We start from the raw sequence: 56,754 nt of genomic DNA on the forward strand, positions 1-56,754 counted from the left end.
GCCGATGGCGAACTCGTCGACAACCTGCTTGCGGCCGGTGACCTTGTCGTCCAGCGTGATCGTGCCGTTCTCGATCACCATGTTGTTCAGCGAAAAACGCGGCAGGCCTTCGTCCGGCTTGGGCGGCTCGTCAGGCTTGGCGGCGGCCAATTCGGCGACGCGTTGTTCTATGTCAGAGAAATTGAAGCGATGGACATCTTCGCGCACGAGGGCGATGGTAGGCTGCCGCAGCGTCAGACGATCGACCACCGGTGCAAACCAGAACAGCGATGTCCACGATGCGCTGGCATCCAGTTCGGCCAAGGTCAGCAACGGCGTCTGCGCGCCGGGCTGCGCCACGGCCAGGTCTTGCGCGCGGACGGTCAGCGTGAAGGGATTGAAGGTGATCTTGCCGACGGAAACGTCGCGGCCGATCATCTTCGAGACATCGTCAGTCAGGACGCCGTGCAGCACCTTTGGCACTTGCCAGGCCGCAACGCCAAACAGAATCAGCACGAACGCCACAATACCCAGGAGAATCTTGCCGGCGCGTCGGGTGAACCGTAGCTTGGGCATCCGCACGGGCATTGAAAGTCTCCTGATACATATTGAAGGCGATCCAACCTTCCACTGACTGCAGGCGCGATTATCGCGCCCCCTTTACTGCTCGTCTATCATAGGCGGAACAGCGGACCCGGCCGGCTTGCCCGGCCCCGCTCTTTTCATTCATTAACAATTCTTGATCCCGATTTCCATGTCCGAGACCACCCCCACTTTGAGTCACCTGGACGAAGCCGGCCAGGTCCGCATGGTCGACGTCATCGCCAAGACGGACACCGAGCGCGTGGCGGTCGCCGCCGCCAGCATCCGCATGAACGCCGTGGCCTATGGCCTGCTGACCCAGCCGGGCCAAGGCAAGGGAGAGGTCCTGAACACGGCGCGCGTGGCCGCCATCCTGGCCGCCAAACGCTGCGACGACATGATCCCTCTGTGCCACAGCCTGCCGCTGTCGTTCGTCGGCGTGGAATTCGCCCTGAACGACGCCGAGCATCGCATCGACATCCTGTCCACCTGCCGCACCAGCTACAAGACGGGCGTCGAGATGGAGGCCATGATGGCGTGCAGCGTGGCCGCGCTGACCATCTACGACATGTGCAAGGCGGCCGACAAAGGCATAGTGATCGAACAAGTTCGCCTTAAGTACAAGGCGGGAGGTAAAAGCGGTGAATGGCGCAACGATTAATCTGCTGTACTTCGCGCGCGTGGCCGAACTGGTCGGCAAGCGCACTGAAATCTGGCCCGTGCAGGGCGAATCCACCGGCGCGCAATTGCTGGCCGAGCTGGGCGAACGCTATCCCCAGCTGGAACCGGCCACGCGCCTGAAGCTGGCCATCAACCAGACGCACGCCAAGCCCACCGCCGCTATCCGCGCCGGCGACGAAGTCGCGGTGTTTGAACCGGTCACCGGAGGCTGACGCCATGATCCGCGTCCAGGAAGCCGACTTTGACAGCGCGGCGCTCACTGCCGCGCTGCGGGAATCAGCCGGCCCCGGCGTGGGCGGCATCGTCACATTCGTGGGCTACGTGCGCGACTATGCGCCGGACACGCCCACCGACACGCTGTTTCTTGAACACTATCCGGGCATGTGCGAGCGCGAGCTCGAAGACATTGCCGACACCGCCCGCGCGCGCTGGAATCTGGCCGGCACGGTCATCGTCCACCGCGTCGGCGCGCTGCACCGCAACGCGCAGATCGTGTACGTGGCGGCGGCCAGCGCCCATCGCGGCGACGCCTTCCGCGGTTGCGAATACATCATCGACGCGCTCAAGACGCGCGCGCCCTTCTGGAAGCGCGAAACCCTGGCGGGCGGCGACAGCTTCTGGGTGGAACAGCGCCAATCCGACCAGGACCGCACGGACGCCTGGGACGAAGACACTGCCGACAAAAAGGAGAATCCATGAGCGAAGCCATCCCGGTCCCGTTGGGCTGCGGCGTACTGACGATCAGCGACACCCGCAGCGCGGGCGATGACACGTCCGGCAACCTGCTGGCGAACAGCCTGGCGCAGGCCGGTCATCAGTGCGTGCGGCGCGACATCGTGCGCGACGACATCTACCAGATCCGCCGCGTCATCAGCGACTGGATCGCCGACCCGGAAGTGCAGGTCATTCTGACCACCGGCGGCACGGGCTTCTCGCATCGCGATCACACGCCGCAGGCCATCCTGCCGCTGCTGGACCGCGAGATTCCGGGTTTCGGCGAACTCTTCCGCCAGATCTCCTACACCGAGATCGGCAGCTCCACGATCCAGTCGCGCGCGTTCGCGGGGTCGGCCAACCAGACGCTGATCTTCTGCCTGCCCGGCTCGAACAACGCCTGCGAGACCGCCTGGACAAAGATCCTTCGCGAGCAGCTCGACAGTGGCCACCGCCCCTGCAATTTCGCCTCGCAATTCAAGAATCACGAAGAAGAAGCCTGACACCCATGCTGGATTTCGATCAAGCTCAGACCCTGCTGGCCAACGCCGCCGCCCCCCTCCAACGCACCGAGCACGTCGACCTGGCGAATGCCAGCGGCCGGGTGCTCGCCACCCATCTTGACGCCACGGTGGACATTCCGCCGGCCGACAACAGCGCCATGGACGGCTACGCGCTGCGCCTGGCCGACTGGAGTCCGGAAGCGCGACTGCCGATCCAGCAGCGCTGCTACGCCGGCGACGTGCCCGAGCCGCTCAAGCCCGGCCAAGCCATTCGCCTGTTCACCGGCAGCGTGATTCCCGCGGGCGCCGATGTGGTCGTCATGCAGGAAGACACGACCGAAGCCGACAACCATGTGCAGATTTCGCGCGAGCCGCGCCCGGGCCAGCACATCCGCCGCCGCGGCGAGGACACGATGGCAGGCGCCGCACTGCTGCCGGCAGGTACGCTGCTGCAGGCCGCGCACGTTGCACTGCTGGCCTCGCAAGGCATGGCCACCGTGCCCGTTTACGGTCAGCTTCGCGTCGGCATCCTGACCACTGGCGACGAACTCGTCCTGCCGGGCCAGCCGCGCGCCACGGAACAGATCTACAACTCCAACGGCCCCATGCTGGCGGCGATGGTGCGCGGCATGAGCGCCCTGCCCGTCCACGTGCTGCATGCGCGCGATACCGAGGCCGACCTGCTGGCCGCCTTCAAGACGCTGCTGGCCGATTGCGATCTGGTGCTGAGCGTGGGCGGCGTGTCGGTCGGCGAGCGCGATCTGGTCAAGCCGGCGCTGGCCGCGCTGGGCGGCGAGCTGTCGCTGTGGAAGGTGCGCATGAAGCCCGGCAAGCCGGTGGCGCTGGCGCAGATCGACGGCAAGCCCGTGGTCAGCCTGCCGGGCAATCCGGTGTCGGCCTATGCCGTCTTTGCCACGCTGGTGACGCCGCTGATGCGCCGCATGCAGGGCCGCGAAGAAATCTTCCCGCCGGTCAGCCAACTGCCGCTGCGCACCGCGCAGCCGCGCCAGGATGGCCGCGAGGAATTCCTGCGCGTGCAGTGCCGCGTGGCGGACGAAGGCGGCAGCGAACTCGTGCCTTACGGCCATCAGGGGTCGGGCGTGATCAGCTCATTGCCGTGGTCCACCGGCTTGGCGCGCCTGCCGGCGGATGTGCTGGTGCAGGACAGGGATACGGTCTCGTACTACGACCTGCGTCACTGGCTGGCGTAGCGTTCCGCCAGCGCCAGATCTTCTGGCGTGTTGACGTTCATGAAGGCATGCGGCGGCGCGTCGTCGAAATTCGCTTCAACCGCGCCCGCCCTCGCCTGCCACAGCCCGACCTTGCGGTCGCCGCCGCGCAGGTAGGTCAGCAATTCAGGTAGCAGCGCCGTGCGCAGCGCCATGCAGGCGGAATGCCGCTGGCCGTGGGCGACGGCATAGGCCATTGACGCATCTGCGGCGAGTGCCGCGCCGATCAGGCGCCCTGCCAGATCGGCTGGCACGAAAGGGGTGTCGCACGGAGATACGACCAGCCACTGCGGTGCGGCCGTATCTTGCACGGAAACCGCCGACAGCGCCGCCGCAATTCCCATCAACGGCCCTTGCCAGTCGCCCAGTTCAGGCTCATCGTCCGCGACCACCTCGCCATATTGCGCATACACCGCGGCATGCCGGTTCGCGCTGATGATCAAGCGTCCGACCTGCGGCGCCAGACAACGCGCCACGTGCGCCACCATCGGTTCGCCGCGCAAGACGACCAGTCCCTTGTCCTGCCCGTTCATGCGGGAGCCCTGGCCGCCGGCCAGGATCAATCCAGCCACGTCGTCACGCGCCATTGACGATTCAGCCACCGATGTAGCTCATCTCGATCTTGCGCGACGGGTCAGCCATGTTCTGGCCGCGCAGTTCGGAATAGTTGTCGCCGCGCGCGGACCAGATGCCCGCCAGGATGCGCGCCATTTCCTCGTCCGTCGCGCCGTCGCGCAACGGGGCGCGCAGGTCGTGGCCTTCGTGGGCGAAGAGGCACATGTAGAGCTTGCCTTCAGGCGACAGGCGGGCCCGCGTACAGCCGCCGCAGAAGGCGTGCGTGACGCTGGAAATGACGCCGATCTCGCCGCCGCCGTCCGCATAGCGCCAGCGTTCGGCCACGCGGCCCATCTCGACCGATTCCAGGGGTTCCAGCGGGTACACGGCGCCGATGCGTTCCAGCACTTCGCGCGATGGCACCACTTCGGCCAGGTTCCAGCCGTTGCTGTTGCCCACGTCCATGTATTCGATGAAGCGCAGGATGTGGCCGCTGTGGCGGAAGCGCTCGGCCATCGGCAGGATCTGCCCGTCGTTCAGCCCCTTGCGCACCACCATGTTGACCTTGACGGGCGCCAAGCCCGCCTCTGCCGCGGCATCGATACCGCGCAGCACGTCGTCCGGCGTGAAGCCGCTGTCGCTCATGCCCTGAAACATGGCCGCATCCAGCGCATCCAGGCTGACCGTCACGCGGGTGAGCCCGGCGCTTTTCAGCGCGGCGGCCTTGCGCGCGAGAACGCTGCCGTTGGTGGTGAGCGTCAGGTCCAGCGGCCGGCCCTGCGGCGTGCGCAGGTCGGCCAGCATGCCGACCAGGTTTTCGATGTGCTTGCGCAGCAGCGGCTCACCGCCGGTCAGGCGGATTTTTTCGACGCCCAACTGCGTGAAGATGCCGGCCAGCCGGCTGATTTCCTCGAAGGACAGCAGCGCCGAATGCGGCATGAAGCTGTAGCTGCTGTCGAAGACCTCGCGCGGCATGCAGTAGGTGCAGCGGAAGTTGCAGCGGTCGGTGACGGAAATGCGCAGGTCGCGCAGCGGACGCGCGCGCTGGTCCAACGCGGGCTGTCCGGGCGGCGGCAGTTCCCCGGGCGGCACGGAAAGCGGCGCGCCGCGGTGATCGGCAAGGAAAATCACTTTGCTCATTGGCACATCATATCCCGGCAGATCGCGGTGCGCGTTCACGGGGGAACGCCTCGTCCAGGGTCTGCAGCCGGCCGGTATCGCGGGCGTCGTAGCCGACGAGCTGGCCCACGTAACCGACATAGTCCGGCCCGCGCATGATGGACAGCAGATCCTGCATGGCCGGCGTGTCCAACGACGCCTTGCGGATGGCGAAGAAATACCGCTCGCGCACCAAGGGGATGAAGTCCAGTCCGAAGCGGCAGGCCGCCGTCTCCACGCCGACCCCGGTGTCGGCCATGCCGCTGGCAATGTGCGCGGCGATCGCCATGTGGGTGAATTCGTTGGTTTCGTAGCCCTGCACTTCGCCGATCGATACGCCGGCGCGCTGCAGCATCAGGCCGACCAGATAGCGCGTGCTGGAACCGATCTGCCGGTTCACGAAGCGCACGTCGCGGCGCGCCAGGTCCGCCATGCCGCGGATCTGCTTGGGGTTGCCGGCGGTGACGAACAGCCCCGTATTGCGTACGGCCAGGTGGATCAGCATGTAGTCGTCCGCATGCAGCCATTGCGCGTAGCGTTCCATGATGGGCGATTCAAAATCGCCCAGCGGCACCTGAAAACCGGCCAGGTCGCATTCGTGCCGTTCCAGCGACGCCAGCGCCTCGATCGCAGTGCGATAGCGCAGTTCCAGCCCGGGCGTGCGGCCGCTCATGTGCTGCATCAGCGATTCCACCGCAAAGCCGTGGCTGGCATGCAGGCGCAGGTGAGGACCGCTTTCGGGCAGCAGGCGTTCAAGTTCCTCTTGCAGTTCGGACGCCATGCTGTCCAGCGTGGGCATCAGCCGCGCCTCGATCCGCCGGTTGGCCCACAGCAGGCGCTCCGCAAAGGGCGACAACTGCGTGCCCTGGCGGCGATTGGTGATGAGAAGTTGCGTGCCAAAAAGCGTCTCGAAGCGCCGCAACACGCCCCAGGCGTGGCGGTACGACAGCCCGCACGCGCGACAGGCGCCGGCGATGTTGCCGGTGGCGTCGATGGCCGCCAGCAGCGCAAGCATGTCCTGCAACGGCACGGGGGTCGCCTCGTCGTCTCCGCCCAATGTCCATTGCGGCCGCAGGCCGATTCGGAACTTATATGTCATTTATTTCTTATTGAAGGCGTTCAAGTACCTCGTTAGAGTACACAAATAACGCGGCGGATGCGTGTTTTATATGTTTTTTTAAACATATTAATTTGCCCTAATCCGACCGCCACATAAGCCCCCGTTGACGGGGTCACGCAACACAGGAGGAGACCGACGTGCACCTGCGCGAGGCAAAATCCGATCTGGCATCCAGCGGTGGGGCCCGGGGCGGCAAGCTGGCCTTGGACGCCGCCCAGGCATCCACCACCCCGGCCATCGCGGCCACGGCCCGCATCCTTGCCCGGCTGCAAGACCAGCCCGGCCCGCTGCTCCCGGTGCTGCACGCGGTCCAGCACGAACTGGGCTGTATTCCGGCCGAGGCGGTGCAAACCATCGCCGAGGCCCTGAACCTCTCCCGCGCCGAAGTCCACGGCGTCATCACGTTCTACCCCCATTTCCGCACCGAGCCGGCCGCGCGCCACACGCTCGAGGTCTGCCGCGCCGAAGCCTGTCAGTCCATGGGCGGCGAACGCCTGGCCGCCCACGCGCGCACCGCGCTGGGCTGTGACTTCCACGGCAGCACGCCGGACGGCAACTTCACGCTGGAGCCTGTGTATTGCTTGGGCCTGTGCGCGCAGTCGCCCGCCGTCATGATCGACGGCCAGCCCCACGCCCGCGTCACCGAAGCCAAGCTCGACCGCCTGCTGGCTCGCACGCTGGAGGACACGCCATGAGCGCCCCCGTCGTCATCTACGTGCCGCGCGACGCCGCGGCGCTGGCCATGGACGCCGACACCGTGGCCCGCGACATCGAACGCATGGCCGACCAGCGCGGCCTGTTCGTGCAGGTGGTGCGCAACGGCTCGCGCGGCCTGCTGTGGCTGGAACCGCTGGTCGAAATCGCCACGCCGCAAGGCCGCGTCGCCTACGGCCCAGTGCAGCCGGAAGACGTGGCGTCGCTGTTCGACGCCGGCTGGCTCACGGGCGGCGACCACGCGCTGCGCCTGGGATTGACCGAGGAAATTCCTTACCTCAAGCATCAAGAGCGCCTGACGTTCGCCCGCGTCGGCGTGATCGATCCGCTGTCCTTGCAGGACTACGCCGCGCATGGCGGGCTGCAAGGCCTGAAACGCGCGCTGGCCATGGCGCCCGCTCAGATCGTCGACGAAATGGTCGAATCCGGTCTGCGCGGCCGCGGCGGCGCAGCGTTCCCCACCGGCATCAAATGGAAGACCGTGGCGGGCACGCCCGGCGACACCAAGTACATCGTCTGCAATGCCGACGAAGGCGACTCGGGCACGTTTGCCGACCGCCTGCTGATGGAAGGCGATCCGTACGTCCTGATCGAAGGCATGACCATCGCCGGGCTGGCGGTGGGTGCGACCTACGGCTACATCTACGTCCGGTCCGAATACCCGCACGCCATCGCCACGCTCGAAGCCGCCATCGCGCGCGCCCGCAGTGTCGGCTGGCTGGGCGACGACGTGCACGGCAGCGGCCGCCGCTTCGATCTGGAAGTGCGCAAGGGCGCCGGCGCCTACATCTGCGGCGAAGAAACCTCACTGCTGGAAAGCCTGGAAGGCAAGCGCGGCGTGGTGCGAGCCAAACCGCCGCTGCCCGCCATCTCGGGCCTGTTCGGCAAGCCCACCGTCATCAATAACGTCATCTCGCTGGCCACCGTGCCGATCATCCTGGCCAAGGGCGCGGCGTACTACCGCGACTATGGCGTGGGCCGTTCGCACGGCACGCTGCCGTTCCAGTTGGCGGGCAACCTCAAGCACGGCGGGCTGGTGGAAAAGGCCTTTGGTTTGAGCCTGCGCGATCTGTTGTATGAATTCGGCGGCGGCAGCGCGTCCGGCAGGCCGCTGCGCGCGGTGCAGGTGGGCGGTCCGCTGGGCGCCTATCTGCCCGAATCGCAGTGGGACGTGCCCCTGGACTACGAAGCCTATATCCAGATCTCGGCCATGATCGGCCACGGCGGTCTGGTGGCGTTTGACGACACCGTGGACATGGCGCGCATGGCGCGCTACGCCATGGAGTTCTGCGCCATCGAGTCCTGTGGCAAGTGCACGCCCTGTCGCATCGGTTCGACGCGCGGCATGGAAACCATCGACAAGATCGCTGCTGGCGGTCAAAGCCGCGACCAGCGCGAACAGCAGGTGCATCTGCTGCGCGACCTGTGCGACACGATGCTTGGCGGTTCGCTGTGCGCGCTGGGGGGCATGGCGCCCTACCCGGTGCTGTCCGCGCTGAACCATTTTCCGCAGGACTTCGGCATCGAGTCCTCCCAGTCTGCCGCCCACGCGGCCTGAACCCGAGACCGCCATGCTAGAAACCGTCATCAAGCGCGATCGCGACATGGGCACGCCGGCGCGCGTGTCCGAAAAGACCGTCACCCTGACCATCGACGGCCAGGAGATCACCGTCCCCGAAGGCACGTCGCTGATGCGCGCGGCCGCGGATGCGGGCATCAACATCCCCAAGCTCTGCGCCACCGACAGCCTTGAACCTTTCGGCTCCTGCCGCCTGTGCCTGGTGCAGATCGAAGGCCGCCGCGGCTATCCGGCGTCCTGTACGACGCCCGCCGAGAACGGCATGGTGGTCTTTACCGAAACCCCCAAGCTGCACGACCTGCGGCGCGGCGTGATGGAACTGTACATTTCGGACCATCCGCTCGACTGCCTGACCTGTCCGGCCAACGGCGACTGCGAACTGCAGGACATGGCGGGCGTGGTGGGCCTGCGCAATGTGCGCTACGGCTACGAGGGCACCAACCACCTGAAGGCCGAAAAAGACGAATCCAACCCGTACTTCACCTTCGACGCGTCCAAATGCATCGTCTGCAACCGCTGCGTGCGCGCCTGCGAAGAAACCCAGGGCACCTTCGCGCTCACGATCTCCGGCAAGGGGTTCGATTCGCATGTGTCGGCCGGGCAGGACCAGCCCTTCCTCGACAGCGAATGCGTGTCCTGCGGCGCCTGCGTGCAGGCCTGCCCCACGTCCACCCTGCAGGAAAAGACCGTCATCATGATGGGCCAGGCCGAGCACTCGGTCGTGACCACTTGCGCCTACTGCGGCGTGGGCTGCGGCTTCAAGGCCGAAATGAAGGGCCAGGAAGTCGTGCGCATGGTCCCCTGGAAGGACGGGCAGGCCAACCGCGGCCACTCCTGCGTGAAGGGACGATTTGCCTGGGGCTACGCCACGCACAAGGAACGCGTGCTCAAGCCCATGATCCGCAAGCACATCACGGACTCCTGGAAGGAAGTGTCCTGGGACGAAGCCATCAACTACGCGGCCTCGGAATTCCGCCGCATCCAGAGCCAGTACGGGCGCGACGCGGTGGGCGGCATCACGTCCTCGCGCTGCACCAACGAAGAAACGTGGCTGGTGCAAAAGCTGGTGCGCGCCGCCTTCGGCACGAACAACGTCGACACCTGCGCGCGCGTTTGCCATTCGCCCACCGGCTACGGCCTGAAGCAGACGCTGGGCGAATCGGCGGGCACGCAGACCTTTGACTCCGTCATGCATACCGACGTGGTCATCGTCATGGGCGCCAACCCCAGCAGCGGCCACCCCGTGTTCGCCTCGCGCCTGAAGCGGCGGCTGCGCGAAGGCGCGCGGCTCATCGTCATCGATCCGCGCCGCATCGAGCTCGTCAGCTCGCCGCACATCAAGGCCGACTTCCACCTGCAGGTGCGGCCCGGCACCAACACCGCGCTGCTGTCCTCGCTGGCGCACGTCATCGCCACCGAAGGCCTGATCGCCGAAGACTTTGTCGCCGAGCGCTGCGAGGAAAAGGCATTCCGGGAATGGCGCGATTTCGTCTCGCTGCCCGAGAACTCGCCGGAAGCCATGGAAGAAATCACCGGCGTGCCGGCGCAGGCGGTGCGCGGCGCGGCGCGCCTGTTTGCCACGGGCGGCAACGGCTCCATCTATTACGGCCTGGGCGTCACCGAGCACAGCCAGGGTTCGACCACCGTCATGGCGATCGCCAACCTGGCGATGGCCACCGGCAACATCGGCCGCGAAGGTGTGGGGGTCAATCCGCTGCGCGGCCAGAACAACGTGCAGGGCTCGTGCGACATGGGCTCGTTCCCGCACGAACTGCCCGGCTACCGCCACATCTCCGACAACACCGTGCGCGCGCAATTCGAAAAGGACTGGGGCGTCACGCTGCAGCCCGAGCCCGGCCTGCGCATCCCCAACATGTTCGAAGCCGCGCTGGGCGGGTCGTTCAAGGGCCTGTACTGCCAGGGCGAGGACATCGTGCAGTCCGACCCCAACACGCAGCACGTGGCGGCGTCGCTGGCGGCGATGGAGTGCATCGTCGTGCAGGACCTGTTCCTGAACGAGACCGCGAAGTACGCGCACGTGTTCCTGCCGGGTTCCTCGTTCCTGGAAAAGGACGGCACCTTCACCAATGCCGAGCGCCGCATTTCCCGGGTGCGCAAGGTGATGGAACCCAAGAACGGCAAGTCCGACTGGGAAGTGACCGTGGCGCTGTCCAACGCGCTGGGTTACCCCATGAACTACAAGCACCCGCGCGAGATCATGGAAGAGATCGCGCGGCTGACGCCCACGTTCGCCGGCGTCACGTACGACAAGCTCGACAAGCTGGGCAGCCTGCAATGGCCGTGCAACGACGACGCGCCGGACGGCACGCCGATCATGCACATCGACCAGTTCGTGCGCGGCAAGGGCCGCTTCATGATCACCAAGTACGTGCCCACCGATGAACGCAGCACGCGCCGCTTCCCGCTGCTGTTGACCACCGGCCGCATCCTGTCGCAATACAACGTGGGCGCGCAGACGCGCCGTACGCCCAATGTCATGTGGCACGGCGAGGATGTGCTGGAAATTCATCCGCAGGACGCCGAGGACCGGGGCGTGGCCGAGGGCGACTGGGTCGGCATCCAGAGCCGCGCCGGTGAAACCGTGCTGCGCGCCACGCTGACCGACCGCGTGCAGCCGGGCGTGGTATACACCACGTTCCACTTTCCCGAGTCCGGCGCCAACGTCGTCACCACCGACAGCTCCGACTGGGCGACCAACTGCCCCGAGTACAAGGTCACGGCCGTGCAGGTGACGCGCGTGTCGCAGCCGTCGGAATGGCAGCGGCAATGGTCGCGATTTGCGGATATCCAGCAAAAGCTCCTGCGCGAACGCTCGCGCGAGTCCGAGGCGGCGCTGACCGGGAAGTAACCGACAGCCAGCACGCCAGGGATCCCATGCCTACGCCGACCACCGCCCGCCCCGACTGCACGCCGACCCAGGTCATCCGCGTGCGATCGGGGGCCATCGCGCCCGACGCCGAGACCGACTACGTCGCCGAGGAAACGCCGGTGGCGCTGGAATACAACGGCATCAGCCACGCCACCATGCTGGCCACGCCGGCGGACCTGGAAGACTTTGCCGTGGGATTCTCGCTGTCCGAAGGCATCATCGGCAGCGTCAGCGACGTGCGCGGCATCGACCTGCTGCCGCAATGCGGCGGCATCGTCGTTCAGCTGGAGATCTCGTCCGCCTGTGAAATGCAGCTGAAGACGCGGCGCCGCGCCATGGCCGGACGCACCGGCTGCGGCCTATGCGGCGTCGAAACCCTGCCCGAAGTGCTGCGGCCGGTGGCCCCGGTGACCAACGGCGCACCCGTGCGCATCGAGGCCGTGCTGGCCGCCATGCGCGACATGCGTGCGCGCCAGACGCTGCACGACATCACCGGCGCCACGCACGCGGCGGGCTGGGCGGGCGCCGATGGCGCCGTCGCTTTTGTACGCGAAGACGTGGGCCGCCACAACGCGCTGGACAAGCTGGCCGGCGCGCTGGCGCGCCAGGCGGTCAACGGCAGCGACGGCATCGTCGTGGTGTCCAGCCGGGCCAGCTTCGAGATGGTGCAAAAGACGGCATCCGCCGGCGTCGCCGTGCTGGCCTCGGTCTCCGCCCCCACCGCCCTGGCCATCCGCCTGGCCACTGACGCCAACGTGACGCTCCTGGGCTTCACGCGCGATGGCGACGCCGCCATCTACACCCACCCCGAACGCATCCTCACCTGAACCGGACGCCAGACAGCAATGGAAATTGTCAACCTGATCCGCATGGCCAACCGCATCGGCCAGTTCTTCGACGCCATGCCGGACCGGCCCGAGGCGCTGGAAGGCGTCACCAATCACATCCAGAAATTCTGGGAACCGCGCATGCGCAACGAGTTGCTGGACTTCCTGGCGCGCAGCCCAGACGGCGACGCCGGCGAGGAACAGCTGCATCCGCTGGTGCTGCAGGCGGTCACCCAGCATCGCGAGCGTCTCACCCCGCTTGCGCGCGTCGCATAGCGCACCCGGGCCGCCGCATGACGGCCCGCCCCGAAGTGGCAGGACAGCAACAGATCCATAAAAGAGGCGGCGTCACCGGGCTTTTCCGGGCTACGCACGCTATAAAGCCGCACCCCTGAGGAGACATCATGGAAAGTAGCGCCACCCTGGACCTGCCCGGCTCAAGGCCGGGTTTTTTCGACAAAGAACGCACCATCGCGGGGCCGGGCTTCTCGCGCTGGCTGGTGCCGCCGGCCGCCCTGGCCATCCACCTGTGCATCGGCATGGCCTACGGCTTTTCCGTGTTCTGGCTGCCGTTATCCAAGGTGGTGGGCGGCGCGAAGCCGCTGGCCTGCCCGCCGGACATGAGCCTCGTGGCCGAGCTCTTCACCACGAGCTGTGACTGGAAGATCTCGACGATGGGGTGGATGTACACCCTGTTCTTCGTGCTGCTGGGGTGTTCGGCCGCGCTGTGGGGCGGCTGGCTGGAACGCGCGGGCCCGCGCAAGGCTGGCGTCGTGTCGGCGCTGTGCTGGTGCGGCGGCCTGGTCATTTCGGCCATCGGCATCTACCTGCACCAGATGTGGATGCTGTGGCTGGGGTCGGGCGTGATCGGGGGCATCGGGCTGGGGCTGGGGTATATCTCGCCGGTGAGCACGCTGATCAAGTGGTTCCCGGACCGCCGCGGCATGGCTACCGGCATGGCCATCATGGGCTTTGGCGGCGGCGCCATGATCGGCGCGCCGCTGGCCGACCTGCTGATGCGTCACTTCGCCACGCCGACCTCGCCGGGCGTCTGGCAGACCTTTCTGACCATGGCGCTGGTGTACTTCATCTTCATGATGTCGGGCGCCCTGGGCTACCGCGTGCCGCCCACCGGCTGGAAACCCGCCGGCTGGACGCCGCCCGCCAAGCAGGTCAATAACGTGATGATCACGCAGCGCCATGTCCACGTGAAGCGCGTGTGGGGCGTGCCGCAGTTCTGGCTGGTCTGGTGGGCGCTGTGCCTGAACGTCACCGCGGGCATCGGCATTCTGGGGATGGCGTCGCCGCTGCTGCAAGAAGTGTTCGGCGGCGGGCTCATCGACAAGCCTGAACTGGGTTTTGGCCAGCTCGACAAGGACCAGCTCGCGGCCATCGCCGCCATTGCCGCCGGTTTCACGGGCCTGCTCAGCCTCTTCAACATCGGCGGCCGATTCTTCTGGGCCAGCCTGTCGGACAAGCTGGGCCGCAAGATGACGTACTTCGTGTTCTTCGTGCTGGGCTTCTTTTTGTACGCCGCCATCCCCTGGACCGCGCATATCGGCGCCCTGGCGCTCTTCGTGGCGGCCTTCTGCGTCATCCTGTCGATGTACGGCGGCGGCTTTGCCACGGTGCCGGCCTACCTGGCCGACCTGTTCGGCACCCAGATGGTGGGCGCCATCCACGGCCGGCTGCTGACCGCGTGGTCGGCCGCGGGCATCTTCGGCCCGGTTCTCGTCAACTACATCCGCGAGTACCAGTTGTCCATCGGCGTGCCGCGCGCCCAGGTGTATGACATCACCATGTACATCCTGGCCGGCATGCTGGTCGTGGGCTTTTTGTGCAACCTGGCCATCCGCCCGGTCAACGCCAAGTACTTCATGACCGACGAGGAACTGGCCAAGGAAAAGGCGCTGGCGCACGAGCGCGCCGTCGCCTCCGAAACCCACGGCGTGGGCAAGTCCAACTTCCGCACGCCGCCCGCGCTGATCGCCTTTGCGTGGGCGTGCGTCGGCATCCCGCTCGCCTGGGGCATCTGGATCACGCTGCAAAAGGCCGTCGTCCTGTTCCATTGACCCCATCCTGTCGCGGCGCCGCATGCGCCGCGCGGCAGTTCCAGGGCGCGAAGCTGCTACATTGGCAGCCCGCGCCCTTATCTTTTATGTGCCATTTCCCATGATCCTGCCCTTCCCCCTTTTCCCCACCGGAGCGACCTCTTGAACGCGCCTGAACTGCATTGGGAAGAAAACGGCGTCGCCCGCTCGGCCCGCTGGCACTCGGAAACCGGCGCCACGCCGCCCAAGCGCGTCATCGTCGCCGACGACACGCTGACCGCCGACATGGCCTACCGCCACGCCTGCGAAGGCGTCGGCCTGCTGTGGCGCGGCGACTTCCAGAACGCGCGCCAGCTGTTGCAGGCCATCACGCGCCGCGTCGACAAGCGCCCGCGCAAGCCGGTGGAAACCCAGCTCGAAGCCTTCAACCAGCATCGGCAGGTCCAGTCGCAGCGCGCCCGCATCCTGGGCATGCTGCTGATTCCCTTCGATGCCGGCCACACGATCCCCCTGCGCCGCGCGCCCGACGCGCATCCGGCCTGCGAAGCCGCGCACGTGCCGGGCGATGCGCCATTCGTGGCGTCGCTGCGCGAGCTGCTGGGCCTGATCGGCGCCTATGAATGGCGCAGGAAGGGCGTGGAGATTGCCGCGCTGAACAACCGCATCCACCCGCACTACGGCGTGTTCTCGCCCGTGCGCGGCGAATATGTGGACCTGGTCGCCAACACCCCCATGCCGCGCGGCAGCGTGGCGTTTGATATCGGCACGGGCACCGGTGTTCTGGCCGCAGTGATTGCCCGCCGTGGCGGCAAGCGCGTCATCGCCACTGACACGGATGCCCGCGCCATCGCCTGCGCGCACGAGAACCTGGAACGTCTGGGCCTGTCGGGACAGGTCGAGGTCGAACAGACCGACCTGTTCCCCGAAGGCCGCGTGTCGCTGATCGTCTGCAACCCGCCGTGGCTGCCCGCGCGGCCCAGCTCGCCGCTGGAACATGCTGTGTACGACCCGGACAGCCGCATGCTGCGCGGGTTTCTGAATGGATTGAAAGACCATCTGACGCCGAACGGCGAAGGCTGGTTGATTCTGTCGGACCTGGCCGAGCACCTGGGCTTGCGCACACGCGAGCAGTTGCTGGAGATGATCGAAACCGCCGGGCTGCGCGTGATCGACAAGCTGGATACGCGGCCGGTGCACGGCAAGGCGCGGGACGCGTCGGATCCGTTGTTTGCGGCGCGGTCTAAGGAAATGACGTCGCTGTGGAGATTGGGCGCAGCCGACGCCTGAAGGGCTCGAGGGTGCGGGCTCTCGACGCCGGGCGGGAGCCCCTTTCAACCCCAGATAGCGAAAGGCCGCGACCTCGGCTTGGGCGCAGCGGGAATGGGCGGGCGTGAAAAGAAATAGCCACGCGCCGCTGATTGGCTACAATTAGCAATCATTCCCATTAGCATCTGACCAGCAGACCCGTGCCGCCCGCCCCTTTTGCGTCCTCCGCCGAATTCGTCAGTCTGTACCGCGAGCACCATGGCTGGCTTGTGCAGATGCTGCGCCGCCGGCTTGCCGGCAATTCCGACAATGCCGCCGATCTGGCGCACGACACGTTCGAACGCGTCATGCGCAGCGAGTCTCGCGCCGCGTTTGCCGAGCCGCGCGGCTTTTTGACCACGGTTGCCAAGCGTCTGCTGATCGACCAATCGCGCCGCCGGGCGATCGAACAAGCCTATCTTGAGACGCTCGCCGCGCGCAGCGAAGACGTGGCGCCCAGTCCCGAGACGCATGCGTTGGTGGTCGAGGCGCTGGATGCCGTGTGCCGCATGATGGAGCAGTTGCCGGCGCGGGTGCGCCGGGTTTTCGTGCTGGCGCAGGTGGAAGGCCTGCCCTATCTGGACGTGGCGCGCGAGCTGGGCATTTCGGTGGCGGCCGTGCAGCGCGACATGATCAAGGCGTGGGAACACTGCTACACGGTGCTGTACGCATGAGCGCCGCGCACACCGAGCGGGTGCATCCCGACATCATCCGGCAGGCGGCGCAGTGGATGATGCGCGCCGGCGACGCCCCGGACGCCGCCACGCAGGCCGCCTGTACGCAATGGCGCGCAGCAGATGCGCGCCACGAACTGGCCTGGCAGCGCCTGCAGGGCATCAGCCAGGATCTGAAGGCTGCCACCACCGGCAACGTGTCGACCGCCGCCGCGGGGCAGACCATCCTGCGCTATTGCGACCAACGCTCGCGCCGCGGCGCCCTCAAATGGATGGCGGCCGGCGTCGGCCTGGGCGCGCTGGGCTGGATGGGCGCGCGCGAAGGGTTGTGGGACGGCAGCACGGTCTATCGCACCGCGACGGGCGAGCAGCGCGTCGTGCACCTGCCCGACGGCACCGTGCTGACCTTGAACACCGATTCGGCCGTGGCGATGCGCTATGACGCGCACCAGCGCCGCATCGAACTGCGCAGCGGCGAGATCCTGATCGCTACAGGCACCGACGACGCAGGCCGGCCTTTTGGCGTAAGAACGCCAAACGGCCTGCTGACGCCGCTGGGCACGCGCTTTTCCGTGCGCCAGATGGACGACAGCCGGGGCGCCACGCACGTCGCGGTGTTCGAAGGCGCCGTGCAGGTGGAGCCGGACGCGCAAGCGCAGGCGCGCCGGGTCGTGCATGCGGGCGAGCAGGCCGAGTTCGACCGCCGCAGCCTGTCGCCCGTGACCGCGGTGAACGAAGCGGCGCCGGCCTGGACCGGCGGCATGCTGGTCGCGAACCGCATGCGGCTGGACCGGTTTGTGGCCGAGCTGGGCCGCTATCGCACCGGCATCGTGCGCTGCGACGCCGACGTGGCGCACCGCGAAGTCACCGGCGCGTTCCGGATCGACGACACCGACAAGGCGCTCGAGGTGCTTGCCGGCGTATTGGACCTGAGGCTGCGCTATCGCACGCGCTACTGGGTCAGCGTGGGCCGGGCATGAAGGCGCTGATTCGCGCCGATTCGTCGCCCGATTTCCCGCCCGATTTCGCCGCCCACCCTCGGCGCATCCCGACTATTTTGTAACAACGCCGCAGATTTTCATTTCTGGTTCGTTAGACCAAGAGAAGGCCCCGAGGCGCCCGCGGGCCGCGCTTTTCAATCGACGAATCAGGAACCCCCTGCCATGGCACGACGCCATTCCCCTTCTCCCCTCTCCTTGTCATCGTCTCCGCGCATGCGCTTGCGCCTTGCGGTCCACCTTGCCCTGACGGCGGCCGCCACATTCGCCGTCCCCGCCGCGTCGTGGGCGGAGGCCGCGTCGTCCGGCGAAGTCGCCTTTGCCATCGCACCCACCACGCTGGATGTGGCGCTGGGCCAGTTCGGGGTGGCCGCCAAGGTCACAGTGGCCGCTTCGCCCGCCCTGACGCGCGGCGTGCAGACGCAAGGCTTGTCGGGCCGGTACACGGCGGAACAGGGCCTGTCCCGATTGCTGGCCGGCACCGGCCTGCAGGCGGTCCCCAACGCCAACGGCGAGGGCTATCACCTGCGGCGCATCCCGCAGGACACGTCGGGCGTGTCCACGCTGGCGCCGGTGACGGTGACCGGCATGACCAACGATCCCGTCACCGAAGGCACCGGCAGCTACACCAGCCGTGTCGTCACCATCGGCAAGGGCCGCCAGACGCTGAAGGAAATTCCCCAATCGGTCACCGTTGTGACCCGCCAGCGCATGGACGACCAGAACGCCAACACGCTGGACGAGGTGCTGGCCAACAGCACCGGCATGACGCTCTACAAGAGCCCGATGGGCGGCAGCTACGTGTATTCGCGCGGCTTTCGCGTGGACAGCTACCAGTTCGACGGCGTGAACCGCGCCTTCTACTATCCCCAGGCCGACAGCTTCACCACCGAAACCGTGACGCTGGACCGCGTGGAGATCATCCGCGGCGCCACCGGGCTGCTGCAAGGCGCCGGCTCGCCAAGCGCGGCCGTCAACCTGGTGCGCAAGCGCCCGCTGGCCGAGACCCAGGTGCAGATGCTGGCCAGCGGCGGCTCGTGGAACAACTATCGCGCCGACATCGACGCCAGCGCGCCGCTCAACGAAGCCGGCACGCTGCGCGCCCGCGGCGTGGCCAGCTACAACGACCGCGAATACTTCTACGACAGCGCGAAAAGCCGCACCGGCGTGCTGTACGGCGTGCTGAGCTATGACTTCACACCGGACACCACCCTGACCGGCGGCGTCAGCTACGAGGAACTGCGCTCCACGCCCTTCTTCCACGGCCTGCCGCATTACAGCAACGGCGACGACATCGGTTTGAAGCGGTCAACCTCGCTGGGCCAGGACTGGAACCGCTGGAACGGCAAGCAGACCACCGTCTTTGCCGAGCTGGCGCATCGCTTCAACAAGGACTGGTCGCTCAAGCTGACCGGCACGTCCACCCAGGAATCCAACGATTCGAAGTACGCGTTCACGGAAGGCGCCGTAAATCCCGTGACCGGCCTGGGGCCCATGCTGTACGCGGGCCTGTTCGACATGTCCACGCACAATAAGGCGTTGAACCTGGATGTGGACGGCGCCTTCGAGGCGCTGGGCCGCAAGCACTCGGTGACCTTCGGCGCCAGCATCAACGAACTGACCAGCAAGAACGATTTCGCGCTGAACCGCCTGAACCGCGCGGTGAACGTGTGGAACCCGGATCACCATGTGCCGGAACCCACCGACGACTGGATGCGCGAGAACGCCTACCGCAGCGCCGCGACCATCGTGAAGATGAAGCAGACCGGCGTGTACGGCGTCGGCCGCTTCAGCCTGGCCGACCCGCTGACGCTGGTGGCCGGCGCGCGGGTGAGCTGGTACGAGAACACCAGCCGCTACCGCGACAGCGGCGAGCAGTACGTCGATCCCTACAAGGACAACGGCGTCGTCACGCCCTATGGCGGCCTGATCTACGCGTTCAATCCGCAGTGGTCCGGTTATGTCAGCTACGCGCAGATCTTCGAACCGCAGAACGCGGTGGACGCATCGGGCAAGGTGCTGGACCCCATCGTGGGCAAGAACTACGAGATCGGCCTGAAGGGCGAACTGATGGATGGGCGCCTCAACACGTCCATCGCGCTCTTCCGCGTCGATCAGAAGAACCGCCCGCAAGAGGATCTGACCAGCGTGTGCTCGACGGGCGACATCTGCTACCTGTCGAGCGGCAAGGTGCGCAGCCAGGGTCTGGACGCCGAGATCAGCGGCGAAGTGGCCCCGGGCTGGCAACTGTTTGCGGGCTACACGTTCAACACGCTGAAGTTCCTGGACGACACCTCTGTCACCAACACCAACTTCGCGCGCACCGTTACGCCCAAGCACATCCTGCGCCTGTGGTCCGACTACCGGCTGCCGGGTGAATTGTCGGCATGGTCGCTGGGCGGCGGCGTGAACTACCAGACGGGCAGCTACACGGAAACGCGCTCGGTGCGGGTCTCGCAGGGGTCTTACGCGGTGTGGAATGCGCGCGTCGCGTACCAGATCAACAAGAACTGGTCGGCGGCGTTGAACGTGAACAACATCTTCGACAAGACCTACTACCAGACCATCGGCGCGCCGGGCTGGGGCAGCTTCTATGGCGATCCGCGCAACGCGACGCTGACGGTCCGCGGCACGTTCTGACGCGGGACCGGAAAGGCGCGCGGCGCGCTGGCCATCGCCAGGCCTGCGCCGCGCGCCGCGTCAATTCAATAAGTGCAGCGTCAATTCAAGACGTGCAGCGTCAACTGAAGACGTGCAGCGCGCCCAACGCCAGAATCAACGCAGGCGGCATCACCAAGACGCCCAGCCGCAGAAAGCTCAGCGCGCTGATGTGCATGCCTTCGCGGCGGACGGCCAGCAGCCACAGCAAGGTGGCGAGCGAGCCGCTGACCGACAGATTGGGGCCCAGGTCGATGCCGATCAGCAGCGCGGCATTAGCCGTGCTGGACAGGTCGGCCATGCGCGCCAGCGTGCCCGCCATCAATCCCGCGGGCAGATTGTTGATGACGTTGCCCGACAGCGCAGCGCCCACGCCGCCAGCCCAAAGCGCGGCGTCCGCAGACAGGCCGCGCATCAGGTCCGCCAGATCCTGCAGCACGCCGCTGGCGGCCATGCCTTCGACCAGCACGAACAGCCCGGCCACCAGGGGCAGCACGCCCCACGCGACACCCTTGATGAGCCGCAGCGGGCCCGACCGCGTTACCGCCAGCACCAGCGCCGCCGACACGCAGCCGGCAATCAGCGTCGGCAAGCCCAGGCGATGGCCAAGCGCCGACGTGATCAGCAGCGTCCCCGCCGTGATGGCCACGCCCAGCGCGGCCATGCGCAGCGGCCATGTCATGGGCGGCAACGGCGGCGAAGCTTTCAACGGCTGCCGCAGATCATCGCGAAACACCAGCCGAAGCGTCACGTAGGTGGAGCCGATGGCCAAGACGGAAGGCAGCGCAAAGTGCGCCAGCCACGGTCCCAGCGCGGGCATGCGGTCGCCGAACACGACCAGATTGGCCGGATTGGAGATCGGCAGGACGAAGCTGGCCGCGTTGGCGATGAAGGCGCAGACGTACAGGTACGGCAACGGCGGCGCGCCGACCACCCGCGCCACCGCATAGACGGCGGGCGTCAGCACGACCGCGGTGGCATCGTTGGACAGCAGCACGGTGACCACCGTGCCCACCAGGAACACCAGATCGAAGAGCCGCCGGGCGGACCCGGCCGCGTGATCGGCAGCCGCCACCGCCACCCAGTCGAACAAGCCTGCCTGCCGGGCGACTTCGGCCACCAGCATCATGCCGATCAGGAACAGGTAGACGTCGGTGCCTTCCAGAATGGCGCTGCCCGCCTTGGCGGCCGGCAGCAAGCCCAGCGCCACCAGCGCGACCGCGCCGGCGGTGGCCCAAACGTACTCGGGGAGCCGCCACGGACGAAAAAGGATGGCCATGGTGGTCGCGGCGGCAATCAACCAGATCACGGCGTTGGATAGCGACATGCTTTCAGAAGAGGATCAAGGAAGGGAATTGGAAGCCGATGCGGCGGTCGCCGGAGCGGCCACGCGCGTTTCCGGCAACACCAGCAAGGTCATGCAAGCCAGGCCGGCAATGCCTGCCAGCGCCAAAAACGCTGCACTGTAACCCGCGTGCTGCACGATCAGGCCGGCGAGCCCATTGCTGAGCGCCGCGCCGATACCGAACACCGTGGTGACGGCGCCCAGGCTGGCGTTGAACCGGCCGCTGCCATGGGTCAGGTCCAGCACCATCAGGGGCAGGACAGCGCCGAAGATGCCCGCGCCGATGCCGTCGAGCAACTGCACGCCCACCAGCCACGCCGTGTCATCCGAAAACGTGTAGAGCACGCCGCGCAACAGCAGGATGAGGAAACCGAACAGCAGCAGCGGTTTGCGCCCCCACTGGTCCGCATAGCGCCCCACGGCCATGGCGGCGGGAATCATGACGAACTGCGCGGCGACGATGCAGACCGCCGTGAGCGGCGTGGCGAGCGCCGGGTTCGCCAGGGCAAGCTTCTGCCCGACCAGCGGCAGCATGGCCGCGTTGGCCAGGTGGAACAGCGCGCAGCTCAGCGCCAGCAGCACGAGCGGCCGGTTGGACAGCAACTGGCGCAGCGGCACGGGCTGCGCATGCGCGGCGGCATCGTGGCCGGGCTCCAACCCGCGCGCCTTGTCCAGATCGATATGCGCGGGAAGACGCATCGTGGCGGCCAGGCTGGCCAGCGCCATCGCCGCCATCAGGTAGAACACCGCGACCGGCCCCCACACATACGCCAGCCCGCCCGCGAGCAGCGCCGCGAAACCGTTGCCCGCGTGGTTGAACGACTCGTTGCGCGCGATGCGTTCCGTGAAGGCGTGCGCGGTGGTCAGTCCCAGGGTGATGCCCGCAATCGCGGGCGCGAACACCGATGACGCGACGCCTGCCACCGCCTGCGTCAGCGTGACCCAGACAAAGTTCGGGTTGGCCAGGACCGCCATGCACGCCACCGTCACGAGCACGGCGGCGGCGATCAGCAACGCGCGCTTGTTGGAGGCGCGGTCCACCAGCGCGCCGGCCGGCGTCTGGGCTGCCAGCGCCGCCAGCCCGGATATCGTCATGACGAGCCCGATGCTGTCAGGGCGCCAGTGATGGACGGCAAGCAGATAGATGGCGAGATAGGGGCCAAGCCCGTCCCGCACATCGGCCACGAAGAAGTTCAGCCAATCGAGAGGACGCGTTGCGGGCGATGGAGAGTGCAAGGCAGACGTGGAAAGCGTGGATGTCGATCGGTGTCGGCCTGAAATCGGCGCGAGGCTTGCCTCGATGTGCCGGATTCGCCGGGGCCGCGCGCCAGGCATGCGCCAGCGTTCGGATGGCGCATCTTAGATCACAACGATCCGGGCGTCAGCGACAATGCGCTACAGCGGCGCGGCGTTCAACGCCCTGTCAGTTTCAGGTCTGCATGATGCGTCATGCGGCGGCAGGTTGCACCCCGCGCCTCACCTCGCTAGGGGGCTGGCCATACGCGCGCAGGAACGCCCGCCGCATGCGATTGCGGTCCGCGAAACCGGTATCGCGCGCCACGACATCCAGGGAATGCCGCCCTTCTTCCAGCATCCCGCGGGCCGCTTCCAGCCGCAGCAGCTCCACCACCTTGGCGGGGGAATGCCCGGTCTCGTCACGGAACACCCGGCTGAACTGGCGGGGCGACAAGCTGGCCGCCTCGGCCAGTTCCTCCACTGTCAACGGATTGCGCAGATGCTCCTTGGCATAGACCAGCGCCCGTTGCACACGGTCGGAGCGCGGTTCCAATTCGAGCAAGGCGGAGAACTGCGATTGGCCGCCCGGCCTGCGGTGATAGACCACCAGCCGGCGCGCGACGTCGCGGGCCAGCGCCGCGCCGTGGTCGTCTTCGATCAAGGCAAGCGCCAGGTCGATGGCGGCCGACATGCCAGCCGACGTCCAGATGTTGCCGTCGCGCACGAAGATGCGGTCAGGGTCGACGCGCACTTCGGGAAAGCGTTCCTGCAGGCTGCGTGCATGTGCCCAGTGGGTCGTGGCGGTGCGGCCGTTCAACAGGCCGGCCTGCGCGAGGACGAACGCGCCCGTGCAGACGCCCGCGACACGGCGCGCTTCGGTGGCGGCGCGCGCCACGTAGCGGGCCAGGCCGGGCGAGATTGGCCCTGGCATCAGTTCGCCCGCCACGATCAGGGTGTCGGGCATGACGCCCAGGGCGACAGTCTCGATGCCGGCGTTCATGGTGGACCGGATGAGGCCGCCGCCTTCCGACAGGATGGTGACGCGGTAGCCGTCGCGGTCCAGGGCGATGTTGGCGAATTCGAATGCCGCCAGCGCAGCCAGGCCCATCACCTGGAAACCGTCTTCGAGAATGAGGCCGATCTGGCGCATGTTTAAACCTTTGTCTGGAAATGACGTGTACAGGCTATTGAAGCCATTGGCGATAGTCAACGGAAATTCGCGTCCTCCTACAGAAAGACGCACCTATCCGCCGGATTTTGCGCACCCATCCTGTCGACTCCGGCAGGACGTGGAAAAGCCAATGTCCTAAAACGACGCTTTATTGACATTTGAGACAAACTCAAACTGCCTCATAGTGACCACACCGCGATCTGAAACGAACCCAGACGCTCACAACCGACCGAGGCACCGACATGCAACTGACCCAAAACACCATCTTCATCACAGGCGGCACTTCCGGCATCGGCCGCGCGCTGGCCGTCGCTTTTCACGACCTGGGCAACAAGGTCATCATCGCCGGCCGCCGGCAGGCGCTGCTGGACGAGATCGCCGCGGCGCATCCGGGCATCGAAGGCATCCAGCTCGACATCTCGGACGCTCAGGACATCGACCGCGTCGCCAAGACCCTGATCGCCAAGTACCCGTCGCTGAACGTGCTGATCAACAATGCGGGCATCATGCCGTTCGATGACCCGTCGTCCCAGGTTGACGACGCCGTGTCGCAGCAGATCCTGGAAACGAACCTGCTGGGTCCGATCCGCCTCACGTCCGCCTTGATCGGTCATTTGAAGGCGCAGCCTCGCGCGACGATCATCCATAACACGTCGATCCTTGCCTACGTGCCGATCGCCTCGAACGCCGTCTATTCCGCATCCAAGGCCGCACTGCATTCGTACGCGTTGTCGCAGCGGTTCATGCTGCGCGACACCAACGTGACGGTCCAGGAAATCGCGCCGCCGTGGGTCGACACGGACCTCATCAAGAAAAGCGGCGATCCGCGCGCCATGCCGCTGGATGCGTTCATCGCCGAGACGATGCAGAAGCTGGCGACGGACGCGCCCGAGGTGCTGGTCGACGCCATTCGTGACCTGCGGGACAACCCCGGCTCGAACGAGCATGGGTTCGTGAACGCCTTCAATCAAAGCCTGGTCGACAATCCGATCCCGGTCTGAGGCAACGAAAACGCGGCGCCCTGCGGGCGCCGTCTCACTTTGGATAGACCTCATGACAACGAACGCTGACACGGCAGGCGCATCGCCTGCCCGTGCATCCACGGCGGCAAGCGGTGACGCCGGATTGCTGCCCGCCGGCTTCCTGGCGCTGGGCACCTTCGCCATCGGCACGGAAGGCTTCATGATTGCGCCGCTGCTGCCGACGATGGCGGCGGATTTCGGGATGACCGTGCCGCAGATGGCATCGCTCATCGTGGTGTTCACGCTGACGCTGGCGTTGAGTTCGCCGGTCATGACGGTCCTGACCGCGCGCTGGAATCGCCGCGCCGCCCTGCAGCTTGCCATGGGGTTGTTTGCGCTGGGCAACGTGCTGGCGGCCTGGTCTCCCGCTTTCTGGACATTGATGGCGGCGCGTGTCGTCATGGCGGTGGCGGCGGGCTTGTATGTGCCCAACGCCAACGCCCTGGCAGGCGTGATCGTGGCGCCCGAGCGGCGCGGCAAGGCGCTGGCCATCGTCAGCGCCGGCATGACGCTCGCGATCGCGCTCGGCCTGCCGCTGGGCGCGGTGACCGGACACTTCTTCGGCTGGCGCGCCACGTTTTCGATTGTCGCGGTGATGAGCCTTGTGGCCATCGCCGGCATCCGCGCCGGCATCGCAGCGGACGCGGGCGCCGGAATTCCGGTGGCGACGCTTCGGCAACGGTTTGCCGTCGTGCGACAACCGGCGATTGTCCGGCTGCTGTCGGTCAGCCTGTTCTGGGCGATCGGGGCGTTCACGGCCTACCCGTTTCTCGCGCCGTATCTGGCGAGTGTGCTGGGGTTTGACGAGACCGGCATCAGCGCGACGGTGTCCCTCTGGGGCGTTGCGGCCGCGCTTGGCGTGACGACGGGCGGCGCCTTGTCCGACAGAATGGGCGCGAACCGCGTCGTGCGGATGTCGCTGACCGTGCTGGGGCTGGCGTTCCTAGGCTTGTCGCTGGCGACGGCGCTGGCTGCATCGAACGCCTTGGCGCCCGTGCTGTTCGCCGTGTTCCTGTGGGGCTTTACCGTCTGGTCGTTCTTTCCCGCACAAATGGCCCGCCTCATCGGGGCCGGTTCGCCGGGACAGGCGCCGGTGGCGCTGGCGCTGAACACGTCGACCATGTACTTCGGTTTTTCGGTCGGCAGCGCGCTGGGCGCCGCGATCCTGGGCGCGGGCGCGATTTGGGGCATCGGACTCGCGGCCGCGATCGCGCAGGCAGCCGCGTTCGGACTGGACCGGCGCGTCCGGACGCAGGGCTAGTTGCGCCCCCGCCCTCTCCTACGCCCGCCCCGCCGCCACGTTCACGCTGATCGCGATGATGAACACGTTGAAGAAGAACGCGATGACGCCATGCGTCATCGCCATCCGCCGCAGCCGCCGGTTGACGATCTGCACGTCCGACACCTGGAACGTCATGCCCAGCACCAGCGAGAAATACGCGAAGTCCCAGTAGTCGGGGTCGTCCGTGCCCGGAAAGTCCAGACCCTTGCGCATGGCGTTCTTATGGCCGTAGTACCCGTGGGCATAGTGCAGCGCGAAGATCATGTTCATGTAAAGCCACGACAGCACGATGGTCACGGCGGCGGCCAGCGTGTCCACCAGGGCGCCGACGCTGCTTTGCGCATGCAGCTCCACCCACAACGCGACCAGCACCATGCAGGACAGCGCGACGCTGCTCCACAGGACGCCGGTGCGGCCCACATCGTGCTGGCGGGCGTGCAGGCGCATGGAAGCGGCGCTGGTGCGGCTGAACACGCGGACGGTCAGGATCAGGAAGACCAGAGCCCCGGCGTCAAAGCCGAGCAGGAGGGCGAGGCTGGGCGTCAGGCCTGCGCCGTATAACCCGCCCGCGACGGCGAGCAGCAGGCCGGCGCACAGCATCAGCCGGCGATGGGCGTCGAAGAACGGCAGCGGCTTGGCATTCGACGGCGCGCCGGCGCCGGCATCGCGGGGTGTGTCTTGCTCGGCGCGGTCATCCCGGGCGCTGCGGCCCCGGGGATTTTCATCTGAAGCGTTTTCGTCTGAAGCATTTTCGTCTGAAGCGTTTTCGTCTGTGAGCGGCTGCATGGCGGGCTCCTGTCCGCAGTGCGCACCCGTGGCGCGTATCGCGCGCTGGGCTCGCAAGAGTCCCCTACGCTAACTGATACCAAGCAAACCGGCCAGCGCGCCCGCGAACAGCAGCCACAACGGGTGAATCCGCGTGACGCTGCCCAGGATCGCCACGATGGCGGCGATGGCGCCCAGCAACCACGTATGGACAGACGCCTCGGTGATGAGCGAGGCGCTGGCCGCGACCAGGCCGACGGTCATCGGGAAGATGCCCGCCTGAATGACCCCGCGCCAAGGGCGGTCCTTGAATTTTTCCCACAGGCCCAGCGCGATGACGGTGATGATCGATGACGGGCCGAATTTGGCGATGGTGGTGGCAAGCACGCCCGGCAACCCCGCGACGTGCCAGCCGACCAGCGTGACGACCATCAGATTGGGCCCCGGTGCGGCCTGGCCCAGCGCGAAGAGCGCGGAAAAGTCGGCGGCGGTCATCCAGCCGTGCACCTCCACGACCTGGCGCTGCATCTCGGGCAGGATGGTGTTGCCGCCGCCGAAGGCCAGCACGGACAGCTGGGTAAAGATCAGGACGAGCGCGGTCAGTGTGTGAATCATCGACGTTGCCTCCAGACCATCAGGATGCTGAGCGGCGTCAGGACCGCCATGGTGGGCAGCAACGGGATGCGCAACACGGCAATCGCAATGAAACAGGCGGTGGCGACCACGCCCGCCAGCCAGTCGCGGCGCTTGATGACCGGCATGCCGATCTTCACCGCCATCGAGATCAGCAACCCGGCCGCGGCGGCGGCCAGGCCGGCGAACAGGTGCTGGATGTCGGGATCGTTCTGGAACCGGTCGTAGACCATGCCCAGCATGATGACGATGATGGACGGCGCCAGGATCAGGCCCATCAGCGCGGCAAAGGCGCCGCGCGGACCGCGGAATTTCATGCCCAGGGCGACGGACAGGTTGATGATGTTGCCGCCCGGCAGGAATTGGCACAGGCCCAGCAATTCGGTGAATTCGGCGCCGGTCAGCCAGCGGTGCTTTTCGACGACCATGCGCCGGGCCAGGGGCAACGCGCCGCCAAAGGCGGTCAGGCCCAGCACGAGGAATCCGTAGAACAACTGGCCGCAAGTAGGGGGAGGCCGTACGCCGGCCTCGTCAAGGGGAAGTGCTGCGTTCATCTTTTTGGTGGCCGGCGCAAGGCCGGCGATGGGAACTGGCGGGGGGCCGCGCCAGAGGTGGATAACGAACTTGCAGCGTACGCTTCGCCTTGAATAATGTCTAATATATGACACGTTCAAAACTCATATCGAACACATATGGCAAGCGTAGATTTGCGGCTCCTGCGTTATTTCCTGGCGGTCGCCGAGGAATCCCACCTGACCAAGGCTGCCGCCCGGCTGGGCATTCGCCAGCCCCCACTCAGCCAGCAGATCCGGGTGCTGGAGGCCGAGTTGGGCGTGACCCTGTTCCACCGCCTGCCGCGCGGCATGGAACTCACGGAAAGCGGCCGCGCGCTGCTGGATGACGCGCGCAACATCATCGCGATGGTGGACCAGGCCGTGGACGGTGTGCGGCGGGTGTCGCAGGGCGAGGCGGGCCGCTTGACGGTGGGGTTCACGGGGTCGGCGGCATTTCATCCGTTCGTGCCGTCGGTCATCCGCCGTTTCCGCGAAAGCGCGCCGCACGTGCATCTGGTGCTGGAAGAAAGCAGCACCGGGGAACTGCGCGAGGCCGTGGCCGAAGGACGCATCGATGTCGCCTTCATCCGTGGGGCGCACGCGGACCCGGGCGTACAGATGGAAACCGTGCTTGAAGAGGCCATGCTGGCGGCCTTTCCGGCCGACCATCCCGCCGTCAAGGGCCGCACGCGCAAGCGCATCGCGCTGTCGGAACTGGCGGACGAATCGCTGATCCTGTACCGGCGTCACAGCGGCCCGGGCTTGTACGACGCGATCATTGCCGCCTGCAGCGCCGAAGGCTTCAGCCCGCGCGTCACGCAGGAAGCGCCGCGCATGCTGTCCACGCTGAGTTTTGTTGCCGCGGGGTTGGGCGTGTCGCTGGTGCCGGCGTCGCTGCGCCGCGTGAACATCGAAGGCGTGGTGTACGTCAGCGTGACGCACCCGAAAGCCCTGCGCGCGCCGCTGAACCTGATCTGGCGCGATGCGCCGCTGTCGGGCGCCGCGCGCAAGCTGATCGACGAGGCACGGCGGCAGCGGGACGCATCGCCGGCGGCGGAAAGCCAATAAACCCGCCAATAAACCCGCCAATAAACCCGCCAATAGACCCGCCAGTAAACCCGCCAATAAACCCGCCAATAGACCCGCCAGTAAACCCGCCGGTAAACCCGCCGCTGGACCCGCCGCTTGACCCCGCCGGCAGAACGCCAGTAGGCCCCGGCGCTACACTTGCCGCCACCGCATCCTGCATAGACCAACGTCTTTCCATGCTTTCCGAATCCCCCATCGGCGTGTACGACTCTGGCGTCGGCGGGCTGAGCGTCCTGCGCGCGATCCGCGACGCGCTGCCCAACGAGTCCCTGCTCTACGTCGCCGACTCCGCCCATGTGCCCTACGGGGAAAAGACCCAGGCGTTCGTCGAGCGCCGCGCCTGCGCCATCGCCGACTATTTCGTGTCGCAGGGCGCCCGCGCCATGGTGGTGGCCTGCAACACCGCCACCGCCGCGGCGATCGCGTTGCTGCGCAAGCGTCATCCCGAGCTCATCATCATCGGCGTCGAACCCGCCATCAAACCCGCGGCGCACCTGACGCATACGGGTGTGGTCGGCGTCTTTGCCACGACGGGGACGCTGGCCAGCCCCAAGTTCGCCGCGCTCGTGCAGCGCGAGGCGCCCGAAGTGCGCATCCTGCTGCGCCCTTGCCCGCAGTGGGTCCGGCTGGTCGAGCAAGGCGTGCTGTCGGGCCCCGAGGCCGTTGAGGCCGTGCGCGCACCGGTGGCCGAATTGCGCGAGGCCGGCGCGGACGTGCTGGTGCTGGGCTGCACGCACTTTCCCTTCCTGCGCGACGTGATCCAGGACGCCGCCGGCCCTGGCGTTCCGCTGCTGGAAACGGGCGCGCCGGTGGCGCGCTGGCTGCGCCACCAACTGCAGGAACGCGGCCTGCTGAGGGAACGGGGTCCGGGCGGACTGCGCTTGCAGACCACCGGCGAAGCGCCCGCGCTGGCGCAGCAGGCCAGCCTGCTGCTGGGCACCGCAATGACGGCGGAGACGGTGCCCGACGCGTGGCGGGGAACGCCCCCCCCTTGATCCGACGCATCGCCGGGGCACCGCCGGCGGGGCGAATGTGGGATACAGTGGAACGCACGCCCCCCACGGTTCGCAAGGAGACGCTCATGAAACGCATCCTGATTCCCGTCGACGGTTCGGAACCCGCGCTGAACGCGGTCAAGGCGCTGCTCGACGCGCGCCGCTACGATCCCGTCGAACGCGTGGACCTGCTGACGGTCCAGATTCCCCTGAAGGCCGGCGCGTTCGGCAGCGGCTTGTCGCAGGAAGAGATCGACGCCTATCACCAGGAAGAAGGCGAGGCCGCGGTTGAGTCCGCCCGCGCACTGCTGACGCAGGCCGGCGTGCCGTTCGAGACCCACATCCAGGGCGGCGCGGCGGCAGAGACAATCGTGCGCGTGGCCGAGGAAACTGGCGCAAACGAGATCTTCATGGGGACACGCGGCCTGGGGTCCGTGTCGGCGCTTTTCATGGGGTCGGTCGCCACGGGCGTGCTGTCCCTGACCGAACTGCCGGTCACGCTGGTCAAGTAAGGAGCTGCGATGCTGAATATCCTTGTTCCCGTCGACGGCTCCGAAAACGCCGATCGCGCCGTCATGTACGCCCGCCGCCTCGCGCAGGGCGCCAAATCGGCGCGCATCCATCTCATCAACATCCAGACCCCGCCACGCGGACGCGCCGGGGTGTCGCGCCTGATCACGCAGGACATGATCAATGACTTCTACGCCCGCGAAGGCCGCGAAGCGTCAGAAGAGGCGCGCAAGCAGCTGGATTCGGCCGGCGTGGACTATGTCAGTCATGTCGTCTTTGGCAACGCGCCGGCGGAAATCGCGGGTTATGCGCAGGACCATGGCTGCGCGCGCATCGTCATGGGCACGCGCGGCAATGGCAAGCTGACCAACATCCTGATCGGGTCGGTCGCCAATCAGGTCGTGCAGTTGGCGCACGTGCCGGTCACGCTGGTGAAGTAGGCGCGCGTCATGCCTACCCTGCGCATCCTGCCGGCGGCCGTCCTGGCGTTGACGCTGCTCGGCGCCTGCGGCGAGGTTGCCAAGCTGCCCGTCGAAGCGGGCATGGGTCCTGATCCCCAACTGCCGCCGCCCAACACCACGCTCATTCCCACGGTGAACACGGCCAAGGCCGTGGGCTGGCAGGACGGCGCGCAGCCGACGCCCGCCGCCGGCCTTGCCGTCACCGCCTACGCCAGCGGACTAGACCATCCGCGCTGGCTGTACGTGCTGCCCAACGGCGATGTGCTGGTCGCCGAGACCAACGCGCCGCCTAAGCCCGAGGACGCGCCGGGCGGCATCAAGGCGTGGGCCACGGGGTTGGTGATGAAGCGGGCCGGCGCCAAGACCGTCAGCGCAAACCGCATCACGTTGCTGCGCGACGCCGACCACGACGGCGTCGCCGAAACGCGGACCGTCCTGCTGCAAGACCTGAATTCACCGTTCGGCATGGCGCTCATCGGCAACCATCTTTATGTCGCGAATGCGGATGCAGTCGTGCGCTTTCCCTTTACGCCGGGGCAGACGCACATCACCGCCCCCGCCGAGAAGGTCACCGACCTGCCTGCGGGCCTGAACCATCACTGGACCAAGAACCTCATCGCCAGCCCGGACGGGTCGCGGCTGTACGTGTCCGTCGGCTCGAACAGCAACGTGGGCGAAAACGGCATGGACATCGAGGAGGGCCGCGCCGCCATCTGGGAGCTGGACGTGGCCAGCGGCCAAAAGCGCCTTTTTGCGACGGGGTTGCGCAACCCGGTCGGCATGGCGTGGGGGCCGGACGGCAAGACGCTGTGGACGGCGGTCAACGAGCGCGATGAATTGGGCAGCGACCTTGTTCCCGACTACATGACCTCTGTGCGCGACGGCGGCTTCTATGGCTGGCCGTACAGCTATTTCGGCCAGCACGTCGATACGCGTGTGACGCCGCCGCGGCCGGACCTCGTGGCGCAGGCCATCGTGCCCGATTACGCGCTGGGCCCCCACACCGCCTCGCTGGGCTTGGCGTGGTCGGGCGGCGCCAAGCTGCCGGCGCCCTTCGTCAACGGCATGTTCGTCGGCCAGCACGGATCTTGGAACCGCGATCCGCGCAGCGGTTACAAGGTGATCTTCGTGCCCTTCGACCAGAACCAGCCCGCCGGTCCGGCCCTGGACGTGCTGACCGGATTTCTCAATGACGCCGGCCAGGCGCAGGGCCGGCCGGTGGGCGTGGCCATCGACGCGCAGGGCAGCCTGCTGGTGGCGGACGACGTGGGCAACGTGATCTGGCGCGTGGGGTCCAAGCCGTAGCCGTCCGCGTCCGGCGTCTTGGGCCGCACGCCCACCCGCCCCTACAATGGCCGCTCCCGAATTCCAGACTGGAGCGAGCATGAGCACGGAAAAAGTGGCGATCCTCACGGCGGCCGGCAGCGGCATGGGTGCGGCGGCGGCGCGCAAGCTGGCGGCGGACGGCTACCGCGTGGCCATCCTGTCCTCGTCCGGCAAGGGCGCGGCGCTGGCGCAGGAACTGGGAGGCCTGGGCGTCACCGGCTCAAACCGCTCGACCGAAGACCTGTCCCGCCTGGTTGAAGCCACCCTGCAGAAGTGGGGCCGCGTCGATGCGGTGGTCAACAGCGCCGGCCACGGTCCCAAGGGTCCGCTGCTGGAGATCAGCGACGACGACTGGCACCTGGGCATGGAGTTCTATCTGCTGAACGTCGTGCGCATCACCCGCCTGGTCGCGCCGGTGATGAAGCAGCAGCAGTCCGGCGCCATCGTCAACATTTCCACCTACGCCACCTTCGAGCCGGAAGCGCTGTTTCCGACGTCGGGCGTGTTCCGCGCGGGTCTGGCCGCCTTCACCAAGGTCTTTACCGACGAATACGCGCAGCACAATGTGCGCATGAACAACGTGCTGCCCGGCTTCATCGACAGCCTGCCCGAAAAGGAAGACCGCCGCGTGCGCATTCCGATGGGCCGCTACGGCACGGCGCAGGAAGTGGCGGACCTGATCGCGTTCCTGGCCTCCGATGCGTCCTCCTACATCACCGGCCAGAACATCCGCATCGACGGCGGCATCACGCGCTCCGTGTGACGCGCGCTGTATGACGCTTGCGCGACGCGCCATATCCGCCTGATCTCATGCGTTTGGTGTAGTCCCTCGTCCGAATGACGGTATTGAAGGCCCCGCCGGGCTTTTAGTACCGTAAGTTTTTGCATTCGATGAGGTGCCCGGCGCATGACCGCTACGCTGTCAGCGGCTGCGCAGCAGTCCGCATCCCCGACTCCCGGCCAGGCTTCGCGCTTTCTGGCGCAGGCGACGTTCGGCCCCACGCCGGCCGACATAGACGCCGTCGTGCGCGGCGGCTACGCGGCGTGGCTGGACGCGCAGCTGGCGATGCCGCCGTCGCAGACGCACTTCGATTGGCTGCTGCAAAAGAACCGGAATACCGAGGCCTTCAAGGGCAACGGCATCAACGCGCCGCTGGAATCGACGTTGTGGCGCAAGTTCATCAGTGCGCCCGATCAGGTGCGCACGCGGGTTGCGTTCTCGCTGTCGGAGATCTTCGTCGTCGGCGTTTCGTCCATCACGGCGTCGTGGCCGCTTTTTGGCGCGGCGGGCTTCATGGACCTCTTGGCCAAGCACGCGCTGGGCAACTACCAGGACCTGCTGACCGCCGTGACGCAGAACCTGTCAATGGGCTGCATGCTGACCTATCGCGGCAACCGCAAGGAAGATCCCAAGACCGGCCGCCACCCCGACGAAAACTATGCGCGCGAGGTGATGCAGCTGTTCAGCATCGGCCTGCTGGTGCTGAACCAGGACGGCACGGTGAAGATGGTGAACGGCGCGCCCGTCGAAACCTACACCAATGCGGACGTGCAGGGGCTGGCCAAGGTCTTCACGGGCTGGGACATCAACGGGCCGGAGACGAACGTGGAGTTTCATCGCCGTCCCATGGCGCTGAACAACGCGTTGCACTCGATGTCGGAAAAGCGCTTCCTGGGCGCGGTCATCCCGCCCGGCACCGACGGCCATCTGTCGCTCAAGCGCGCCATGGAGGTCATCAGCGCCCATCCCAATGTCGGGCCTTTCATCGGCATGCAGCTCATCCAGCGCATGGTGACCAGCAATCCCAGTCCCGCGTATGTCGGCCGGGTGTCGGCCGTGTTCAACGACGACGGCACGGGCCAGCGCGGCAACTTGAAGGCCGTGGTGCGCGCCATTCTGCTGGACCCCGAGGCGCGCCAGCCGGACCTGTCTTCGCCCCATTGGGGCAAGGTGCGCGAGCCCATCCTGCGCTTTTCGGGCTGGGCCCGCGCATTCGGGGCCACGTCCACCAACGGCGAATGGGCCATGCCGGACACCACGGACAACACGATCCGGTTGGCGCAGAGTCCCATGCGGTCGGCCACGGTGTTCAACTTCTTCCGGCCCCGCTACGTGCCGCCGGTCACCGAACTGGCCCGCCGCCATCTGGTCGCCCCGGAACTGCAGATCACGGACGAGACCAGCATTGCGGGCTACCTGAACTTCCTGGCGATTTACGCGGACCGCGGCTGGGAGGATCTGCAGACGAGCTATACGCCCGAGATCGCGCTGGCCAAGGATCCTGAAGCACTCGTGGCGCGCGTCGTGCTGCTGCTGGCGGGCGACGCCTTCAGCGCACGCACGGCGGCGTCCATCGCCAAGGCCGTGGCCACGCTGCCGCCGGACCGCCCGCGCGACCGGGTTCGCGCCGCGATCATGCTGGTGGCCGCCACGCCTGAATACCTGGTGCAGAAATGACAGACCGCCGCGACCTTGACCGCCGTGCCTTCCTGCTGCGCGCCTTTGCGCTGGGCGCGACCCGCGCGGCCGCCCCGCTGGCGCTGAACCTGGCCGCCATCGGCGCCGCTGCCGCGCAATCCGCCCCGCCCTCGTACAAGGCGCTCGTGTGCGTCTTCCTGTACGGCGGCAACGATCCCTACAACACGCTGGTCCCGTACGATCCGTCTTCGTACCGCGCGTATTCCACGGCGCGCAGCGACATCGCGCTGCCCCGCGACGCGCTGCGCGCCACCCTGCTGCGCGGCAAGGCCGACACGCAGGGCGGCATGCAGTTTGCGCTGGCCCCCGCGCTGGCGCCGCTGGCCCCCCTGTACGAGCGCGGCGACATGGCGGCGTTGCTCAACGTGGGACCGCTGATCGTGCCCACGACCAAGGCCGAATACATCGGGGCGCGCGTGCCGCTGCCGCCCAAGCTGTTCTCGCACAACGACCAGCAATCGGTCTGGCAGGCACTGGCGCCGGAGGGCGCATCGTCGGGTTGGGCCGGCCGCCTGACGGATCTGTTCGCGGGCGCCAACGCGCAGCGCACCTTCACCGGCATCACGGCGGGCGGCAGCACGGTGCTGCTGGCCGGGCGCAAGGTGGCCGGTTATCGCGTGGGCATCAACGGCTCGACACAGATCGACCTGCTGCATCGCGACATGTACGGTTCCAGCGCCTGCACCGCGCTGCTGCGAGACCTGATCACCGAGCCGCGCGAACACCTGATGGAACGCGAGATGTCGCGCATCGCCGCGCAATCCATCTCGGCCGACACGCGCCTGCGGGCAGCCTTGGCGGACGTCGCCGTGCCGGGGGACTTTTCAACGCCGCTCGCGCAGCAACTGCGGATCGTGGCGCGTATCATCGCCGCCCGCGACACGCTGGGCGCGCGGCGTCAGGTGTTTTTTGTGTCGCAGAACGGCTATGACAACCACACGGGACTGAACGACACGCACCCGGCACTGCTGAAGGAGATGGGCCAGGCGCTGGCGGTGTTCCAGAGCGCGCTGGCAGAGATGGGCGTAGCCGATCAGGTCACCACCTTCACAGCCTCCGAGTTCGGCCGCACGCTGGGCTCCAACGGCAACGGCTCGGATCACGGTTGGGGCTCGCATCACTTCGTGCTGGGCGGCGCGGTCAACGGCGGCCGCTGCTACGGCGCCCACCCGGAAATCGCGCTGAATGGGCCTGGATTCGTCGACAACGGCCGGCTGCTGCCCACTACGTCGGTGGATCAGTTGGGCGCAGACCTGGGCGCGTGGTTCGGCGCCAGCCGGGACGATCTGCGGACGGTGTTCCCGAATCTGCGGCATTTCGGGCCGGAGCCGTTGGGGATGTTGAAGGGTTAGGCACTGGCGCCCACCGCGCAACCGATCTATAACGTCAGGCAACCCGCCCGCCATCCGGCGGCGCCCGCGCTCCCCCCTTCCCTTCGCACCGCAACATGAGCCTCACCCCCGATCTGGCGTTGCAGCCCGCCACCGAAGAAGATGTGCCGTTTCTGCTGTCCCTGCGCAAGCGCACGATGACGGCGTATCTGGAGCGTGCCGGCATTCCGGTGGACGATGCCGAGCACCTGGCGCGCATCCACTACCACTTTGACGACGCCCAGATCGTCTGGCTGGCCGGCCGTCCTGCCGGCCTGTTCAAGCATTACCGCGATCCAGCGGGCTGGCGCATCGTGCAGATCCAGATCGATCCCGATTTCCAGGGTCAGGGGCTGGGCCGCCGGCTGCTCGCCAAGGTGCTGGACCGGGCGGACAAGGAAGGCGCGCCAGTCACCCTGAGCGTTCTGAAAGGCAATCCCGCCCGGCGGCTGTACGAGGCGCTGGGCTTCACTTCCGTGGAGGAGACAGAGCTGGAGCACGAAATGCGGTATGACCCCGGCGCGGTCCGGCCGGGCGCTTGAACCCTTCGCGGCAGCTTTTTTCCGGACCGCTGGAATAAAGCGGCCCCGGCCGGCGTCCGTAGAGGGCAGTCCCCCAATCCTTTCCCTCTACGAGGCACACCATGCGCAAACACACCGCCGCGGCTCTGGCTCTTGCCTGCGCCGCCCTGTTCTCGGCCGGCGCCCACGCCCAGGCCGTCAAGACCCAGAACGGCATTCTGGTCGATAGCGCCGGCATGACGCTGTACACCTTCGACAAGGACACCGCGGGCAAGAGCGCCTGCGTTGACCAGTGCGCCAAGGCCTGGCCGCCCGCCATGGCCACCGGCGACGCCAAACCGATGGGCGACCTGACGGTCATCACCCGCCCCGACGGCAGCAAGCAATGGGCCTACAAGAACAAGCCGCTGTACCTGTTCGCCAAGGACACCAAGCCGGGTGACAAGACCGGCGACAACTTCAAGGAAATCTGGCACGTCGTCAAACCCTGATCCGGACTGCTGCCCGATCAGACCATGCGCGCCGAAGACGAAGCCCAGATCCTGGCCTGCATCCCCAGCCTGCGGCGTTACGCGCGCGGGCTGACGGGCGACCCCGACCGGGCCGACGACCTCGTTCAGGACACGCTGGAGCGCGCATGGAGCCGCTATTCCCGCTGGCAGCGGCGCGGCGAACTGCGCGCCTGGATGTTCGGCATCATGCACAACCATTTCATCGACGGTGTGCGCGCCGCCAGCCGGCGCACCGACCAGACGGCGCCGGGCGACCTGCCCGACGCGCCGGTGCGCGCCACCCAGACCGATCAGCTTGAAGTGCGCGACCTGGACCGCTGCCTGCAGGCCCTGCCGGCCGAGCAGCGCGAGGTCCTGCTGCTGATTGCGGTCGAAGACCTTTCCTATCAGGAGACCGCACGCATCCTGTCGGTGCCCATCGGCACCGTCATGTCGCGCCTGTCGCGCGCCCGCGAGAAGCTCGGCGCACTGATGCGCGGCCGCGATGCCGCGCCGCGACTGCGGCCCGTTCCCACCCCGCGTGAAATGCCATGAACGACAAACGCCTCCACCCGGTTCCCGCCGCGGGCACGCCGATCACCGAAGCCGATCTGCATGGCTACGCGGACGGCCAACTCTCCGCCGCGCGTCATGCCGAGGTGGCCGCCTTTCTGGCCGCGCATCCGCAGGACCAGACGCGCGTGGACGACTGGCAGGCGCAACGGCGCGCGCTGCATGCCTTGCTGGACCCCGTGCTGGACGAACCGCTGCCGCTGCGCCTGCCGCTGCGCGCCCCGGCACGGACGTGGCCGTGGCGCGCGATGGCGGCCAGCGTGGCGATTGCCGCGGTCAGCGCCAGCTTGGCGTGGTTCGCGCGCGGCGCCGTCGACGCGCGTCATCTGCAAGCCGCGCTGGCCACCGCCAGTCCCGAGCGCGCGGCGGGCGGCTACGCCCAGCGCGCCGCCATCGCCCACGCCGTGTTTGCGCCCGACATGGGCCGGCCCGTTGAAGTCAGCGGCGACAACGAGAAGGCGCTGGTGACCTGGCTGACCAAACGCATGGGCGCGCCGATGCGCGCACCGTCGCTGTCGAAAACGGGTTACGAATTGATCGGCGGACGCCTCCTGCCCGGCGGCGCGGGGCCCGTCGCGCAGTTCATGTACGGCGCTGCCGATGGGCAGCGCCTGACGTTGTATGTGACGCGGGAAGCGGCAGGCGGGCAGACCGCCTTCCAGTTCACGCAGGAAGGACCCGTCCGCGTGTTCTATTGGGTCGAAGGCGAGTTCGGCTACGCGCTGTCCGGCGCGGTCAGCCGCGATGAGTTGCAGCGCGTGTCGCAGGAAGTCTACCGGCAGCTTCAGGGCTGAAGACAGGGGCTCGGAACCGAAACCCGCCAACTGCCCTCGACCTTTCAACCGGCGCTGGCGCGCGCCTCGTGCAGCATGTGCAGCGTGATCTTGCGCACCTCGGCCTTGCTCATGTCGATATGGGATCGCAGCAAGCGCGCGGCCTCATCGGTGCGGCGCGCCAGCACCGCACGCAGAATGGCCGCGTGTTCGTCGTACGTGGCATCCACCCGGAAGTCCTTCGTGAAATCCAGCCGCCGCACGATGCGGATCTTTTCCGTTACGTCGCGGTGGATCTGCGCCATCTCGGGGTTGCCGGCCGCGGCGACCAGCGCGCAATGAAACGCCTCGTCCAGCTGCCCCACCAGCCGGCCGTCCAGGATGCGCTGCGCGGGCGGCACCAGCCACACGTCGGTCAGCGCGCCCAGCATCCCGGCCCGATCCATGTCCTGCCGCGCACACAGCTTGTCCACCGCCGCCAGCTCCAGCACCACGCGCACGTCGTACAGCGCCTCGAAGCGTTCGAAATCGAAGGGCCGCACCTGCCAGCCGCTGCGCGGCCGCGCCAGCACGAAGCCTTCACGTTCCAAACGCGCCAGGCCCAGCCGCACCGGCGTGCGGCTCACGCCCAGGCGCGCCACGAGATCGGCCTCGGTGAAGCGTTCGCCCGGCAGCATCCGGAAGCCGAACAGGTCGTCCTTGATGCGCTGGTAGACCTGATCGGCCAGCGAGCCGGCCAGCGCCGGCGCCTGCCGGATTGCCGGACCGGCCTGGACGGCTTCCAGCCGCATCATCCCGTCACGACGCACGTGGCGTCTTCGGTGATCACGACGAGCGGATCGCCCGCGTTGACAGGCTTGCCGGGCACGCAGCGGATCGCCGACACCGTGCCCGAGGCCGGCGCGATGACGGACAGCTCCATCTTCATGGCCTCGACCACCACCAGCGTGTCGCCGGCCGACACGCTCTGCCCCACCTGGACCGGGATCTTCCAGATGTTGCCGCACATATCCGCGCTGACCAGCCGTTCGCCGTCACGCAGCACGGTCTCGGCCTCGGGTTGCGCGGCGGGGGGATCGGCCGCCACGTCCTCGTTCTTCCACAACGCCACCTCGGCATCGAAGGCCGTCTTCTGGCGCGCCTGGAACGCGGCAATGCTGTCCGCCTGTTCGGCCACAAAGCGCTGGTGCGCCGCGAAGTCGAACATCTCTTCTTCGATGCGGACCGTCGCGCGGCCTTCGCGGAAGTCTTCGCGCAGCACATCCAGTTCGGCTTCGGTGACCGGATAGAACCGCACCTGATCGAAGAAACGCAGCAGCCAGGGCTTGCCGTCCTGGAACACGGGATTCTTCAGGAACTTGTTCCAGATGGGCAGCGTGCGTCCCACCAACTGATAGCCGCCGGGCGAATCCATGCCGTAGATGCACATGTAGACGCCGCCGATGCCCACCGTGCCCTCGGCGGTGAAGGTGCGCGCCGGGTTGTACTTGGACGTCAGCAGGCGGTGGCGCGGATCGATCGGCACGGCGCATGGCGCGCCCAGATAGACGTCGCCCAGGCCCATGATGAGATAGCTGGCCTCGAACACGATGCGACTCACCTCGTCGCGCGAATCCAGGCCGTTGATGCGCTGGATGAAGTCCACGTTGTTCGGCAGCCAGGGCGCGCTGGCGCGCACGGTTTCCTGATAGCGCTGCACCGCGCCCAGCGTGGCGCTGTCTTCGAAGGCCATGGGCAGGTAAACGACGCGCGTCGGCACCTTCAGCGTCGCGACGTCGGCCAGTCCTTCCTCGATCTTCAGCAGCCTGGCGATGAGCGCGCCCTGCAGGATCACCCGGCTGTCGTAGCGGATCTGCAGCGAGCGCACGCCCGGCGACAGCTCCAGCACGCCAGCTACGGGGTCGGCGTTCAGTGCTTCCATCAACAGGTGGATGCGCATGCGCAGCGCCAGGTCCAGCACGTTGTCGCCGTATTCCAGCAGCAGGTAGCCGTCGCCCGCCTGCCGGTACGACACCGAGGGACGCGATCCGTCAGCGGGCAGCGCGGCCACGATGGTCTCGGAGACGGTCGCGGGCACGGGCGTCGGCTCCGTCGCAGCGGGAACCGCCGGCGCCAGATCGGCAATGCGGCGGTCCTGCGCAGCTTCCAGCGCCACGGCCTGCGGGTAGTCGATGCGCACGAAGCGGATGCGGTCGCCGGGCTTGACCTGCCCCACCTTCCACAGTTCGGCGCGGGCAATGGTGACGGGGCACACGAAGCCGCCCAGGCTGGGGCCGTCGCGCGTCAGGATCACGGGGCTGTCGCCCGTGAAGTTGATGCTGCCGATCGCATACTCGCAATCGTGGATGTTGGACGGGTGCAGGCCCGCCTCGCCGCCGTTCTCACGCGCCCACGTCGGCTTGGGCCCGATCAGCCGCACGCCCAGGCGGTTGGAGTTGTAGTGCACCTCCCAGTCGGCCGCGAAGAACGCGTCGATGGCTTCCGGCTGAAAAAAGTCCGGCGCGCCGTGCGGGCCGTACAGCACGCCGATCTCCCAGGTGCTCCCGTACTCGGGGATCAGCGTCGCAGGCGCGGCCTGTGGCAGCGTCTCGGGCGGCGCGGCCGTGGCGCCAGCCAGCTCGGGGCGGATCACGGGCAGCATGTCGCCCACGCGCAGCGTGCGGCCGGCATAGCCGCCGAATTGCCCCAGCGCAAACGTGGAGCGGCTGCCCAGATACAGCGGCACGTCCAGACCGTTGCGCACCGCCAGGTAGCTGCGGCAGCCGGACAGCGCACGGCCGGTGGCCAGCACCTGCCCCGACGTCACGAAGATCGGCTGCCACATCGGCACAGGTTCGCCGTCCAGCGTGGCGGCGCACGAGGCGCCGGTCAACGCCACGACGGCATCGCCGTGAAAACGCAGCGTGGGTCCGACCAGCGTGGTCTCGATGCCGGCCGCGTCCGGCGCGTTGCCGACGATGCGATTCGCGACCCGAAACGCGTAGTCGTCCATGGGACCGGACGGCGGCACGCCGATGTCCCAGTAACCCGCGCGGCCGGGATAGTCCTGCACGCTGGTGTAGGTGCCGGCTTCCACGACCTCGATCGCCGACGGGCGGTATGCAAAGCTTTCCAGAAAGCGCGTGGACAGCTGCCCTGCGCGAAAGCGCGCATCGGCCACGATCTGGCGCAGGTAATCCAGGTTGGTCGCAATGCCGTGCAGCCGCGTGCGCGCCAGCGCGTCGGCCAGCTTGTCCAGCGCGGCCTCACGCGTGTCCGCATGCACGATCAGCTTGGCCAGCATCGGGTCATAGAACGCAGGCACGTCCGTGCCGGTCTCGACCCAGCCATCGACGCGCACGCCTTCCGGGAACGAGACCTCGGTCAACACGCCTGGCGACGGCTGGAACTGGCGCAGCGGATCCTCCGCATACAGGCGCACTTCAATGGATGCGCCTTGCGGCGCGCGCGACATGGCTGCGAAATCCAGCGGCTCGCCCGCGGCGACGCGTAGCATGCATTCCACCAGGTCCAGGCCGGTGACGGCCTCGGTCACCGGATGCTCGACCTGCAGGCGCGTGTTGACCTCCAGAAAATAGAAGGCGTCGCGCGCCGGATCGTAGATGAACTCCACCGTGCCGGCAGAGCGGTAGTTCACCGATTCGCCCAGCTTGACGGCGGCATCCAGCAGCGCGGCGCGCGTGGCGGCCGGCAGCAACGGCGCGGGGGTTTCCTCGATGACCTTCTGGTTGCGGCGCTGCACCGAGCAGTCGCGTTCGCCCAGCGCCAGCACGCGGCCCGCACCGTCTCCGAAGATCTGAACCTCGACGTGCCTCGCGTTGTCCACATAGCGCTCGATGAACGCGCCGCCATCGCGAAAGAAGTGCTCGCCCATGCGCTGCACGCTGTCGAACGCCACGGTCAGTTCCGCCTCGTTCTCGCAGCGCGAGAGACCGATGCCGCCGCCGCCCGCCGTGCTCTTGAGCATGACGGGATAGCCGATGCGCTCGGCCTGCGACAGCGCCTCACCCAGGCTGGACAGGAGCCCGGTGCCCGGCGTCATCGGTACGCCGGCTTCCGCAGCCAGTTCGCGCGAGCGGTGCTTCAGCCCGAACTCGCGGATCTGCAGCGGCGTGGGGCCCACAAAGGCGATGCCTGCAGCCTCGCAGGCGTCCGCAAATTCAGCGCTTTCCGACAGAAAGCCGTAGCCGGGATAGATCGCCTGCGCACCCTGTTCGCGTGCGGCGGCCAGCAGCAGATCCATGCGCAGGTAGCTGTCGGCCGCCTTCTCGCCGCCCAGCGCCACGGCCACATCGGCCTCGCGCACGTGCGCGGCGTTGCGGTCCGGATCGGAATAGACGGCCACGCTGCGGATGCCCAGCCGCTTGAGGGTGCGGATGGCGCGGACGGCGATTTCGCCGCGGTTTGCAATCAGAACGGTATCGAACACGGTGCGACTCCCTGAGGTGAGGGCGGGGTTATCGAGTGGGTAGCGGGTAGTCAGCGGGTCGCGGCATTCAGGCTGGCCAGATAGGCCCGCCAGCCGCCGAACGCGGTGATGTCGCGCGCGCCCTCCAGGCCGCGCGGTTCGCAGATGAAGCCCTTGACCAGCCGGCCGTCGGCCAGCTCCAGCGTGCCGATGCCCAGCGGCGCGGGAATCTCGGCCACGAACGCGCCGAAGGCCGTCACCGGCACGTCCCACAGCTCGACCTCGATGGCGGCGCCGCTGTCCATCTTCACCAGCCCGGGCTTGGGCGGTGTGGTGTTGGCCAGGGCGAAGAGGCGGTAGTCGCCCGCCGTCGCCGTCTTCTCGACAAACACCGCGTGGCGCGACGTCAGTTGGTGGTTGAGCGGCATGCCGGTCAGATGCGCGCCCACGACGGCGACGCGCACGGTGTCCGCGGACGGTGCGCCATCCGCCGCCAGCGTGGGCAGCGGCACCCCGGTTGCGCCCAGCGGCAGCCCGCGCCGCGCCTGCCATTGCCTGCCGAACTGCGCCAGCGCGCGGTCCTGCCACGCCAGTCCGATCAGCGTGATGCCGGACGGCAGCCCATCGGCGCGCATGCCGGCCGGCACTGCCAGCGCGGACAGATCGGCCAGATTGGCGAAGTTGGTGTAGACACCCAGGCGGGAATTGAGCGTGACGGGGTCCGCTTCAAGCTGGGCGATGGTGTAGATGGACGGCGAGGTCGGCACGACCAGCGCATCGAAGCCATCCAGCACACGATGGATCTGGCGGGTGAGCTCGGCGCGCCGGTACTCGGCCTTGAAGGCGTCCAGCGCGGTGTAGTTCGCGGCCTGTTCGACAATGCCGCGCACCACCGGATTGATGGCGCCGGGGTTCTCTTTCCACAACGCTTCCACGGCCGCAAAGCGTTCCGCCACCCACGGTCCTTGATACAGCAGCGCGGCCAGTTCGCTGAACGGTGCGAAGTCGATCGGTTCAACCTGGGCGCCCTCGGCACGCAGTGCACGCACCGCGTCGTCGAACGCGGCGGCGGCCTGCGTGTCGCCAAAGAATTCCAGCGATGCGGGCACCGCCAACCGAGGCGCCTTCGGCCACGGCAGCGACGCGCCAACCGGCATGGGGCGCGAATACGGATCGGCATCGTCGTACCCGCCGGCCACTTGCGCCACCTTGTCGGCGTCGTCCACCGTCAGCGCAAAGATCGATACGCAGTCCAGCGTGCGGCACGCCGGCACCACGCCTGCGGTGCTGAGCCAACCCTTGGTGGGTTTAAGCCCGACGATATTGTTGAAGCCGGCCGGCACGCGGCCGGAGCCCGCGGTATCGGTGCCCAGCGAAAACGCCGCGATGCCGCGCGCGACCACCGATGCCGAACCGGAGCTGGAACCGCCGCTGACGTAGGCGGGATCGAACGTGTTGGCCACGGCGCCATGCGGCGATCGCGTGCCCACCAGGCCGGTCGCGAACTGGTCCAGATTCGTCTTGCCGATGAGGATGGCGCCGGCCGCGCGCAGACGGCGCACGACGGTGGCGTCTTCCTGTGGTGCGTAGGCGAACTCGGGGCACGCCGCGGTCGTGGGCCAGCCGGCCGCATCGATGTTGTCCTTGATCGCGAAGGGAACGCCATACAGCGGCAGGCGCGAGATGTCGCCGCCCGCCGCGGCCAGCAAGAGACGCAGGCCGTCGAGTTGTTCGTCGAGCTGCGCGCGGTCCACGCGCCGGATCCAGGCATTGTCTTCGACGTCATCCGGCGCGGCCACATGGCCGGCCAACAAGCCTTCAGGCTGCGCACCGTCGCGGTAGGCGGCCTGCCATTGCGCGATCGTCCAACCGGCGGGGTGCTTCTGCGTTGCTGCGGCATTCATGCTGGAATCCTTTCTTGTATACAAGTACGGATTCCCAAGCAAAGTGCGTGCCATGTTGGCCGCGCACGCCGGTTTCCCTCTAACGCGCGGCAAGACCGCGGGCCTGCCGCTTTCGCAGGCCATGGCATCGGCATGCACGCCGCACCGTCATCGCGCGCAACACGCACCGATTCTGTGCAGACGGCACCGTTCTGATCCCCGCCGCGCTGCGCCGCCATCGCCACGCGCCTTCGCGTAAACCCGCCCGCTTCATACAGCAGCCGCATGCCTGCCAAAACTTGGCACGCGTTTTGCTTTTGAGTCCCTGTGCGACTGCATTTTCAGAACGTTCTCTCGCCGGCCAGGCCGGCACCTTCCATCCAGGAGTCACCATGAAACGCAGACTAGCCCTTAAGCAACTGACCGCCGTGAGCCTGTTGGCCATGACAGGATGGATGCCGCAGGTCCATGCCGCCGAGGACACCATCAAGGTCGGCATCCTGCATTCGCTGTCGGGCACCATGGCCATCTCGGAAACGTCGCTCAAGGACGTGGCCCTGATGACCATCGACGAGATCAACGCCAACGGCGGCGTGATGGGCAAGAAGCTGGAAGCCGTGGTGGTGGACCCCGCCTCGAACTGGCCGCTGTTTGCCGAGAAGTCGCGCCAGCTGCTCGCGCAGGACAAGGTGGCGGTGGTCTTCGGCTGCTGGACCTCGGTGTCGCGCAAGTCGGTGCTGCCGGTGTTCAAGGAACTGAACGGTCTGCTGTTCTACCCCGTGCAGTACGAAGGCGAAGAGCTGGAGAAGAACGTGTTCTACACGGGCGCCGCGCCCAACCAGCAGGCCATTCCCGCCGTGGAATACCTGATGAGCGAAGACGGCGGCGGCGCCAAGCGCTTCGTGCTGCTGGGCACCGACTACGTCTATCCCCGCACCACCAACAAGATCCTGCGCGCCTTCCTGCATTCCAAGGGCGTGAAGGACAGCGACATCGACGAGGTCTACACCCCGTTCGGCCACTCCGACTACCAGACCATCGTGGCCAACATCAAGAAGTTCGCCACGGGCGGCAAGACAGCGGTGATCTCGACCATCAATGGCGACTCGAACGTGCCCTTCTACAAGGAACTGGGCAACGCCGGCCTGAAGGCCACCGACGTGCCGGTCGTGGCGTTCAGCGTGGGCGAAGAGGAACTGCGCGGCGTCGACACCAAGCCGCTGGTCGGCCACCTGGCTGCGTGGAACTACTTCCAGTCCGTCAAGAACCCCGTCAACGACGCGTTCATCGCGAAGTGGAAGGCCTACGCCAAGGCCAAGAATCTGCCCAACGCCAACACCGTCGTGACGAACGATCCGATGGAAGCCACCTACATCGGCATCCACATGTGGAAGCAGGCGGTTGAACAGGCCAAGACCACCGACGTGGACAAGGTCATCGCGGCGATGGGCGGGCAGAAGTTCAACGCGCCGGACGGCTACACGATCGAGATGGACAAGACCAACCACCACCTGCACAAACCCGTCTACATCGGCGAGATCAAGGCGGACGGCCAGTTCAGCGTGGTGTGGAAGAGCAAGGGTCCGATCCGCGCCCAGCCGTGGAGCCCGTACATCCCGGGCAACGAAGGCAAGCAAGGCCTGTAGTCTCAACCCCAAGGAAAAGGCAGCCATGCGCATCGCGGCAATCGCACACTTCTTGCGTCGTTTCCTCCTGGCATGGTTGATCGCCGTGCCGGCGCTGGCCGCGCCCGCGGCCGCCGCCGGCGTGGACCAGGCCCTGCTTGCGCCGCTGGCCGGCGACGACACCGACGCCAGGCTGCAGGCGATTGCCGCGCTGGGCCAACTGCCCGATCCCGCTGCGGCCGCGGTGCTGCAGGCGCTGGGCAGCGACCAGCTCTACGCCACTGCCGACGGCCGCGTGCTGATCGGCGCCGGCGGGTCGCGCGCCACTGACCCCTCCACGGGCGCTGCCGTGGACCTGCCCGCGGACGCGGGCACGATTTCCATCAACAACCGCCTGCGCCGCGCCATCGAGGCCGCGCTGGCGGGATCCCGCCTGTTCTCCGACAACGCCAACGAGCGTCTGGACGCGGCCCGGCGGCTGCAGCAGACCGGCGACCCGGCGCGCCTGCCGATGCTGGAAAAGGCGCTGGCAGCGGAGAAGAACGAGGCCGTGCGCGGCGCACTGCTGATCGCGCAGGCCAATCTCGAACTGAAAAGCGAAGACCCCGCCAAGCGCCGCCACGCGGTGCAGGTGTTGGGCGACACGAAGAATGCGGCCTTCCGGCCCACGCTGGCGGCCTTGACGCAAGAGCGCGACGGGACGTACACCGAACCCGACGCCGGCGTCCGCGAGGCGGCGGCCAATGCGCTCAAGCAGATCGACCGGCACCTGGCCACGATCGAATGGGCCGGCAATCTCTTTTACGGCGTGAGCCTGGGCAGCGTGCTGCTGCTGGCCGCGCTGGGCCTGGCCATCACCTTCGGCCTGATGGGCGTCATCAACATGGCGCACGGCGAACTGCTGATGATCGGCGCCTACGTCACGTACGTGGTGCAGACGGTGTTTCGCGCCTGGCTGCCGGGCTGGCTGGACTGGTATGTCGTGGCCGCGTTGCCGCTTGCCTTCGTGGTGACGGCGCTGGTGGGCATGGCGCTGGAACGCACCGTGATCCGCTGGCTGTATGGCCGTCCGCTTGAAACGCTGCTGGCCACTTGGGGCATCAGCCTGATGCTGATGCAGGGCGTGCGGTCGCTCTTCGGCGCGCAGAACGTGGAGGTCGGCAACCCCAGCTGGATGTCGGGCGGCGTGACCGTGCTGGGCGGGCTGGTGCTCACCTACAACCGGCTCGTCATCATCGGCTTTGCCTTCTTTGTCGTCTTCCTGGTGTGGGCGTTGCTGAACCACACGCGGCTTGGCCTCTTCGTGCGCGCCATCACGCAGAACCGGCGCATGGCGGACTGCGTGGGCGTACCCACCGGGCGCGTCGACATGCTGGCCTTCGGCCTGGGCTCGGGCATCGCTGGGCTGGCCGGCGTGGCGCTCTCGCAACTGGGCAACGTGGGGCCGGACCTTGGCCGCGGCTACATCGTCGACTCGTTCATGGTCGTGGTGCTGGGCGGCGTGGGCCAGCTTGCCGGCACTGTCATCGCCGCGCTCGGCCTGGGCGGCGTGAATAAATTCCTGGAGCCTTACGCGGGAGCTGTCATGGCCAAGATCACCATCCTGGTGCTCATCGTGCTGTTCGTCCAAAAGCGGCCACAAGGCCTGTTCGCCCCCAAGGGCCGGAGCGTCGAATGAAACAGACCGCGCTGACCGACCTGAACCTGCTGGCGCGCCGCCCGATCTTCTCGGGCCGTGTGTGGGCGGCGCTGGCCGCGGGCGTCGTCCTGCTGGCGCTGTTGCCGCTGATGAATCTGGTGTTTCCGCCCGGCCATGCACTGCATGTGTCGGCCTACGCCGTGGCCTTGATGGGCAAGTTCATGTGCTACGCCATGGCGGCGCTGGCGCTGGACCTGGTGTGGGGCTATGCGGGCATCCTGTCGCTGGGCCACGGCCTGTTCTTTGCGCTGGGCGGCTACGCGCACGGCATGTACCTGATGCGCGCCATCGGCCGCGACGGCGTCTACCAGAGCGACCTGCCCGACTTCATGGTGTTTCTGGATTGGAAGACCTATCCCTGGTACTGGTCCTTCACCGAACACTTCTGGTACGCGATGCTGCTGGTGGTGCTGGTGCCCGGCGTGCTGGCCTTCGTGTTCGGCTACTTTGCCTTCCGCTCGCGCATCAAGGGCGTGTACTTCTCGATCATCACGCAGGCGCTGACCTTTGCCGCGATGCTGCTGTTCTTTCGCAACGACACGGGGTTTGGGGGCAACAACGGCTTTACCGACTTCAAGCGCATCCTGGGCTTTGACATCACCGCGCCCGGCACGCGCGCCACGTTGTACTGGGTGACGCTGGCGGCGCTGGCCGGCGCGCTGATTCTTGCGCGCATGGTCACGCAGAGCAAGCTGGGACGCGTGCTGACCGCCGTGCGCGATGCCGAAAGCCGCGTGCGCTTCATCGGCTACGACCCGCTGGGATTCAAGCTGTTCGTGTGGACGCTGTCGGCCGTGCTGTGCGGCATCGCCGGGGCGCTGTACGTGCCGCAGGTCGGCATCATCAATCCCGGTGAAATGTCCACCGAGAACTCCATCGAGATGGTCATCTGGGTGGCGACGGGCGGGCGCGGCACGCTGATCGGCCCCATCATCGGCGCGGGCGCCGTCAACGGCCTGAAGACCTGGTTCACCAGCGTGCTGCCGGAATACTGGCTGTACGCGCTGGGCCTCATCTTCGTGCTGGTGACCCTGTTCCTGCCCACCGGCATCGTCGGTCTTGCCCGCCGCATCGCGGCCCGCGTCCAGGAGAGAAAGGCATGACCACCACGCACATCGAATCTGCCACGCTGGACGGCGGCCCGAGCGGCGACGCCGGCTATGGCCGCGTCAGCCCCAAGGGCCTGGACACCAGCCACGGCGCCATCCTGTACCTGGAAGGCATCACGGTCAGCTTCGACGGCTTCAAGGCGTTGAATGATCTGACGCTGGATATCGGCGTGGGCGAACTGCGCTGCATCATCGGCCCCAACGGCGCCGGCAAGACCACCATGATGGACGTCATCACCGGCAAGACGCGGCCCACGGCGGGCACGGCCTACTTCGGCCAGAGCATCGACCTGACGACGCTGAGCGAGGCGCAAATCGCGCACGCGGGCATCGGCCGCAAGTTCCAGCGCCCCACGGTGTTCGAACAGCACACCGTGTTCGAGAACCTGGAGCTGGCGATGAAGACGGACAAGCGCGTGCGCCCCACCCTGTTCTCGCGGCTGTCCAGCGAACAGGCCGACCGGATCGGCGAGACGCTGGACCTGATCCGGCTGCGGCCCGAGGTATGGCGGCCCGCGGGCCTCTTGTCGCACGGCCAGAAGCAGTGGCTGGAGATCGGCATGCTGCTGATGCAGGAGCCGCAGTTGCTGCTGCTGGACGAACCCGTGGCCGGCATGACCGACGCCGAGACCGAACGCACCGGCGAACTCTTGAACGAACTGCGCGGCCGGCATTCCCTGATGGTGGTGGAACACGACATGGACTTCGTGAACCAGATCGCGGGCGATGGCAAGGTGACGGTGCTGCACGAAGGCTCGGTGCTGGCCGAAGGCCCGATGAGCCGTGTGCAGGCCGACCCGCGCGTGATCGAAGTCTACTTGGGGCGCTGAACATGCTGGACGTAAGCACGATCGACCAATACTACGGCGGCAGCCATACCCTGCGCGGCGTGTCGCTGTCGGTGCGGCAAGGGGAATGCCTGGCGCTCCTGGGCCGCAATGGCGTGGGCAAGACGACGCTGCTCAAGTGCGTCATGGGCGTGCTGCCCGTGGCGCGCGGCGGCATCGCCTTCGACGGGGCCGACATCACGCGCCTGGCGCCGCACCAGCGCGCCGCGCGCGGCATGGCTTATGTGCCACAGGGCCGCGACATCTTCGCGCGGCTGACGGTCGAAGAAAACATCCTGATGGGCATGGCGACCAAACCCGCGGCCCGCGCCCGCCGCATCAAGGAGGAAGTCTTTGAACTGTTCCCGGTGCTGAAAAGCATGCTGGCGCGGCGCGGCGGCGATCTGTCTGGCGGGCAACAGCAGCAGTTGGCCATCGCGCGGGCGCTGGTGGCCGAGCCCAAGCTCATCATCCTGGACGAGCCCACCGAAGGCATCCAGCCGTCCATCATCAAGGACATCGCGCGGGTGATCCACATGCTGCGCCAGCGCGGCGACATCGCGATCCTGCTGTGCGAACAGTATTTTGATTTCGCGCGCGAACTGGCGGACCAGTTTGTCGTGCTGTCGCGCGGCGAGGTGGTGGCAAGCGGCGGGCGCGATGCCATCGACGGCGAGGACGTGCGGCGGCATCTGTCGGTGTGACGGCGGCGCGGCGCCGGACTGCGGCGCGGTGGATGGACTATGCTCCGGGTCTTGCCTTGCTCAATGGCATGGCGCAGTTGCATTGTGCAGATTCATCGCGCATCACCCGAAAGAGGAGCCCTCATGTCCGACGTCATCATCTACCACAACCCCAAGTGCGGCACCTCGCGCAACACGCTGGGCCTGATCCGCAACGCCGGCATCGAGCCGCAGGTCGTCCTGTACCTGGAAACGCCGCCCTCGCGCGACACGCTGAAAGCGCTGTTCAAGAAGGCCGGCGTCAGCGTGCGTGATGCCCTGCGCGAAAAGGGCACGCCCTACGCGGAACTGGGTCTGGACGACACGTCGCTGTCGGATGACGCGTTGCTGGACGCGATCGAGCAGCACCCGATCCTGCTGAACCGTCCCTTTGTGTCGACGCCGCTGGGCGCGAAGCTGTGCCGGCCGTGCGAACTGGTGCTGGACATTCTTCCGTCGCCGCAGAAGGGCGCTTTCTCGAAGGAGAGCGGCGAGCCGGTTGTCGATGCCCAGGGCAATCGCATCCAGAAGTAAAAGCGGCCGTATCGAAGCGCGTTGTAAGGGAACTGACGGGTACGGTCATTACCATCGCGGCAACCGATTTATTACGCCGCGATGACGTGTCATGGATTTCCTGGAAAGCTTCAACCAGTCCCTTTTTCTTCTGATCAACGCCGACCCCGCCACGCCCGCGTGGCGGATCCATGCGGCCATGCTGGTGGCGAACAAGCTCATCCTGCTGGTGCCGGGCGTCATGGCCGCCGTGTGGCTGTGGGGCAAGGAAGCCCAGCGCAGCCTGATGCTCAAGGCGCTGGCCAGCGTCGCCGTGGCGTTGGCCGCCAGTTATTTATGCGGCATGCTGTGGCCGCATCCGCGGCCCTTCGTGATCGGCCTGGGGCACGCCTTCTTCACGCACAAGGCGACCTCGTCGTTTCCCAGCAATCACACGATCATCATCGCGGCCTTCGCCTTTGCGCTGATCCTGGATCGCCGCTGGGCGGGATGGGGCTGGCTGGCATTGGCGGGCGCGTTGCTCGTGGGGACATCGCGCGTGTACCTGGGCGTGCATTTCCCGCTGGATATCCTGGGCGGGTTGCTGCTGGCGCCCATGGCCGCGGCGGTCACGATTCCCGTGTGGCGCCGCGCGGGCGCGCCAGTGACGGCGGCGGTACAGGGGCTGTATCGCAAGGTGCTGGCCCTGCCGATTTCGCGTGGATGGATTCGGGCATGACGGGGGTCAGGGCGGCCGGCGCGGCAGCGGCCGCAATGGCCGCTCCCGCCCTGCCCCTCAATTCACTGCAACTTTCGCTTCCTTGACCAGCTTCGCATAGTTCGCGGTGTCCGCGCCGATGCGCGCCTTCATTTCCGCGGGCGTGTCGCCGATCGGCACCGCGCCGATTTCCGCCATGCGGCGCGTGAAATCGGGTGATCGGATGATCTTCACCATCTCGGCATTCAGCCGGTCCACCACCTCCTTGGGCGCGGCGGCCGGCGCCAGCACGCCGAACCACGTGCCCATGTTGAAGGGCTTCAGACCGGCCTCCTCCATCGTTGGCACATCCGGCAGCGCCGCGGAGCGCTGGTTGGTGGTGACCGCCAGCGCACGCAGCTTGCCGCTCTGAATGTGCGCCAGCACCGGCGTGATCGTGTCGAACGACATGTCGATCTGACCGCCCAACAGATCGGTCGTCAGCGGACCACTGCCCTTGTACGGCACATGCAGCAACTGCACATGGCCCGCGCGCTCGAACTGCGCGCCGATCAGGTGCTGGCCCGTTCCCATGCCGTTGGAACCGTAGGTCAGCTTGCCGGGCGACGCCTGCGCCAGTTTCAATAGCGACGCCACGTCCTTGGCGGGCAGCTTGGGATTGACGACCAGCACGTTGGGCACCAGCGCCACCGTGGTGACCGGCGCGAAGTCCTTCTGGAAGTCGTAATGCAGGCTTTTGTAGACACTGGTGGCGATGGTGTGATGCACCGCGCCCATCAGCAACGTGTAGCCGTCCGGCGCCGCCTTGGCGACATAGTCCGCGCCCAGCGTCGAACCCGCGCCCGGCTTGTTCTCGACCACCACCGGCTGGCCGAGGCTCTTGGCCAGCTCCTGCCCCAACGCGCGCGCCAGCACGTCCGTCGTGCCGCCCGCCGGGAACGGCACGATCAGGCTCACGGGACGCGCCGGGTAGGACTGCGCCTGCGCGCCGCCCGCGAATGCAACGCCGATCAGGCAGGCGAACGCCAGGGCGCGCGCGGTCATCGCTTTCTTATGCATGATTTGTCTCCTGACTACGAATGAACTTCGCTTGTTGTTGTGTTGCCGGGCGCAGGGGTCGGATCTGATGTCCTCTTACCTGACCGGATGTCCTGAAGCCGTAAGACAGATTCAGGTGTCTGACACCGGAATCGGTCCTACATCCGGAAGCCGTCTACGCTGCCTTGGCTTGCGCCGATTCCGCCAGCTTTGCGCAGACCGCCTTGGTCACCTGCTCGGTCGTGGCGCGGCCGCCCAGGTCGCCGGTGTGCAGCGCGGGATCGGCCGTGACGCTTTCAATGGCCTGCATCAGCCGCGCCGCCGCATCTGTCTCGCCCAGGTGTTCCAGCAGCATGACCACCGACCAGAACGTCCCGACCGGATTGGCGAGTCCCTTGCCCATGATGTCGAAGGCCGAGCCGTGGATGGGTTCGAACATGGACGGGTAGCGGCGTTCGGGGTCGATATTGCCGGTGGGCGCGATGCCCAGGCTGCCGGCCAGGGCGGCCGCCAGGTCGCTCAGGATGTCGGCGTGCAGGTTGGTGGCGACGATGGTGTCCAGCGTCGCGGGCCGGTTGACCATACGGGCGGTGGCGGCGTCGACCAGCTCCTTGTCCCAGGTCACGTCGGGAAATTCGCGGCTGACCTGCACGGCGATCTCGTCCCACATCACCATGGCATGGCGCTGGGCGTTGGACTTGGTGACAACGGTCAGCAGCTTGCGCGGCCGCGATTGCGCCAGCTTGAACGCAAAGCGCAGGATGCGCTCGACGCCGGCGCGCGTCATGATCGACACGTCGGTCGCGGCTTCGATGGGATGGCCTTGATGCACGCGGCCCCCAACGCCCGAGTACTCGCCTTCGGAGTTCTCGCGCACGATCACCCAGTTCAGCTGTTCGGGCGTGCAGCGCTTGAGCGGGGCGTCGATGCCCGGCAGGATGCGCGTCGGGCGTACGTTGGCATATTGGTCGAAGCCCTGGCAGATCTTCAGGCGCAGGCCCCACAAGGTGATGTGGTCGGCGATGTCGGGGTCGCCGGCCGAGCCGAACAGGATCGCGTCCTTGTCCCGCAGCGCATCCAGCCCGTCGGCGGGCATCATGACGCCATGCTTGCGGTAGTAGTCGCCGCCCCAGTCGAAGTCTTCAAATTCGAACCGCAGACCGCCCTGGGCCGCGAGTTCCTGCATGACGCGCTGGCCGGCGGGAATCACTTCCTTGCCGATGCCGTCGCCGGGGATGGTTGCAATGCGATAGGTCTTCATGGTGCCAGCGCTCCGTGCGGATGAGTCTGCTGGCACTGTACCGAGCGCGGCGCGTGGTGAACGCGCCGAAATTCACAACATTTTCAACTTGAAGTTGAAAGTGCCGCCTCGGTACGGCGCTGCGGCTGCGCGCTGCGCCAGGCGGCCTCGTGCGCCAGCAGCCAGCGCTTGCGGTGCAGGCCGCCGCCGTAGCCCGTCAGCGCGGCGTTGGCGCCGATCACGCGATGGCAAGGAATGACGATGCCCACGGGATTGGCGCCGTTGGCCAGCCCGACCGCGCGCACGGCCGTGGGACGGGCGATTCGGGTCGCCAGCGTGCCGTAGCTGATGGTGCTGCCGCCTTCGATGCCGCGCAGCGCGTGCCAGACCTGCTGCTGGAAGCGCGTGCCGCCGAAGGCGACCGGGAGATCCGTGATGGCGTCCACGTCGCCATCGAAATACGCTTGCAGCGCGCGGCTTGCCTGCGAAGGCTGCGCGGCGTCCTGCAGTTGCACCGCGCCCCGGCCGTACTGGCGCTGTAACAGCAGGTGCATGCGGGATTCGTAGTCTTCCCAGTCCACGGCGCGCAGGTGGGCTTGGGCATCGGTCAGCACGAGCATCCGGCCAATGGGGGTGGGAACCCGTTCCAGCAGAAAGGTGTGTACCGGCATGATGTCGCTCCGGATAGGTGTGCAAGCCGCCAATATAGACCCGCCGCCGGACCGGGCGCTGGCGGTTTTCGGACAGCAGTGTGACATTCACAACCCTGTCCGAAATCCGCTAGATCTTGCCCGCCCGGCGGCGTTAGCATCGCTTCATGAACCTGAACCACGAAGCCTGCTACAGCGCCATCCAGGTGCGCGACGCCCGTTACGACGGCCGCTTCTTCACGGCCGTCAAGACCACGCGCATCTATTGCCGTCCGGTCTGTCCGGCGCGCACGCCGCTGTCGAAAAACGTCACGTTCTTTTCGACGGCCGCGGCCGCGCAGGAAGCCGGGTTTCACCCTTGCCTGCGCTGCCGCCCGGAAACGGCGCCCGAAGTCGGCCCCGGCCACGAGTTGCCGCCCACCGTGTCGCGCGCATTGCAGCGTATCGAGCTGGGCGCGCTGGACGAGGCCGGCGTCGACGCGCTGGCGCAGCGCCTGGGCGTGGGCGAACGGCAGTTGCGGCGCCAGTTCCGCCAGCACCTGGGCGCCTCGCCCGTCGCATTCGCGCAGACGCGCCGCGTGCTGCTGGCCAAGCAGCTCATCCATGAAACGCAGTTGCCCATGGCCGAGATCGCCTTCGCGTCGGGATTCGGCAGCATCCGCCGTTTCAACGAGGTGTTCCTCGACCTGTTCGGCCGGGCCCCCGGCGAACTGCGGCGTTCAGGCAAGCCGGAGGTCCCGGCGGGCCAGGATGGGGAAATCAAGCTGCTGCTGCGCTACCGTCCGCCCTACGACTGGGACGCCATGCTGGCGTTCCTGCGGCTGCGCGCCATTCCCGGCGTCGAGTCCGTAACCGGCGACACCTATGCGCGCACCGTCAGCCTGGATGGTGCGCAAGGCACGGTCACGGTGCGGCCGGGCGCGGGCGATGCGCTGCAGGTGGCGGTGCGCTTTCCTCATCTGCCGTCGCTGCCGGCCATCATCGCGCGCCTGCGCCGCGTGTTCGATCTGGCCAGCGACCCGGCGGCAATCGCTGCGCAGTTTGCCGCCGATCCGGTCATGACGGCGCTGATGCAGGCGCGGCCGGGGCTGCGCGTGCCGGGCGCGTGGGACGGTTTTGAACTGGCCATGCGGGCAGTGCTGGGACAACAGATCACGGTGGCCGCCGCCATCCGGCTGGCGGGCAAGATGGTGGCGGCGCATGGCCAGCCGCTAGCGCAGCCGGACGGCGCGCTGACGCACGTGTTTCCCGAGCCGGACGTGGTGGCTGCCGCCGAACTGGCCTCGCTGGGCATGCCGCGCAGCCGGGCGGCGACGCTGTCCGCGGTGGCCGCGGCAGCGGTCGCGGACCCGCATCTCTTTGACGCCGCCGTCGACCTGGAAGACGCCGTGCGGCGGTTGCGCACGATACGCGGCGTGGGGGAATGGACGGCGCAATACATCGCGCTGCGGCAATTGCGTGAGCCGGATGCGTTTCCGCATGCGGATATCGGCTTGATACGCGCGCTGGAAAAGCTGGAATCGCGGGCCT

The 56,754-nt window shown here is 67.2% G+C and carries 53 protein-coding genes (2 of these 53 only partly in view); 37 read left to right on the forward strand and 16 right to left on the reverse strand.

From position 1 onward, the window contains the following. On the reverse strand, window positions 1–567 hold the start of the coding sequence (locus AB3147_RS22030; protein ID WP_367352960.1) for a DUF748 domain-containing protein. It extends 3,144 nt beyond the left edge of the window; 567 of the gene's 3,711 nt are visible here — the first part of the coding sequence; its start codon is at window positions 565–567; its stop codon lies beyond the left edge, outside the window. A gap of 166 nt (window positions 568–733) precedes the next feature. Between AB3147_RS22030 and moaC the strand changes: the two genes are divergently transcribed. From moaC to AB3147_RS22055, 5 genes are read left to right on the forward strand one after another with little or no spacing between them, the layout of a single operon-like run. Next, the gene (moaC, locus tag AB3147_RS22035; protein WP_367352961.1) at window positions 734–1,222 is read left to right on the forward strand and encodes a cyclic pyranopterin monophosphate synthase MoaC; all 489 of its coding nucleotides are present in this window, start codon (window positions 734–736) and stop codon (window positions 1,220–1,222) included. Further along, window positions 1,203–1,454 (forward strand): MoaD/ThiS family protein, encoded by a 252-nt coding sequence (locus tag AB3147_RS22040; RefSeq protein ID WP_279970931.1) that lies wholly within the window; start codon window positions 1,203–1,205, stop codon window positions 1,452–1,454. The genes moaC and AB3147_RS22040 overlap by 20 nt, the downstream gene beginning before the upstream one ends. Before the next feature lie 4 nt (window positions 1,455–1,458). Then, a complete protein-coding gene (locus tag AB3147_RS22045) occupies window positions 1,459–1,941 on the forward strand; it encodes a molybdenum cofactor biosynthesis protein MoaE (protein ID WP_367352962.1) in 483 nt (160 codons plus the stop codon). Then, complete coding sequence (gene moaB / locus AB3147_RS22050; RefSeq protein ID WP_175137751.1) at window positions 1,938–2,459, forward strand: molybdenum cofactor biosynthesis protein B; 522 nt, start codon at window positions 1,938–1,940, stop codon at window positions 2,457–2,459. The genes AB3147_RS22045 and moaB overlap by 4 nt, the downstream gene beginning before the upstream one ends. Before the next feature lie 5 nt (window positions 2,460–2,464). After that, a complete protein-coding gene (locus AB3147_RS22055; RefSeq protein ID WP_175124511.1) occupies window positions 2,465–3,670 on the forward strand; it encodes a molybdopterin molybdotransferase MoeA in 1,206 nt (401 codons plus the stop codon). Here AB3147_RS22055 and mobA read toward each other — a convergent pair. From mobA to AB3147_RS22070, 3 genes are read right to left on the reverse strand one after another with little or no spacing between them, the layout of a single operon-like run. Further along, window positions 3,655–4,275: a molybdenum cofactor guanylyltransferase MobA gene (mobA, locus tag AB3147_RS22060; RefSeq protein ID WP_367353570.1), complete on the reverse strand. Its 621-nt coding sequence runs from the start codon at window positions 4,273–4,275 to the stop codon at window positions 3,655–3,657. The two genes, AB3147_RS22055 and mobA, sit on opposite strands and share 16 nt — an antisense overlap. Window positions 4,276–4,282: 7 nt before the next feature. Next, window positions 4,283–5,383 carry a GTP 3',8-cyclase MoaA gene (gene moaA / locus AB3147_RS22065; RefSeq protein WP_367352963.1) on the reverse strand — a complete coding sequence of 367 codons (1,101 nt, stop codon included), beginning with the start codon at window positions 5,381–5,383 and terminating at the stop codon, window positions 4,283–4,285. A 7-nt stretch (window positions 5,384–5,390) separates the two neighbouring features. After that, a complete protein-coding gene (locus tag AB3147_RS22070; RefSeq protein WP_279970928.1) occupies window positions 5,391–6,500 on the reverse strand; it encodes a substrate-binding domain-containing protein in 1,110 nt (369 codons plus the stop codon). Between the two features lie 158 nt (window positions 6,501–6,658). Between AB3147_RS22070 and AB3147_RS22075 the strand changes: the two genes are divergently transcribed. The 10 genes from AB3147_RS22075 to AB3147_RS22120 all read left to right on the forward strand — a co-directional run bounded on the left by AB3147_RS22075 (window position 6,659) and on the right by AB3147_RS22120 (window position 20,199). Further along, the gene (locus AB3147_RS22075; RefSeq protein ID WP_056571757.1) at window positions 6,659–7,216 is read left to right on the forward strand and encodes a formate dehydrogenase subunit gamma; all 558 of its coding nucleotides are present in this window, start codon (window positions 6,659–6,661) and stop codon (window positions 7,214–7,216) included. Next, the gene (locus AB3147_RS22080; RefSeq protein WP_367352964.1) at window positions 7,213–8,793 is read left to right on the forward strand and encodes a formate dehydrogenase beta subunit; all 1,581 of its coding nucleotides are present in this window, start codon (window positions 7,213–7,215) and stop codon (window positions 8,791–8,793) included. Before AB3147_RS22075 ends, AB3147_RS22080 begins: the two co-directional genes overlap by 4 nt. 13 nt (window positions 8,794–8,806) lie before the next feature. Beyond that, the gene (gene fdhF / locus AB3147_RS22085) at window positions 8,807–11,683 is read left to right on the forward strand and encodes a formate dehydrogenase subunit alpha (RefSeq protein ID WP_367352965.1); all 2,877 of its coding nucleotides are present in this window, start codon (window positions 8,807–8,809) and stop codon (window positions 11,681–11,683) included. Between the two features lie 26 nt (window positions 11,684–11,709). After that, a complete protein-coding gene (gene fdhD / locus AB3147_RS22090; protein ID WP_175124505.1) occupies window positions 11,710–12,531 on the forward strand; it encodes a formate dehydrogenase accessory sulfurtransferase FdhD in 822 nt (273 codons plus the stop codon). 18 nt (window positions 12,532–12,549) lie between these two features. Next, window positions 12,550–12,807, forward strand: a complete 258-nt coding sequence (locus AB3147_RS22095) for a formate dehydrogenase subunit delta (RefSeq protein ID WP_105240256.1) — start codon at window positions 12,550–12,552, stop codon at window positions 12,805–12,807. A 128-nt stretch (window positions 12,808–12,935) separates the two neighbouring features. Beyond that, on the forward strand, window positions 12,936–14,603 hold the full coding sequence (locus AB3147_RS22100; RefSeq protein ID WP_191576062.1) for an OFA family MFS transporter: 1,668 nt from the start codon (window positions 12,936–12,938) through the stop codon (window positions 14,601–14,603). A gap of 141 nt (window positions 14,604–14,744) precedes the next feature. Further along, complete coding sequence (locus tag AB3147_RS22105; protein WP_175124503.1) at window positions 14,745–15,869, forward strand: methyltransferase; 1,125 nt, start codon at window positions 14,745–14,747, stop codon at window positions 15,867–15,869. Between the two features lie 179 nt (window positions 15,870–16,048). Next, window positions 16,049–16,561 carry a sigma-70 family RNA polymerase sigma factor gene (locus AB3147_RS22110; RefSeq protein WP_367352966.1) on the forward strand — a complete coding sequence of 171 codons (513 nt, stop codon included), beginning with the start codon at window positions 16,049–16,051 and terminating at the stop codon, window positions 16,559–16,561. Then, complete coding sequence (locus AB3147_RS22115) at window positions 16,558–17,541, forward strand: FecR domain-containing protein (RefSeq protein WP_367352967.1); 984 nt, start codon at window positions 16,558–16,560, stop codon at window positions 17,539–17,541. The genes AB3147_RS22110 and AB3147_RS22115 overlap by 4 nt, the downstream gene beginning before the upstream one ends. 234 nt (window positions 17,542–17,775) lie before the next feature. After that, window positions 17,776–20,199 carry a TonB-dependent siderophore receptor gene (locus AB3147_RS22120; RefSeq protein ID WP_367352968.1) on the forward strand — a complete coding sequence of 808 codons (2,424 nt, stop codon included), beginning with the start codon at window positions 17,776–17,778 and terminating at the stop codon, window positions 20,197–20,199. Between the two features lie 100 nt (window positions 20,200–20,299). On the opposite strand, the gene AB3147_RS22125 is transcribed toward AB3147_RS22120, so the two are convergent. The 3 genes from AB3147_RS22125 to AB3147_RS22135 all read right to left on the reverse strand — a co-directional run bounded on the left by AB3147_RS22125 (window position 20,300) and on the right by AB3147_RS22135 (window position 23,948). Beyond that, window positions 20,300–21,544 (reverse strand): arsenic transporter, encoded by a 1,245-nt coding sequence (locus AB3147_RS22125; protein ID WP_279970920.1) that lies wholly within the window; start codon window positions 21,542–21,544, stop codon window positions 20,300–20,302. 15 nt (window positions 21,545–21,559) lie between these two features. Continuing rightward, window positions 21,560–22,747: an MFS transporter gene (locus AB3147_RS22130; protein WP_367352969.1), complete on the reverse strand. Its 1,188-nt coding sequence runs from the start codon at window positions 22,745–22,747 to the stop codon at window positions 21,560–21,562. Between the two features lie 262 nt (window positions 22,748–23,009). After that, window positions 23,010–23,948 carry a GlxA family transcriptional regulator gene (locus AB3147_RS22135; protein WP_367352970.1) on the reverse strand — a complete coding sequence of 313 codons (939 nt, stop codon included), beginning with the start codon at window positions 23,946–23,948 and terminating at the stop codon, window positions 23,010–23,012. Between the two features lie 263 nt (window positions 23,949–24,211). Between AB3147_RS22135 and AB3147_RS22140 the strand changes: the two genes are divergently transcribed. Then, the gene (locus AB3147_RS22140) at window positions 24,212–24,970 is read left to right on the forward strand and encodes an SDR family oxidoreductase (RefSeq protein WP_279970917.1); all 759 of its coding nucleotides are present in this window, start codon (window positions 24,212–24,214) and stop codon (window positions 24,968–24,970) included. Between the two features lie 52 nt (window positions 24,971–25,022). After that, complete coding sequence (locus AB3147_RS22145; RefSeq protein WP_367352971.1) at window positions 25,023–26,252, forward strand: MFS transporter; 1,230 nt, start codon at window positions 25,023–25,025, stop codon at window positions 26,250–26,252. A gap of 18 nt (window positions 26,253–26,270) precedes the next feature. Here the strand turns inward: AB3147_RS22145 and AB3147_RS22150 are convergent, their stop codons facing one another. From AB3147_RS22150 to AB3147_RS22160, 3 genes are all read right to left on the reverse strand, one after another. Further along, a complete protein-coding gene (locus AB3147_RS22150; RefSeq protein ID WP_367352972.1) occupies window positions 26,271–27,059 on the reverse strand; it encodes a DUF1345 domain-containing protein in 789 nt (262 codons plus the stop codon). A gap of 69 nt (window positions 27,060–27,128) precedes the next feature. After that, a complete protein-coding gene (locus tag AB3147_RS22155; protein ID WP_367352973.1) occupies window positions 27,129–27,653 on the reverse strand; it encodes a chromate transporter in 525 nt (174 codons plus the stop codon). Beyond that, window positions 27,650–28,225 (reverse strand): chromate transporter, encoded by a 576-nt coding sequence (locus tag AB3147_RS22160; RefSeq protein ID WP_175186300.1) that lies wholly within the window; start codon window positions 28,223–28,225, stop codon window positions 27,650–27,652. The genes AB3147_RS22155 and AB3147_RS22160 overlap by 4 nt, the downstream gene beginning before the upstream one ends. Before the next feature lie 138 nt (window positions 28,226–28,363). On the opposite strand from AB3147_RS22160, the gene AB3147_RS22165 reads away from it, so the two are divergent. From AB3147_RS22165 to AB3147_RS22220, 12 genes are all read left to right on the forward strand, one after another. Further along, window positions 28,364–29,293 (forward strand): LysR substrate-binding domain-containing protein, encoded by a 930-nt coding sequence (locus AB3147_RS22165; RefSeq protein ID WP_175124492.1) that lies wholly within the window; start codon window positions 28,364–28,366, stop codon window positions 29,291–29,293. Window positions 29,294–29,490: 197 nt separating this feature from the next. Further along, the gene (gene murI, locus AB3147_RS22170; RefSeq protein WP_367352974.1) at window positions 29,491–30,309 is read left to right on the forward strand and encodes a glutamate racemase; all 819 of its coding nucleotides are present in this window, start codon (window positions 29,491–29,493) and stop codon (window positions 30,307–30,309) included. A gap of 86 nt (window positions 30,310–30,395) precedes the next feature. After that, window positions 30,396–30,821: a universal stress protein gene (locus tag AB3147_RS22175; RefSeq protein ID WP_218343085.1), complete on the forward strand. Its 426-nt coding sequence runs from the start codon at window positions 30,396–30,398 to the stop codon at window positions 30,819–30,821. Window positions 30,822–30,830: 9 nt separating this feature from the next. Then, window positions 30,831–31,259: a universal stress protein gene (locus tag AB3147_RS22180; protein WP_279970912.1), complete on the forward strand. Its 429-nt coding sequence runs from the start codon at window positions 30,831–30,833 to the stop codon at window positions 31,257–31,259. Between the two features lie 9 nt (window positions 31,260–31,268). Continuing rightward, complete coding sequence (locus AB3147_RS22185; RefSeq protein WP_367352975.1) at window positions 31,269–32,585, forward strand: PQQ-dependent sugar dehydrogenase; 1,317 nt, start codon at window positions 31,269–31,271, stop codon at window positions 32,583–32,585. Between the two features lie 79 nt (window positions 32,586–32,664). Next, window positions 32,665–33,369, forward strand: a complete 705-nt coding sequence (locus AB3147_RS22190; protein ID WP_175124487.1) for an SDR family oxidoreductase — start codon at window positions 32,665–32,667, stop codon at window positions 33,367–33,369. A gap of 144 nt (window positions 33,370–33,513) precedes the next feature. Continuing rightward, window positions 33,514–35,064, forward strand: a complete 1,551-nt coding sequence (locus tag AB3147_RS22195) for a DUF1800 domain-containing protein (RefSeq protein WP_367352976.1) — start codon at window positions 33,514–33,516, stop codon at window positions 35,062–35,064. Next, window positions 35,061–36,437 carry a DUF1501 domain-containing protein gene (locus AB3147_RS22200; RefSeq protein WP_175137730.1) on the forward strand — a complete coding sequence of 459 codons (1,377 nt, stop codon included), beginning with the start codon at window positions 35,061–35,063 and terminating at the stop codon, window positions 36,435–36,437. The genes AB3147_RS22195 and AB3147_RS22200 overlap by 4 nt, the downstream gene beginning before the upstream one ends. A gap of 95 nt (window positions 36,438–36,532) precedes the next feature. Continuing rightward, entirely contained in the window at window positions 36,533–36,997 is a 465-nt protein-coding gene (locus AB3147_RS22205) for a GNAT family N-acetyltransferase (RefSeq protein WP_239212897.1), read from the forward strand. Between the two features lie 101 nt (window positions 36,998–37,098). Continuing rightward, window positions 37,099–37,467 carry a COG4315 family predicted lipoprotein gene (locus tag AB3147_RS22210; protein WP_175137728.1) on the forward strand — a complete coding sequence of 123 codons (369 nt, stop codon included), beginning with the start codon at window positions 37,099–37,101 and terminating at the stop codon, window positions 37,465–37,467. A gap of 24 nt (window positions 37,468–37,491) precedes the next feature. Further along, window positions 37,492–38,022 carry an RNA polymerase sigma factor gene (locus AB3147_RS22215; protein WP_175124480.1) on the forward strand — a complete coding sequence of 177 codons (531 nt, stop codon included), beginning with the start codon at window positions 37,492–37,494 and terminating at the stop codon, window positions 38,020–38,022. After that, on the forward strand, window positions 38,019–38,834 hold the full coding sequence (locus tag AB3147_RS22220; protein ID WP_286937635.1) for an anti-sigma factor family protein: 816 nt from the start codon (window positions 38,019–38,021) through the stop codon (window positions 38,832–38,834). The genes AB3147_RS22215 and AB3147_RS22220 overlap by 4 nt, the downstream gene beginning before the upstream one ends. Before the next feature lie 44 nt (window positions 38,835–38,878). On the opposite strand, the gene AB3147_RS22225 is transcribed toward AB3147_RS22220, so the two are convergent. The 3 genes from AB3147_RS22225 to atzF are packed head-to-tail and all read right to left on the reverse strand — an operon-like array spanning window position 38,879 to window position 45,125. Continuing rightward, a complete protein-coding gene (locus tag AB3147_RS22225) occupies window positions 38,879–39,607 on the reverse strand; it encodes a GntR family transcriptional regulator (RefSeq protein ID WP_367353571.1) in 729 nt (242 codons plus the stop codon). Beyond that, window positions 39,604–43,242: an urea carboxylase gene (uca, locus tag AB3147_RS22230; protein WP_367352977.1), complete on the reverse strand. Its 3,639-nt coding sequence runs from the start codon at window positions 43,240–43,242 to the stop codon at window positions 39,604–39,606. Before uca ends, AB3147_RS22225 begins: the two co-directional genes overlap by 4 nt. A gap of 50 nt (window positions 43,243–43,292) precedes the next feature. Continuing rightward, window positions 43,293–45,125: an allophanate hydrolase gene (gene atzF / locus AB3147_RS22235; RefSeq protein ID WP_367352978.1), complete on the reverse strand. Its 1,833-nt coding sequence runs from the start codon at window positions 45,123–45,125 to the stop codon at window positions 43,293–43,295. A gap of 371 nt (window positions 45,126–45,496) precedes the next feature. Here atzF and urtA point away from each other — a divergent pair, with 371 nt between their 5' ends. From urtA to AB3147_RS22270, 7 genes are all read left to right on the forward strand, one after another. Then, a complete protein-coding gene (urtA, locus tag AB3147_RS22240; RefSeq protein WP_128827272.1) occupies window positions 45,497–46,750 on the forward strand; it encodes an urea ABC transporter substrate-binding protein in 1,254 nt (417 codons plus the stop codon). 25 nt (window positions 46,751–46,775) lie between these two features. Beyond that, the gene (gene urtB / locus AB3147_RS22245; protein ID WP_175137723.1) at window positions 46,776–48,407 is read left to right on the forward strand and encodes an urea ABC transporter permease subunit UrtB; all 1,632 of its coding nucleotides are present in this window, start codon (window positions 46,776–46,778) and stop codon (window positions 48,405–48,407) included. Then, on the forward strand, window positions 48,404–49,531 hold the full coding sequence (urtC, locus tag AB3147_RS22250; RefSeq protein WP_367352979.1) for an urea ABC transporter permease subunit UrtC: 1,128 nt from the start codon (window positions 48,404–48,406) through the stop codon (window positions 49,529–49,531). Before urtB ends, urtC begins: the two co-directional genes overlap by 4 nt. Further along, window positions 49,528–50,367: an urea ABC transporter ATP-binding protein UrtD gene (gene urtD / locus AB3147_RS22255; RefSeq protein WP_218343079.1), complete on the forward strand. Its 840-nt coding sequence runs from the start codon at window positions 49,528–49,530 to the stop codon at window positions 50,365–50,367. Before urtC ends, urtD begins: the two co-directional genes overlap by 4 nt. Before the next feature lie 2 nt (window positions 50,368–50,369). Next, window positions 50,370–51,068: an urea ABC transporter ATP-binding subunit UrtE gene (gene urtE, locus AB3147_RS22260; protein ID WP_175137720.1), complete on the forward strand. Its 699-nt coding sequence runs from the start codon at window positions 50,370–50,372 to the stop codon at window positions 51,066–51,068. A gap of 123 nt (window positions 51,069–51,191) precedes the next feature. Further along, window positions 51,192–51,620: an arsenate reductase (glutaredoxin) gene (gene arsC, locus AB3147_RS22265; RefSeq protein WP_175124473.1), complete on the forward strand. Its 429-nt coding sequence runs from the start codon at window positions 51,192–51,194 to the stop codon at window positions 51,618–51,620. Window positions 51,621–51,711: 91 nt separating this feature from the next. Next, window positions 51,712–52,317, forward strand: a complete 606-nt coding sequence (locus tag AB3147_RS22270) for a phosphatase PAP2 family protein (protein WP_367352980.1) — start codon at window positions 51,712–51,714, stop codon at window positions 52,315–52,317. Window positions 52,318–52,374: 57 nt separating this feature from the next. Here the strand turns inward: AB3147_RS22270 and AB3147_RS22275 are convergent, their stop codons facing one another. From AB3147_RS22275 to AB3147_RS22285, 3 genes are all read right to left on the reverse strand, one after another. Continuing rightward, a complete protein-coding gene (locus tag AB3147_RS22275) occupies window positions 52,375–53,355 on the reverse strand; it encodes a Bug family tripartite tricarboxylate transporter substrate binding protein (protein WP_175124471.1) in 981 nt (326 codons plus the stop codon). Window positions 53,356–53,509: 154 nt separating this feature from the next. Next, window positions 53,510–54,595, reverse strand: a complete 1,086-nt coding sequence (locus AB3147_RS22280; protein WP_175137718.1) for a tartrate dehydrogenase — start codon at window positions 54,593–54,595, stop codon at window positions 53,510–53,512. An 83-nt stretch (window positions 54,596–54,678) separates the two neighbouring features. After that, window positions 54,679–55,245, reverse strand: coding sequence for a methylated-DNA--[protein]-cysteine S-methyltransferase (locus tag AB3147_RS22285; RefSeq protein WP_239212910.1), 567 nt, complete (start codon window positions 55,243–55,245; stop codon window positions 54,679–54,681). Window positions 55,246–55,391: 146 nt separating this feature from the next. Between AB3147_RS22285 and AB3147_RS22290 the strand changes: the two genes are divergently transcribed. Further along, window positions 55,392–56,754, forward strand: the 5' portion of a protein-coding gene (locus AB3147_RS22290; protein WP_367352981.1) for an AlkA N-terminal domain-containing protein. It continues 83 nt past the right edge of the window; the window shows 1,363 of its 1,446 coding nt (coding positions 1–1,363); its start codon is at window positions 55,392–55,394; its stop codon lies beyond the right edge, outside the window.

The organism is Achromobacter animicus (genome assembly GCF_040775605.1).
Lineage (GTDB): Bacteria > Pseudomonadota > Gammaproteobacteria > Burkholderiales > Burkholderiaceae_B > Achromobacter > Achromobacter animicus.

Excerpts from the sequence above, each read along its gene's own strand:
- AB3147_RS22275 (WP_175124471.1), bottom strand. The coding sequence starts at position 53,355 with ATGCATAAGAAAGCGATGACCGCGCGCGCCCTGGCGTTCGCCTGCCTG.
- AB3147_RS22120 (WP_367352968.1), top strand. The coding sequence starts at position 17,776 with ATGCGCTTGCGCCTTGCGGTCCACCTTGCCCTGACGGCGGCCGCCACA.
- AB3147_RS22205 (WP_239212897.1), top strand. The coding sequence starts at position 36,533 with ATGAGCCTCACCCCCGATCTGGCGTTGCAGCCCGCCACCGAAGAAGAT.
- AB3147_RS22135 (WP_367352970.1), bottom strand. The coding sequence starts at position 23,948 with ATGCGCCAGATCGGCCTCATTCTCGAAGACGGTTTCCAGGTGATGGGC.
- moaA (WP_367352963.1), bottom strand. The coding sequence starts at position 5,383 with ATGAGCAAAGTGATTTTCCTTGCCGATCACCGCGGCGCGCCGCTTTCC.
- AB3147_RS22210 (WP_175137728.1), top strand. The coding sequence starts at position 37,099 with ATGCGCAAACACACCGCCGCGGCTCTGGCTCTTGCCTGCGCCGCCCTG.
- arsC (WP_175124473.1), top strand. The coding sequence starts at position 51,192 with ATGTCCGACGTCATCATCTACCACAACCCCAAGTGCGGCACCTCGCGC.
- moaC (WP_367352961.1), top strand. The coding sequence starts at position 734 with ATGTCCGAGACCACCCCCACTTTGAGTCACCTGGACGAAGCCGGCCAG.
- AB3147_RS22140 (WP_279970917.1), top strand. The coding sequence starts at position 24,212 with ATGCAACTGACCCAAAACACCATCTTCATCACAGGCGGCACTTCCGGC.
- AB3147_RS22220 (WP_286937635.1), top strand. The coding sequence starts at position 38,019 with ATGAACGACAAACGCCTCCACCCGGTTCCCGCCGCGGGCACGCCGATC.
- AB3147_RS22280 (WP_175137718.1), bottom strand. The coding sequence starts at position 54,595 with ATGAAGACCTATCGCATTGCAACCATCCCCGGCGACGGCATCGGCAAG.
- AB3147_RS22155 (WP_367352973.1), bottom strand. The coding sequence starts at position 27,653 with ATGATTCACACACTGACCGCGCTCGTCCTGATCTTTACCCAGCTGTCC.
- urtC (WP_367352979.1), top strand. The coding sequence starts at position 48,404 with ATGAAACAGACCGCGCTGACCGACCTGAACCTGCTGGCGCGCCGCCCG.
- AB3147_RS22055 (WP_175124511.1), top strand. The coding sequence starts at position 2,465 with ATGCTGGATTTCGATCAAGCTCAGACCCTGCTGGCCAACGCCGCCGCC.
- AB3147_RS22200 (WP_175137730.1), top strand. The coding sequence starts at position 35,061 with ATGACAGACCGCCGCGACCTTGACCGCCGTGCCTTCCTGCTGCGCGCC.
- AB3147_RS22115 (WP_367352967.1), top strand. The coding sequence starts at position 16,558 with ATGAGCGCCGCGCACACCGAGCGGGTGCATCCCGACATCATCCGGCAG.
- AB3147_RS22285 (WP_239212910.1), bottom strand. The coding sequence starts at position 55,245 with ATGCCGGTACACACCTTTCTGCTGGAACGGGTTCCCACCCCCATTGGC.
- AB3147_RS22160 (WP_175186300.1), bottom strand. The coding sequence starts at position 28,225 with ATGAACGCAGCACTTCCCCTTGACGAGGCCGGCGTACGGCCTCCCCCT.
- AB3147_RS22100 (WP_191576062.1), top strand. The coding sequence starts at position 12,936 with ATGGAAAGTAGCGCCACCCTGGACCTGCCCGGCTCAAGGCCGGGTTTT.
- mobA (WP_367353570.1), bottom strand. The coding sequence starts at position 4,275 with ATGGCGCGTGACGACGTGGCTGGATTGATCCTGGCCGGCGGCCAGGGC.
- AB3147_RS22150 (WP_367352972.1), bottom strand. The coding sequence starts at position 27,059 with ATGCAGCCGCTCACAGACGAAAACGCTTCAGACGAAAATGCTTCAGAC.
- urtB (WP_175137723.1), top strand. The coding sequence starts at position 46,776 with ATGCGCATCGCGGCAATCGCACACTTCTTGCGTCGTTTCCTCCTGGCA.
- atzF (WP_367352978.1), bottom strand. The coding sequence starts at position 45,125 with ATGAATGCCGCAGCAACGCAGAAGCACCCCGCCGGTTGGACGATCGCG.
- AB3147_RS22190 (WP_175124487.1), top strand. The coding sequence starts at position 32,665 with ATGAGCACGGAAAAAGTGGCGATCCTCACGGCGGCCGGCAGCGGCATG.
- fdhF (WP_367352965.1), top strand. The coding sequence starts at position 8,807 with ATGCTAGAAACCGTCATCAAGCGCGATCGCGACATGGGCACGCCGGCG.
- moaB (WP_175137751.1), top strand. The coding sequence starts at position 1,938 with ATGAGCGAAGCCATCCCGGTCCCGTTGGGCTGCGGCGTACTGACGATC.
- AB3147_RS22225 (WP_367353571.1), bottom strand. The coding sequence starts at position 39,607 with ATGATGCGGCTGGAAGCCGTCCAGGCCGGTCCGGCAATCCGGCAGGCG.
- urtA (WP_128827272.1), top strand. The coding sequence starts at position 45,497 with ATGAAACGCAGACTAGCCCTTAAGCAACTGACCGCCGTGAGCCTGTTG.
- AB3147_RS22045 (WP_367352962.1), top strand. The coding sequence starts at position 1,459 with ATGATCCGCGTCCAGGAAGCCGACTTTGACAGCGCGGCGCTCACTGCC.
- murI (WP_367352974.1), top strand. The coding sequence starts at position 29,491 with ATGCTTTCCGAATCCCCCATCGGCGTGTACGACTCTGGCGTCGGCGGG.
- AB3147_RS22125 (WP_279970920.1), bottom strand. The coding sequence starts at position 21,544 with ATGTCGCTATCCAACGCCGTGATCTGGTTGATTGCCGCCGCGACCACC.
- AB3147_RS22145 (WP_367352971.1), top strand. The coding sequence starts at position 25,023 with ATGACAACGAACGCTGACACGGCAGGCGCATCGCCTGCCCGTGCATCC.
- urtD (WP_218343079.1), top strand. The coding sequence starts at position 49,528 with ATGACCACCACGCACATCGAATCTGCCACGCTGGACGGCGGCCCGAGC.
- AB3147_RS22165 (WP_175124492.1), top strand. The coding sequence starts at position 28,364 with ATGGCAAGCGTAGATTTGCGGCTCCTGCGTTATTTCCTGGCGGTCGCC.
- AB3147_RS22270 (WP_367352980.1), top strand. The coding sequence starts at position 51,712 with ATGGATTTCCTGGAAAGCTTCAACCAGTCCCTTTTTCTTCTGATCAAC.
- AB3147_RS22215 (WP_175124480.1), top strand. The coding sequence starts at position 37,492 with ATGCGCGCCGAAGACGAAGCCCAGATCCTGGCCTGCATCCCCAGCCTG.
- AB3147_RS22080 (WP_367352964.1), top strand. The coding sequence starts at position 7,213 with ATGAGCGCCCCCGTCGTCATCTACGTGCCGCGCGACGCCGCGGCGCTG.
- AB3147_RS22185 (WP_367352975.1), top strand. The coding sequence starts at position 31,269 with ATGCCTACCCTGCGCATCCTGCCGGCGGCCGTCCTGGCGTTGACGCTG.
- AB3147_RS22070 (WP_279970928.1), bottom strand. The coding sequence starts at position 6,500 with ATGACATATAAGTTCCGAATCGGCCTGCGGCCGCAATGGACATTGGGC.
- fdhD (WP_175124505.1), top strand. The coding sequence starts at position 11,710 with ATGCCTACGCCGACCACCGCCCGCCCCGACTGCACGCCGACCCAGGTC.
- urtE (WP_175137720.1), top strand. The coding sequence starts at position 50,370 with ATGCTGGACGTAAGCACGATCGACCAATACTACGGCGGCAGCCATACC.
- AB3147_RS22095 (WP_105240256.1), top strand. The coding sequence starts at position 12,550 with ATGGAAATTGTCAACCTGATCCGCATGGCCAACCGCATCGGCCAGTTC.
- AB3147_RS22195 (WP_367352976.1), top strand. The coding sequence starts at position 33,514 with ATGACCGCTACGCTGTCAGCGGCTGCGCAGCAGTCCGCATCCCCGACT.
- AB3147_RS22180 (WP_279970912.1), top strand. The coding sequence starts at position 30,831 with ATGCTGAATATCCTTGTTCCCGTCGACGGCTCCGAAAACGCCGATCGC.
- AB3147_RS22175 (WP_218343085.1), top strand. The coding sequence starts at position 30,396 with ATGAAACGCATCCTGATTCCCGTCGACGGTTCGGAACCCGCGCTGAAC.